The organism is Desulfotomaculum sp. (genome assembly GCF_982386235.1).
Map to the genome: position 1 here is coordinate 115,343 of NZ_CEVWQM010000002.1, position 57,671 is coordinate 173,013.

Annotated in this window: 57 protein-coding genes and 1 tRNA gene (1 of these 58 cut by a window edge); 11 read left to right on the forward strand and 47 right to left on the reverse strand. The window is 40.7% G+C overall.

From position 1 onward, the window contains the following. Positions 1-67: 67 nt before the first annotated feature. Together AC1U9Z_RS01640 and AC1U9Z_RS01645 are read right to left on the reverse strand one after the other, a co-directional pair. Complete coding sequence (locus tag AC1U9Z_RS01640; protein ID WP_479955456.1) at positions 68-2,182, reverse strand: transglycosylase domain-containing protein; 2,115 nt, start codon at positions 2,180-2,182, stop codon at positions 68-70. Positions 2,183-2,533: 351 nt separating this feature from the next. Further along, entirely contained in the window at positions 2,534-2,827 is a 294-nt protein-coding gene (locus AC1U9Z_RS01645) for a DVU0772 family protein (RefSeq protein ID WP_333530771.1), read from the reverse strand. Between the two features lie 138 nt (positions 2,828-2,965). Here AC1U9Z_RS01645 and AC1U9Z_RS01650 point away from each other — a divergent pair, with 138 nt between their 5' ends. After that, positions 2,966-3,595 (forward strand): hypothetical protein, encoded by a 630-nt coding sequence (locus AC1U9Z_RS01650; RefSeq protein ID WP_479955457.1) that lies wholly within the window; start codon positions 2,966-2,968, stop codon positions 3,593-3,595. Between the two features lie 27 nt (positions 3,596-3,622). On the opposite strand, the gene AC1U9Z_RS01655 is transcribed toward AC1U9Z_RS01650, so the two are convergent. The 7 genes from AC1U9Z_RS01655 to AC1U9Z_RS01685 all read right to left on the reverse strand — a co-directional run bounded on the left by AC1U9Z_RS01655 (position 3,623) and on the right by AC1U9Z_RS01685 (position 10,988). Further along, positions 3,623-4,783, reverse strand: a complete 1,161-nt coding sequence (locus tag AC1U9Z_RS01655) for a glycosyltransferase family 4 protein (protein ID WP_479955458.1) — start codon at positions 4,781-4,783, stop codon at positions 3,623-3,625. Between the two features lie 76 nt (positions 4,784-4,859). Next, entirely contained in the window at positions 4,860-5,132 is a 273-nt protein-coding gene (locus AC1U9Z_RS01660) for a late competence development ComFB family protein (RefSeq protein ID WP_479955459.1), read from the reverse strand. Between the two features lie 20 nt (positions 5,133-5,152). Beyond that, positions 5,153-6,229 carry a 6-phosphofructokinase gene (locus AC1U9Z_RS01665; RefSeq protein ID WP_479955460.1) on the reverse strand — a complete coding sequence of 359 codons (1,077 nt, stop codon included), beginning with the start codon at positions 6,227-6,229 and terminating at the stop codon, positions 5,153-5,155. A 202-nt stretch (positions 6,230-6,431) separates the two neighbouring features. Then, the gene (locus tag AC1U9Z_RS01670; RefSeq protein ID WP_479955461.1) at positions 6,432-9,236 is read right to left on the reverse strand and encodes a UPF0182 family membrane protein; all 2,805 of its coding nucleotides are present in this window, start codon (positions 9,234-9,236) and stop codon (positions 6,432-6,434) included. Between the two features lie 29 nt (positions 9,237-9,265). Continuing rightward, a complete protein-coding gene (locus tag AC1U9Z_RS01675; protein ID WP_333530777.1) occupies positions 9,266-9,460 on the reverse strand; it encodes a hypothetical protein in 195 nt (64 codons plus the stop codon). Positions 9,461-9,741: 281 nt separating this feature from the next. Then, a complete protein-coding gene (locus AC1U9Z_RS01680; protein ID WP_479955462.1) occupies positions 9,742-10,674 on the reverse strand; it encodes a D-alanine--D-alanine ligase in 933 nt (310 codons plus the stop codon). A gap of 238 nt (positions 10,675-10,912) precedes the next feature. Then, positions 10,913-10,988, reverse strand: a tRNA-Trp gene (locus AC1U9Z_RS01685). A gap of 179 nt (positions 10,989-11,167) precedes the next feature. Here AC1U9Z_RS01685 and tlp point away from each other — a divergent pair. Together tlp and AC1U9Z_RS01695 are read left to right on the forward strand one after the other, a co-directional pair. Further along, positions 11,168-11,383: a small acid-soluble spore protein Tlp gene (tlp, locus tag AC1U9Z_RS01690; protein ID WP_333530779.1), complete on the forward strand. Its 216-nt coding sequence runs from the start codon at positions 11,168-11,170 to the stop codon at positions 11,381-11,383. Between the two features lie 31 nt (positions 11,384-11,414). After that, on the forward strand, positions 11,415-11,573 hold the full coding sequence (locus AC1U9Z_RS01695; RefSeq protein WP_479955463.1) for a hypothetical protein: 159 nt from the start codon (positions 11,415-11,417) through the stop codon (positions 11,571-11,573). A gap of 83 nt (positions 11,574-11,656) precedes the next feature. On the opposite strand, the gene AC1U9Z_RS01700 is transcribed toward AC1U9Z_RS01695, so the two are convergent. The 21 genes from AC1U9Z_RS01700 to fusA form a co-directional block, all read right to left on the reverse strand. Beyond that, positions 11,657-12,427: a type III pantothenate kinase gene (locus AC1U9Z_RS01700; RefSeq protein ID WP_479955464.1), complete on the reverse strand. Its 771-nt coding sequence runs from the start codon at positions 12,425-12,427 to the stop codon at positions 11,657-11,659. A gap of 32 nt (positions 12,428-12,459) precedes the next feature. Continuing rightward, a complete protein-coding gene (gene panD, locus AC1U9Z_RS01705) occupies positions 12,460-12,843 on the reverse strand; it encodes an aspartate 1-decarboxylase (protein ID WP_333530782.1) in 384 nt (127 codons plus the stop codon). 5 nt (positions 12,844-12,848) lie between these two features. Further along, positions 12,849-13,694 (reverse strand): pantoate--beta-alanine ligase, encoded by an 846-nt coding sequence (gene panC / locus AC1U9Z_RS01710; protein ID WP_333530783.1) that lies wholly within the window; start codon positions 13,692-13,694, stop codon positions 12,849-12,851. Between the two features lie 22 nt (positions 13,695-13,716). Next, positions 13,717-14,550 carry a 3-methyl-2-oxobutanoate hydroxymethyltransferase gene (gene panB / locus AC1U9Z_RS01715; protein WP_479955465.1) on the reverse strand — a complete coding sequence of 278 codons (834 nt, stop codon included), beginning with the start codon at positions 14,548-14,550 and terminating at the stop codon, positions 13,717-13,719. Then, positions 14,456-15,433 carry a Rossmann-like and DUF2520 domain-containing protein gene (locus AC1U9Z_RS01720; protein WP_333530785.1) on the reverse strand — a complete coding sequence of 326 codons (978 nt, stop codon included), beginning with the start codon at positions 15,431-15,433 and terminating at the stop codon, positions 14,456-14,458. Before AC1U9Z_RS01720 ends, panB begins: the two co-directional genes overlap by 95 nt. Before the next feature lie 645 nt (positions 15,434-16,078). Beyond that, a complete protein-coding gene (locus AC1U9Z_RS01725) occupies positions 16,079-17,320 on the reverse strand; it encodes an L-lactate MFS transporter (protein WP_479955466.1) in 1,242 nt (413 codons plus the stop codon). 511 nt (positions 17,321-17,831) lie between these two features. Then, the gene (locus tag AC1U9Z_RS01730) at positions 17,832-19,013 is read right to left on the reverse strand and encodes an acetyl-CoA C-acetyltransferase (RefSeq protein WP_479955467.1); all 1,182 of its coding nucleotides are present in this window, start codon (positions 19,011-19,013) and stop codon (positions 17,832-17,834) included. Between the two features lie 349 nt (positions 19,014-19,362). After that, positions 19,363-20,523, reverse strand: a complete 1,161-nt coding sequence (locus AC1U9Z_RS01735) for a (Fe-S)-binding protein (protein ID WP_479955468.1) — start codon at positions 20,521-20,523, stop codon at positions 19,363-19,365. 397 nt (positions 20,524-20,920) lie between these two features. Next, entirely contained in the window at positions 20,921-22,060 is a 1,140-nt protein-coding gene (locus AC1U9Z_RS01740) for an acyl-CoA dehydrogenase (protein ID WP_479955469.1), read from the reverse strand. Positions 22,061-22,298: 238 nt separating this feature from the next. After that, on the reverse strand, positions 22,299-23,111 hold the full coding sequence (locus AC1U9Z_RS01745; RefSeq protein ID WP_479955518.1) for a CoA-transferase subunit beta: 813 nt from the start codon (positions 23,109-23,111) through the stop codon (positions 22,299-22,301). Further along, positions 23,108-24,088, reverse strand: a complete 981-nt coding sequence (locus tag AC1U9Z_RS01750) for a CoA transferase subunit A (protein ID WP_479955470.1) — start codon at positions 24,086-24,088, stop codon at positions 23,108-23,110. The genes AC1U9Z_RS01745 and AC1U9Z_RS01750 overlap by 4 nt, the downstream gene beginning before the upstream one ends. A 48-nt stretch (positions 24,089-24,136) precedes the next feature. Beyond that, a complete protein-coding gene (locus AC1U9Z_RS01755) occupies positions 24,137-25,279 on the reverse strand; it encodes an acyl-CoA dehydrogenase (protein ID WP_479955471.1) in 1,143 nt (380 codons plus the stop codon). A 128-nt stretch (positions 25,280-25,407) separates the two neighbouring features. After that, on the reverse strand, positions 25,408-26,190 hold the full coding sequence (locus tag AC1U9Z_RS01760; protein ID WP_333530791.1) for a short-chain-enoyl-CoA hydratase: 783 nt from the start codon (positions 26,188-26,190) through the stop codon (positions 25,408-25,410). A 17-nt stretch (positions 26,191-26,207) separates the two neighbouring features. Next, positions 26,208-27,062 (reverse strand): 3-hydroxybutyryl-CoA dehydrogenase, encoded by an 855-nt coding sequence (locus AC1U9Z_RS01765; protein WP_479955472.1) that lies wholly within the window; start codon positions 27,060-27,062, stop codon positions 26,208-26,210. Positions 27,063-27,107: 45 nt separating this feature from the next. Next, positions 27,108-28,286 carry an acetyl-CoA C-acetyltransferase gene (locus tag AC1U9Z_RS01770; RefSeq protein ID WP_479955473.1) on the reverse strand — a complete coding sequence of 393 codons (1,179 nt, stop codon included), beginning with the start codon at positions 28,284-28,286 and terminating at the stop codon, positions 27,108-27,110. A gap of 117 nt (positions 28,287-28,403) precedes the next feature. Beyond that, positions 28,404-28,574 carry a Com family DNA-binding transcriptional regulator gene (locus AC1U9Z_RS01775; protein WP_479955474.1) on the reverse strand — a complete coding sequence of 57 codons (171 nt, stop codon included), beginning with the start codon at positions 28,572-28,574 and terminating at the stop codon, positions 28,404-28,406. Positions 28,575-28,659: 85 nt separating this feature from the next. Next, positions 28,660-29,637 carry an electron transfer flavoprotein subunit alpha/FixB family protein gene (locus AC1U9Z_RS01780; protein ID WP_479955475.1) on the reverse strand — a complete coding sequence of 326 codons (978 nt, stop codon included), beginning with the start codon at positions 29,635-29,637 and terminating at the stop codon, positions 28,660-28,662. Positions 29,638-29,652: 15 nt separating this feature from the next. Next, a complete protein-coding gene (locus tag AC1U9Z_RS01785; protein WP_479955476.1) occupies positions 29,653-30,420 on the reverse strand; it encodes an electron transfer flavoprotein subunit beta/FixA family protein in 768 nt (255 codons plus the stop codon). Between the two features lie 526 nt (positions 30,421-30,946). After that, positions 30,947-32,980 carry a heterodisulfide reductase-related iron-sulfur binding cluster gene (locus AC1U9Z_RS01790; RefSeq protein WP_479955477.1) on the reverse strand — a complete coding sequence of 678 codons (2,034 nt, stop codon included), beginning with the start codon at positions 32,978-32,980 and terminating at the stop codon, positions 30,947-30,949. 444 nt (positions 32,981-33,424) lie between these two features. Beyond that, positions 33,425-35,509 (reverse strand): sigma 54-interacting transcriptional regulator, encoded by a 2,085-nt coding sequence (locus tag AC1U9Z_RS01795; protein ID WP_479955478.1) that lies wholly within the window; start codon positions 35,507-35,509, stop codon positions 33,425-33,427. A gap of 169 nt (positions 35,510-35,678) precedes the next feature. Further along, the gene (gene fusA, locus AC1U9Z_RS01800) at positions 35,679-37,682 is read right to left on the reverse strand and encodes an elongation factor G (RefSeq protein ID WP_479955479.1); all 2,004 of its coding nucleotides are present in this window, start codon (positions 37,680-37,682) and stop codon (positions 35,679-35,681) included. Between the two features lie 345 nt (positions 37,683-38,027). On the opposite strand from fusA, the gene spoVB reads away from it, so the two are divergent. Continuing rightward, a complete protein-coding gene (gene spoVB, locus AC1U9Z_RS01805; protein WP_479955519.1) occupies positions 38,028-39,575 on the forward strand; it encodes a stage V sporulation protein B in 1,548 nt (515 codons plus the stop codon). Positions 39,576-39,777: 202 nt separating this feature from the next. Then, positions 39,778-39,945 carry a small, acid-soluble spore protein, alpha/beta type gene (locus AC1U9Z_RS01810; protein WP_333530799.1) on the forward strand — a complete coding sequence of 56 codons (168 nt, stop codon included), beginning with the start codon at positions 39,778-39,780 and terminating at the stop codon, positions 39,943-39,945. 58 nt (positions 39,946-40,003) lie between these two features. On the opposite strand, the gene surE is transcribed toward AC1U9Z_RS01810, so the two are convergent. The 8 genes from surE to AC1U9Z_RS01850 form a co-directional block, all read right to left on the reverse strand. Next, positions 40,004-40,768 carry a 5'/3'-nucleotidase SurE gene (gene surE / locus AC1U9Z_RS01815; RefSeq protein ID WP_333530800.1) on the reverse strand — a complete coding sequence of 255 codons (765 nt, stop codon included), beginning with the start codon at positions 40,766-40,768 and terminating at the stop codon, positions 40,004-40,006. A gap of 10 nt (positions 40,769-40,778) precedes the next feature. Beyond that, on the reverse strand, positions 40,779-40,961 hold the full coding sequence (locus tag AC1U9Z_RS01820; protein WP_479955480.1) for a YpmA family protein: 183 nt from the start codon (positions 40,959-40,961) through the stop codon (positions 40,779-40,781). Between the two features lie 145 nt (positions 40,962-41,106). Then, positions 41,107-41,670: a GTP cyclohydrolase I FolE gene (gene folE / locus AC1U9Z_RS01825; protein ID WP_333530802.1), complete on the reverse strand. Its 564-nt coding sequence runs from the start codon at positions 41,668-41,670 to the stop codon at positions 41,107-41,109. Between the two features lie 12 nt (positions 41,671-41,682). Continuing rightward, entirely contained in the window at positions 41,683-42,414 is a 732-nt protein-coding gene (locus tag AC1U9Z_RS01830) for a 7-carboxy-7-deazaguanine synthase QueE (protein ID WP_479955481.1), read from the reverse strand. After that, a complete protein-coding gene (locus AC1U9Z_RS01835) occupies positions 42,415-42,978 on the reverse strand; it encodes a DUF366 family protein (protein ID WP_479955482.1) in 564 nt (187 codons plus the stop codon). It abuts the gene before it with no gap. A 1-nt stretch (position 42,979) separates the two neighbouring features. After that, entirely contained in the window at positions 42,980-43,678 is a 699-nt protein-coding gene (queC, locus tag AC1U9Z_RS01840) for a 7-cyano-7-deazaguanine synthase QueC (protein ID WP_479955483.1), read from the reverse strand. Further along, positions 43,678-44,064 (reverse strand): 6-carboxytetrahydropterin synthase QueD, encoded by a 387-nt coding sequence (gene queD, locus AC1U9Z_RS01845; protein ID WP_479955484.1) that lies wholly within the window; start codon positions 44,062-44,064, stop codon positions 43,678-43,680. Before queD ends, queC begins: the two co-directional genes overlap by 1 nt. Positions 44,065-44,175: 111 nt before the next feature. Beyond that, positions 44,176-45,255 (reverse strand): tetratricopeptide repeat protein, encoded by a 1,080-nt coding sequence (locus AC1U9Z_RS01850; RefSeq protein ID WP_479955485.1) that lies wholly within the window; start codon positions 45,253-45,255, stop codon positions 44,176-44,178. Positions 45,256-45,450: 195 nt separating this feature from the next. Between AC1U9Z_RS01850 and AC1U9Z_RS01855 the strand changes: the two genes are divergently transcribed. Next, a complete protein-coding gene (locus tag AC1U9Z_RS01855) occupies positions 45,451-45,903 on the forward strand; it encodes an N-acetyltransferase (protein WP_479955486.1) in 453 nt (150 codons plus the stop codon). An 81-nt stretch (positions 45,904-45,984) separates the two neighbouring features. Here AC1U9Z_RS01855 and AC1U9Z_RS01860 read toward each other — a convergent pair whose 3' ends face one another. After that, on the reverse strand, positions 45,985-46,884 hold the full coding sequence (locus tag AC1U9Z_RS01860) for an NAD(P)/FAD-dependent oxidoreductase (RefSeq protein ID WP_479955487.1): 900 nt from the start codon (positions 46,882-46,884) through the stop codon (positions 45,985-45,987). Positions 46,885-47,023: 139 nt separating this feature from the next. Between AC1U9Z_RS01860 and AC1U9Z_RS01865 the strand changes: the two genes are divergently transcribed. Next, complete coding sequence (locus tag AC1U9Z_RS01865; RefSeq protein ID WP_479955488.1) at positions 47,024-47,218, forward strand: LAS seventeen-binding protein 3; 195 nt, start codon at positions 47,024-47,026, stop codon at positions 47,216-47,218. Positions 47,219-47,274: 56 nt separating this feature from the next. On the opposite strand, the gene AC1U9Z_RS01870 is transcribed toward AC1U9Z_RS01865, so the two are convergent. Further along, a complete protein-coding gene (locus AC1U9Z_RS01870) occupies positions 47,275-47,871 on the reverse strand; it encodes a TatD family nuclease-associated radical SAM protein (protein WP_479955489.1) in 597 nt (198 codons plus the stop codon). Between the two features lie 79 nt (positions 47,872-47,950). On the opposite strand from AC1U9Z_RS01870, the gene AC1U9Z_RS01875 reads away from it, so the two are divergent. Beyond that, positions 47,951-48,349, forward strand: a complete 399-nt coding sequence (locus tag AC1U9Z_RS01875) for a TIGR04086 family membrane protein (protein WP_479955490.1) — start codon at positions 47,951-47,953, stop codon at positions 48,347-48,349. 35 nt (positions 48,350-48,384) lie between these two features. Here the strand turns inward: AC1U9Z_RS01875 and AC1U9Z_RS01880 are convergent, their stop codons facing one another. From AC1U9Z_RS01880 to AC1U9Z_RS01890, 3 genes are all read right to left on the reverse strand, one after another. Further along, complete coding sequence (locus AC1U9Z_RS01880; RefSeq protein ID WP_479955491.1) at positions 48,385-49,386, reverse strand: two-component system sensor histidine kinase NtrB; 1,002 nt, start codon at positions 49,384-49,386, stop codon at positions 48,385-48,387. Between the two features lie 547 nt (positions 49,387-49,933). After that, positions 49,934-50,437, reverse strand: coding sequence for a CDP-diacylglycerol--serine O-phosphatidyltransferase (gene pssA, locus AC1U9Z_RS01885; RefSeq protein ID WP_333530814.1), 504 nt, complete (start codon positions 50,435-50,437; stop codon positions 49,934-49,936). 89 nt (positions 50,438-50,526) lie between these two features. Next, entirely contained in the window at positions 50,527-53,313 is a 2,787-nt protein-coding gene (locus AC1U9Z_RS01890; RefSeq protein ID WP_479955492.1) for a helicase C-terminal domain-containing protein, read from the reverse strand. Positions 53,314-53,438: 125 nt separating this feature from the next. Here AC1U9Z_RS01890 and AC1U9Z_RS01895 point away from each other — a divergent pair, with 125 nt between their 5' ends. Together AC1U9Z_RS01895 and AC1U9Z_RS01900 are read left to right on the forward strand one after the other, a co-directional pair. Then, positions 53,439-53,771: a hypothetical protein gene (locus tag AC1U9Z_RS01895; protein WP_479955493.1), complete on the forward strand. Its 333-nt coding sequence runs from the start codon at positions 53,439-53,441 to the stop codon at positions 53,769-53,771. A 122-nt stretch (positions 53,772-53,893) separates the two neighbouring features. Beyond that, entirely contained in the window at positions 53,894-54,325 is a 432-nt protein-coding gene (locus tag AC1U9Z_RS01900) for a peptidylprolyl isomerase (RefSeq protein ID WP_333530817.1), read from the forward strand. Between the two features lie 167 nt (positions 54,326-54,492). Here AC1U9Z_RS01900 and AC1U9Z_RS01905 read toward each other — a convergent pair whose 3' ends face one another. From AC1U9Z_RS01905 to AC1U9Z_RS01915, 3 genes are all read right to left on the reverse strand, one after another. Then, positions 54,493-55,314, reverse strand: a complete 822-nt coding sequence (locus tag AC1U9Z_RS01905) for a hypothetical protein (RefSeq protein WP_479955494.1) — start codon at positions 55,312-55,314, stop codon at positions 54,493-54,495. A 75-nt stretch (positions 55,315-55,389) separates the two neighbouring features. Beyond that, positions 55,390-55,716: a DnaJ family domain-containing protein gene (locus AC1U9Z_RS01910; protein ID WP_479955495.1), complete on the reverse strand. Its 327-nt coding sequence runs from the start codon at positions 55,714-55,716 to the stop codon at positions 55,390-55,392. A gap of 128 nt (positions 55,717-55,844) precedes the next feature. Further along, on the reverse strand, positions 55,845-56,348 hold the full coding sequence (locus AC1U9Z_RS01915; RefSeq protein ID WP_479955496.1) for an N-acetyltransferase family protein: 504 nt from the start codon (positions 56,346-56,348) through the stop codon (positions 55,845-55,847). 69 nt (positions 56,349-56,417) lie between these two features. On the opposite strand from AC1U9Z_RS01915, the gene AC1U9Z_RS01920 reads away from it, so the two are divergent. After that, complete coding sequence (locus AC1U9Z_RS01920; protein ID WP_479955497.1) at positions 56,418-56,978, forward strand: flavodoxin family protein; 561 nt, start codon at positions 56,418-56,420, stop codon at positions 56,976-56,978. A gap of 137 nt (positions 56,979-57,115) precedes the next feature. Here the strand turns inward: AC1U9Z_RS01920 and AC1U9Z_RS01925 are convergent, their stop codons facing one another. Next, positions 57,116-57,671 carry the 3' portion of a phosphohexomutase domain-containing protein gene (locus AC1U9Z_RS01925; protein ID WP_479955498.1) on the reverse strand. 818 nt of this gene lie beyond the right edge of the window, so only the last 556 of its 1,374 coding nucleotides appear in the window; its start codon lies beyond the right edge, outside the window; the stop codon is at positions 57,116-57,118.

Here is a 57,671-nt window from a genome sequence, read left to right on the forward strand (position 1 = left end):
CAAGGTGATTTCTACATTAATTCAAATCCATTATACCATTAAAAGGCAAAACATACCAAGTACCCGGCTACTGATTGACTGTAGCGTCTGGGTTTCTTTGTTCATTGTTACTATCCGTAGTGGGAAGATAACTCGGCATAGAATTATTATCTTGTTCGGGTGTGGCTGTGGTATTGTTGGTGTCTTGGTTATTCGGTAACGGATGGTTATTATGTTCCGGATTGGTGTTTTCCCTGGGCACTTCTGCCTCGGGTTTTGGATCTTCTTCAACTGGTTTAGGTGTTATATATTCTTGCCTTAGTGGTATATAAGTAGAATAAATAGGTGCAGGCTTATTAATGATGTTATTTTCCATTAGCGTGGTTATGTATTCTCGCCAGATCGGTGCTGCTAAATCACCACCATGATAACCATACACTGGCCTGTTGTCACTGTTGCCAATCCAGATGGCTGTGGAAATATCTTTATTCAGTCCCACAAACCATAAACATCGGCTATCATCGGTGGTTCCTGTTTTGCCGGCTTCATTGCCAGATATATTGGCCCTTGTGCCGGTCCCCCCCCTTACAACTTCCACAAGTATTTGGGTAATGATCTGGGCTGTGCGGGGTTTAATAATTTGTCTATTTTCAGCTTTATGCTGGTATAATACATGACCATTCTTGTCTTCGACCGTTTTAATCAGATAGGGCTTGTTATAAATTCCTGAATTAGCAAATGCAGCATAGGCTGCGGCTAACTCAATGGGTTTGATCCCATAATACATCCCCCCAAGGGCGATGGCCAGATTGCTGTCCTTTTCACTGAGGGTTGTAATCCCAAAATTCTTTAGGTTTTCTAACACAGCCTTAATACCAAAGGAACTAACAACTTCAACGGCGGGAACATTCATCGAGTGTTTCAATGCCACACACACTGAAACATTGGCTTTCGTATTGGATGATACAAAATAGTTGCCAAAACTTCTGGGCCCTGCATGAAAAATTTTGTTTTCATTAATAATACCCTGATCCAAGGCACCAGCATAATGTAAAGGTTTGATAGCAGATCCCGGTTGTCTGGGGAGAACGGCCAAATTATTCTGGTCAGTTGTAAAGTCAACACCGCCAACTAAAGAAATTACAGCACCATCCCTGTTATTTACTGACACAAAGGACATGTTTTGGGCGGCTATGCCTGAGGTTTTGAATTGGGCTACCTTGTTTTTAGCGATTACTTCTGCAATTTCCGCAGCTTTGGTATCAAGCGTTGTCGTTACCCTTAATCCACCGTTATATACTCTGTCTTTTCCATACATGACAATTAGTTGTTGTATTACCTCGGATGTGAAATAAGGAAATTTATAATATTCCCTGTTAGGTTTTAGTTTCGTATTTTTAATGTCAATTTTTTCATTGACCAGTTGTTGTGCTTCATACTTGTTGATGTAGCCTAAGTCTAACAGCCTATTGATGATAATGATTTGTCGATCCCTGTTCTCTCGATGGTGATAGATCGGTTCCAATTGACTTGGGGCCTTGGGAATGCCGGCCAGCACGGTGGCTTCAGCGAAACTAATTTCACTTGCCTGCTTGTTGAAATATTTATTAGCAGCAGTTTCTATGCCATAACAACCGTTACCAAAGTAAATTTCATTTAAATACATTTCTAATATTTCTTCTTTACTGAACTTGCTTTCCAACTTAATCGCCAGGAGAAGTTCGGTAAATTTTCTGGATAAGGTTTTTTCCGGGGATAAGAACAAATTTCTAGCTAATTGTTGTGTGATAGTACTTCCACCCTGGCTGGCCTCACCGGAAAGAATATTTGTAAATAGAGCTCGGACTGTGCCAATTATGTCAACACCATGGTGACGATAGAAACGGTGATCTTCGATTGCCAGGATCGTACGCTGCATTGGCTTGGATATTTTGTCCAAAGTTACATGTTCCTTATTCTGGTCAAAAAGGTATGTCAGGACCACTCCATCCGCAGAGTATATAACTCCTCTTTTGCTAGTTTGATAGTCAAAGGTGTCCATGCTATATAGATTTGAAACACGATTATATTCATAGTATATCCAGAACGAAAATGACAATAAGAGAAAAGAAAGAACAACCGCTATTGTTAATATTATTTTTTTTCGGCCATGCCAATTTAGTGCCTTTGTATCTTGTATAAGATCGAGCTGTTCCTGGTCCAAATTATCTACCCCCAGTCTTGGAAATAAGTTCTTTCTTAAATATATATTCCGTTAGGAGGTTTTATTGCCGATTGAAATTGTTAGAAAAACTTGGCTGACGCCATACCCTAAAGGCACGAGAGTCTTACGTGCTCTTTAGGGTATGGCATCGGCCTTAGTTTGCCCTTATGCAAATAAAAAACCGGCCTTGGCCGGTTAACGAATTAAACGAATTGAATTATAAAAACAGTAACTACCACGGCAGAAAAGATCAGAAGTTCGATTACAGGACTGACGGAGAAAACAGAAAATAAGCCACAAAGTGCTCTAATCAATGCTTATCCACCTCCTTTTACCCTCTAATCCATTAACCTAATCAACGATAAGATTGTTTTCTTCAATCCATTCCCTAATTTCCTGATTAATCTTATACATTTTATCTGCGGATTTTTCTTGTTCCTTGATAGCGGTCTCTAACATTGCCAAAGGAGGCTGCTTTTCTAAGGAACTACAATTTATACCAAATCGAGTATATTTATATAAGGAGAGTATGGGTGCCCCCCCCCAGGCATCTATAACAAAGGTGCATTTTTTTTCACGATTGTTAAATTCATTCTTAAAATTATAATCCCAATCAACGAGTTCTCTAAAAATTGGTGATTTCATTTTAAATCCCCCTCTTTTGGCTATATTTCGTATACTTCTATGTATTTATTTTAAATCCTTTATATATTTGTGACAACTCTAATTTATCTTGGTTTACAGGGAATAATATTATTAGAAACATGCAGGAGGGATTTTTAAATGAATGAGCAATTAAATGTAATAAACATGGAACAGGAAACCGTTAATAAAAATACGGATTTATTTGTTAATATTACTGAAAGAATTGGGGAGTTAATGAATAAAGGTTTGGCCAACATATCTCTTAGCTATCAGGATTGCGCGATTACCTTTTCCCCTGCACAGGAAGTTCAGCAGGCCTTTGCCCAATATTCCGTGGAAAGAGTCCAGTCTGTGACCGATGAGGTAATCGATCTTACATTAAAGCTATTAGACAACCAGGAACAAAATTTGCTCAAGCAGGCCCAAAAGGATGGAAAAACTGTTTTTAGCATCACCCAGAAAAAAATAGCCTTGGTCAAAAAACACATTGTTAATGATAAACTCCAAAGGGCCTATCCCTTTTATCGAACCACCATTGGTAATGTACTTGATCAGTTTATGGCCCAAAGAGTTATTAAACCACCCACAGAGAATTACCCTTCCTTAGAAACGGTCATGTTAAAAATTGTAACGAAGGATAATATGGATCATGCAGAGAGAAAAATTATCAGTTTTGAATTGTATAATGATCAAATCGATGAGATTATTAATATTCTTACAGAATTAAAACAAGATACTAACTTAAAAAGCAATCAGGAACCCCAATAGGGTTCTTAATTGCTTTTTGGTGGATGACTATAGCATACTGACTCTTAAATCATTGGCTTGAATTAATTCACCATAGTATTGTTCTAGTTTTCTGGCACAATTTTGGGAAGAAAGTGTTTGAACAGAGGCCAGAGCCCTTTGTCCCATTTTTATCCTTAATTCCGTGTCACTCATTAAGTTAATAATCTTTTCACTAAACAACTGGATATCTGGTGGAACCAGAAAACCATCTGCCCCATTTTGAATCATATTCGAAACCCCAAAGGCATCGATTGCTATTGTTGGTAATCCTGCGGCCTTTGCTTCAGCAATGACTAAACCCTGGGTTTCCGTTTGGGAAGCGAAAACAAACAAGTCGGCACCACAGTAGGCTTTTATTAGATCCCCACGTCTAATTATTCCGGTGAAAATTACCTTCTTCTCCAGCGCCAGATCCTTGGTTAGCTTTTTTAGGTTGTCCATTTCAGGACCTTCCCCCACAATTATTAATGTTGTATTGGGGTAGTGGGAATTGACCTGAGAGAAACTATTCAGAAGAAAAGGAATATTCTTTTCCTTGCCTGTTCTTCCCACAAAAAGCAAAACAATTTCGTTGGGATTGATGCCATAGGATCTTTTTAACCAACCCTTATCTTGATCAATAAATTCAGCTAGGTTTATGCCCGTTGGCAGCCAATTAACCTTCGTTTTTACACCCATCTTTTTAATGTGGCTGGATATTATTTCTGTGGGGGTAATGACTAACTGACAACGATTACAAAACTCCACACATAATTTACGGATTAATTCTTTACTGACATTCTTGCCAATGGGAGCATAGTGGCTGTACTGGTCATATAGGGTATGGTAGGTAAATACCAAGGGAAGACCAAAACTCTTTGCAATTTTTGCCCCTAACCGCCCAAGGATAAAGGGTGAATGTACGTGAACGATATCAAGGGGCTTTTCCTTAATATAGGATTGCAAGCCACGGGTAAGGGGAATGGCTAGATAAAATTCTTGATTCGTCAAAGAAGGTATAGAGGGAAAACGATATACATTTTCTTCCTTTGCAATGCCTGGATAATTTGGGGCAAAAATAATAACCTCATGACCTAACTGTTTTAATTCAGAGGTAAAAAGCTCTATGGAACGTACCACGCCACTGACATAAGGTGTATAGCTATCTGTAAAAATACCGATTCTCACAAAAACACTCCTATACTTTACTTTAGTAGTAACAGTATTAACAAAAACAGTGTTTTTATATCATTGTCTTAAAATCCTAATGTCTGGGGCTTTCTTGTACCAATTTGATTGCGTTAAGTATCGCAGCGATCACCTGGGCCCTGCCTCCTATTTGCTCCATGGCCACCTTGGTAAAAATACTACCTTTATCGGTTACTACATAGCGAGTGGGTAAGCTATTAAGGGCAATGGCCATAATATCCAAACGACATCTGTCACAGGTACACGTGCCGGGTTTTTTTTCTGCATATTTAGATAGTAAATCATCAAGCATTTCTTCTACAGCCAGCTCAATATAATTTTTTATCACACGATCGCCCCATTCTTTAATTAGTCACCAAAGCAGATCCCTATTTTACGGGCACAGGTTACTAAATCCCCATGAATGTCTACATTTCTAATTCCCTTTGCAACTTCTGCCAAAGATACTGGTTTAATGTTTTCACCATCCATCGCCACCACATAGCCAAATTTCCCTTGGGCAATTAAATCCATTGCTGCTACACCGTATCTGGTGGCAAGAATTCGGTCATGGGGGGTAGGGCTCCCTCCCCGCTGCAAATGGCCTAATACGGTAACACGACATTCAATGCCAGTAATTCTTTCCAATTCCTTAGCCACCACTTCCCCAATGCCGCCTAAGCGAATAGGCTCAGGTCTGTTTGATTCATAACTATTGATGATCATTTCCCCATCCTGGGCTTTGGCACCTTCTGCAACGACTACAAGACTAAAACGTTTATTTTGGCTTAATCGATCGTTAATCTTTTTCGTTATTTCTTCATAGTTAAAAGGTATTTCAGGAATGAGAATGATATCGGCACCTCCGGCTATACCAGAATGGAGTGCAATATGTCCCGCATATCGTCCCATGACTTCCAGGACAATGATTCGATGGTGAGATTCTGCTGTGGAGTGTAGTCTGTCTAAGGCTTCTGTAGCAAAGGCATAGGCTGTGTCAAAACCAAAGGTTTTAGCCTGACCCACGGCCAGGTCGTTGTCAATGGTTTTGGGGCAACCAACAACCTTTAAACCCCTTTGGGCAAGTTCATAGCCAATGGACAGAGAACCGTCTCCTCCGATGATGATTAAGGCATCCGCATGTTTGTTAATAATTTCAATGCATTCATTCGAACGATCCTCATATTTACCTGCTGCCACTTGATAGGAAAAGGGATTGTCACGGTTGGTTGTACCTAGGATCGTGCCTCCCCGGGGCAATATACCGGATACTTCTGCCTCGGTAAGCTTTACCAGGTGTTTTTCCATTACTCCTTTAAAGCCGTCACGGAAACCAATAACTTCAATCCCATACTCTCGCACCGCCGTTTTCGCAATGGCTCTAATGACAGCATTTAAACCAGGAGCATCGCCCCCACCTGTCAAGACAGCAACTCTCTTAACCAAAATATCTCACCCCAAACTTTTTAACTTATTTTACCATAGTTTGATACGGATTGTACAAAGTAATTGTAAAAGTATAGCTGTATCAGGGGGAATAAAGATAACACCTGATAGTTGAAGGGTTTATCCTTCCTTTGCACAGGTAACGGAAAAAAAGGAGTGTCGCTTGCTACTCCTAAGTAGTTTGCGGCACTCCTTTACTGTGCTATTGGGTAGCTGATTGTTCCTGTAATTGAGATAGGATATTCTTAAGCTGATTTATAGATTGGCCATAACCAGCCCAATCGCCTGCCTTAAGCTTAGCTTGGGCATCTTCATAAACACGATTAGCTTCGGAAGCTAATTCTTTTACGGTTTTTCCGCCAGTGGGTTGTTGCTCAGTCGGCTGCTGTGCTTCTGGATCCATCCCTTGCAAGGATGGCTTTGCCCCTTTTATTGCATCATCTCCGTAAATCCTTTGAATAGCTATTTCCAAGGTCGGTTCCATGACAATCCTGTCTCCGGCGGCCACAATGACCCTTCTAAGTTCTGGCATTTTACTTTGTTCAGATTGTAAATACAAGGGTTCCACATAGACTAGAGAATCCTTGATAGGGATTACTACCAAATTGCCTCGGATAACGTTCGAACCACGTTGATCCCAAAGGGACAATTGTTGGGAAATGGTTGTATCTTGGTCAATTCTTGCCTCAATTTGCATGGGGCCGTATACCAGTTCCTGTTTGGGGAACTCATAGACCAACATTTTACCATAGTGCTCTCCATCGGAGCGGGCAGCCAACCATGAGATCATATTCTTTTTATTTTGTGGGGTAAAGGGCATTATCTGCACAAATTCAGGTTCCTTTTCCCCAGGTAATACAGTAATGACGTAATAGGGTTCCATGGGTTTCTCTTCATCTCCAACCTTCTCGGTTGGTAAAGTCCATTTATCTTCCCTATTATAAAAGACCTGTGGATCTGTCATGTGGTACAAAGTATACATCTGAGATTGAATATAGAACAGATCCTCCGGATAACGAATGTGCTCCTTTAAATCATCAGGCATTTCGGCAAGCTGTTTAAACATGCCAGGGAAAATACTAGCATAAGCCTTAATAATTGGGTCTTCTACATCCGCTATATAAAAGCTAACCGTACCGTCGTAAGCATTTATCGTAATTTTTACAGAGTTTCGAATATAGTTGTTGCCTTGTTCATCAAATGGTTCCGAATAGGGGTACATCTTGCTTACGGTATAAGCATCCCACATCCAATAAATCTCACCCTGGTTATTAATAACTGGATAAGGGTCACTGTCATAGCTTAAGAAAGGTGCAATCTTAGGTACCCTCTCTTTAATGTTCCGATATAACAAAACCTGACTATCATTGCTGATGTCACTTGTTAAGAGTAACTTATAATCCGCAAAGGTGATGGCTAACAGGAGTTTACGGAATATGGAATTAACCTTAACTCCTCCGCTGCCCTCGTATTTACTGTAGGCATTACCATCCCCTTTAGGATAGTCAAATTCATCGGTTTTTGTATTAACAATGACATAGCCATCATTGGATTCACCATAGTAAATTTCCGGTCTGGTAACTTTAATATTTGTCGATGACACAGGCGGAATATCTTTTAGAAAGAATTGTGGCAAGCCTTCCCCTGAGACTTCATTAACCGGACTCATGGCAATCCCATAACCATGGGTGTATACTAATCGTTGGTTAATCCAGGTTTGGGCCTGGGCAGATAACTGGCCCTGATTCATTTCCCGGGCTGCCAGCATAACTTGACGATATTCCCCATTAATTTGATAACGGTCTATATCAATATTCTTAAATTCATAATACAAACGCATTTCTTGTAGCTGACTATAGGTTTGCTGCAAGGGCGCCCAATCCCAAAGACGAACATTGTCAATGGTATTTTGGTTTTCTTGAATGTCTTTGGCCTGCAGTGTTCTACCCGCAGGAAAGTCCTTTTGCTCTATTTTATCAAGATTATAGGCTTGTTGGGAAAACTTAATATTATTTGCAATGTAGGGAGCCTCACGGTTAAATTCATTGGGTAAGACAATAAATTTCTGAATAGCCACTGGGTAGACAGCACCCAGGACGATCGATGTCACAATCAAACCAGCTATAGCATAAACCGTCATACGGAAACGATTGAAGAAGATGTTAGCTATAATGATTACGGCTGTGATTAGGCTAAGGAACATTAATACCTTATAGGCAAGTAAAGTAGCATGAATATCTGTGTAGCCTGCCCCATGGATCACCCCATTGGAAGAAAAAAGAAGGTCATATTGGTCTAGTCGATAGCCCCAGGACTTTAAGAGGAAAAATAAAGCGGCTAAGACAGATAAATGATACCTTGCTGAGGGGAACCGAAATATCTTGGCCAGCCCACCACGGGCTGAATCTGTTACCAGGTATACTCCTGCCACCAAAACAATGTTTAGGAAGATGGCAGAGGCCAATATTCGAAAAATAATATGCAAAAAAGGCAAACTAAAGAAATAAAATCCTAAATCTTTATTATAAATAGGATCTGTCGTTCCGAAGGCGTACTGATTAAAATATTTAAGGACGGTTGTCCAATCTCCGGCCACAGATGAACTATAAAGAAAACCTAGAACTGCACTGATAGCTGTAAAGGCTATGGTTAGCCGACCGGGTGTAATTTGCTCACGCCAATTCGCAAAGGGTAATTGATTAATGGTGATGACATTATCATCATCCTGTTGTTGAAATGGCCGGAAGGCATTTGCAGACTCAATTGCCTTTAGTACGGATTTACGGGTTAACATCAGGTTAATCAATAGCAGCAGGAACATAAATAGCCCTACTAAGGTTCTCAGACCTATATCCGTAACAAGTCTGGTGACAAAAACCGTTTGATAATTTTGGGTCTTAAACCAGATCCAATCAATGTACAGTCCAGCTCCCCAGCCCACTATGGAAATCAATATGGTTGCAGCTAAGATTAAAAGACCAAGGGATAACCGAGACTTTCCTTTCACGACAACACCTCCAGCGTCAATATTTAATATTACATAGGCTTAGTCCCTTTCATCTGATCATCAGACTCTTTTCTTAACTTTGCTTCACACATCTGGCAAAAGGACACGGATTTTTTCGGTTTTGGAATAAAATCATCCTCTTCATCCCAAGGGTCTAAGCTCTTTTCAATAACAATGATTTTCCCACACAGAATACAACGCAGCTCATTTTCCTTTTTCTCCATAGATAGCACCCCCCTATAAAGTATCCCAAAATGACAAATTAGTAAGATATTTCTTTAAGGGGTGGTAAAAATCCTGCCTTTTTTAGCCAAAGTAATAAATATCACAACCAAATATAACTTAATACTTTATAGGTTCTTTACTTTACCACAACTTGGGTATTATTGTCAAAAATAGTTGCACAGGGAACGATCTTAGCCGTTCCCTTGCTGTTTCTATCCTAATGGAAATAAACAGAGGACTGGTTTGCCAGCCCTCTGTCGTTTTGCGGCACGCATCTTTATTATTGTTCAATGGCTAGCTTTACCAGACGGTCAATCAATTCTGGGAAACCTATCCCTGCGTATTTAGCAGCATCTGGAAATAGGCTGGTTGCTGTCATGCCAGGCAGGGTGTTAATTTCAAGGGCGTAGGGTTGGTTGTTATGAACAATGAAATCCACACGGCCTATTCCTTTACAACCAAGGGCTAGGAAGCCTTTAACAGCAAACTTCTTAATCTGTTCCTGAATAGCCAAATCGATCCGTGGCGGAATAATGTGGTCACTCATACCGGGTGTATATTTTGATTCATAATCATATACCCCGGTTACCGAGGTTATTTCAATCAGGGGTAAAGCAACTGGATCATCATTACCTAGTACAGATGCCGTAATTTCAGTGCCTGAAATGAATTGTTCAATCAAAACATCGTGATCATAGGTCAATGCAGATGTTAATGCCTCCGCCATTTTTTCCCGCTCATGGACAAAGGTAATTCCAATGGTAGAACCCTGGGTATTCGCCTTAACCACTGCGGGAATACCTACCTCATTTATTACCCTTGCCGAAATTGTCTGCAAGCCCTGGGTCTCTACCTCTCTCTTGGTTATGACAGTAAAGACAGGGGTGGGTATACCTTCCATTTTAAAAATTTTCTTAGTGGCAATTTTACTTATGGCCAAGGCACTGGCAAGCACTCCACTACCGGTATAGGGAATATCTAACATCTCCAGTAAACCCTGAATGGTACCGTCTTCTCCGTATTTACCATGCAAGGCCAAAAAGGCTAATTCAACCCTTTGATCTTTAAGTTGTTCTACCAAATCATAACCAACATCTATTTTAACTACATCATCGTAGCCTGCAGTTTTTAGAGCTTGAAATACTGCTTCACCACTCCTTAGGGAAACCTCCCTTTCTGCTGAGCGTCCACCGCATAAAACCCCTATGCGCATGTTATTTTCACCTCCTGAATTTTACCACTAAATGCAATGCGTTTTATTATATTCTGAAGCAGATTATAAAATCCCTGTCTTATTATGCAACTTTTTTCGGTTCTATAAAATATATATGGTGGCAGAATTCAAATATACCCGTGATAGAAAAAAAGCTAAGGCTCACGCCATTATAGCGCGAGCCTTTCTGATGGTACTAAAAAAACCCAGTAAGCTTTGTGCTTACTGGGTTTTTTACTGGCGGGGGCACTAGGACTTGAACCCAGAACCAACGGTTTTGGAGACCGCTACTCTACCAATTGAGCTATACCCCCATGTTTTTTGCTTCCCTTAACGCAATTGTAAGTATACCAAAAGTGACACTAGCCGTCAATATATATAAACAAGAATTTTTATTACTAAAAAGGCCCTGTTATGATCATTTTGGTTCTTGGAATATTTATTTGTTATTTGCAAATAATAATCTTGAAATACTAATAAGGAGGTATAAACTTTGGCTAAACCTGATGATAGAAGTGATAATGTTGAGAAACTTCAAGAAATGGTTCAAGATACAATACAAAACCTAGAAGAAGCTCATGAAACTCTACAAAACGAATCCCTTAGTGAAGAACAGAGACAAGCAATTATTGACAAGAACCATCGACGCGAAGAAAGTATTCGGTCTTTCAGAGATGAAATAAAAGACGAATACCGTGATCAACACTAATTATTGGCCCTCGGACAGGCGGTGTAATGTCATGGGAAATTTTATTAACTATATACCACCAAGAAAAGATATGGAAATGGCGACAGAATTGCAAATTGAAGACAATAGTAATTTAATATCACCCCAAGAATGGACTTATTGTGAAAAGGAAAGAGAACTTGCTAAATTTGCTGAAAATAATGCTAAATAGCTTAAAAAGATAGTGTCGCAAAACTACTTTACGTAGTAAGCGACACTTCTTTTTTAGATGAATTGTAGGATACTACCCCTGTGTCACTGGGTCTGATTGCGATCATAAATAAATTTTAGACCCTGTAAAGTAAGGAACTGATTTACTTTATCTATGACGGAAGTTTCTTGGGCCATAATATCAGCTAAACCACCAGTGGCAATTACTTTAGCGTCGGCACCTATTTCCTGTTTCATGCGTCTTACCAAAAATTCCACTTGACCGGCAAAGCCATAAATAATACCGGATTGCATGGCGGTAATGGTGTTTTTGCCAATAATTCCTGATGGTTTGACTAATTCTACCCTAGGTAGTTTGGCCGCTTTAGTATATAAGGCCTCGGCAGATATAGTAATTCCTGGGGCTATGGCCCCTCCTAAGTACTCGCCCTTTGCTGTTACACAGCAGAAGGTTGTGGCAGTTCCAAAATCAACAATGATTAAGGGTCCACCGTAGAGGGTGTAAGCCGCAACTGCATTAACAATTCGGTCTGCACCAACCTCCCGGGGGTTGTCCATCTTAATATGGAGGCCATTTTTGATGCCTGGTCCCACCTGAATTGGCGATATATTGAAATATTTTTTTGATACATATTCTAATATGGGATTTAGAGGCGGAACCACTGAAGAAATAATGATACCTTCTACATCTTTCATTTTAATGTGTGATAAACTAAATAGTTCCTTTAATAATACAACATACTCATCGGCTGTTCGGTTTCGGTCTGTAGCAAGTCGCCAATTAGCAATTAAGGTCTTATCATTAAAAACCCCGAAAACGATATTGGTATTGCCTATGTCCACTGCAAGAATCAAGGCTTTCCCCGCCTTTCCGAAATAGGCATCATTTAATTGGATTCACCGTGGGTTTCATGATGGATAACCTCATTGATACGATTATTTTCGTCCACCATGACAATCTTAGGTTTAAAGGTTTTGGCTTCCTGTGCATCAATAGCCGTATAAGTGATAATGATGACAACATCGCCAGGTTGGACATAACGTGCTGCGGCACCATTAAGGCAGATGACGCCGGAACCCGGTTCCCCTTCAATAACATAGGTTTCAAGCCGAGCACCATTATTATTATTAACTACTTGAACCTTCTCATTGGGTAAAATTCCTGCAGCTTCCATTAAATCTTTATCAATGGTAATGCTGCCAACATAATTTAGATTAGCCTCAGTTACAGTTGCACGGTGAATCTTTGATTTAAACATAAATAATAACAATTCTCTCACGCCTCCAAAACAGCGTTATCGATTAGTCTCGTTTTTCCAAAACGGACTGCCAAAGCCAACAGGACTTTTCCTGTTAAATGTTCGATTGTTGTAAGATTAGGAAGGGATAATATTTCTACATAATCTACATTTGCCAAAGGTTCTTCTAGGATATTGTTTAAGACAGCCTGTTTTAATTGACGAATATCCTTCTCACCATTGGCTACTAATTCTTGGGCCAGCTTCAAACTGCGAAACAATACTAAACCTGCTTGTCTTTCCTCCGGAGAAAGGTAAACATTACGGGAACTCATAGCTAAACCATCAGCTTCTCTCACGATTGGCACAGCTATGATTTCTGAGTTAATGTTGAGGTCTTCAACCATACGTTTAATTACTAATACCTGTTGAAAGTCCTTTTGTCCAAAAAAAACTGCGTTAGGCTGAATAATATTTATTAATTTAGTTACCACTGTGGCTACACCCTGGAAGTGACCTGGCCGTGCCCCCCCACATAAAGGTTCACTGACCCCAGTTACATTTACGTAACTGCTGAAAAATTGTGGATACATTTCCTTTACCGCGGGAGCAAAGATTACACTAACTCCTGCCTCTTCTGCCAATGCTGCATCCCTTTGTAAGTCCCTAGGGTAGGCTTCATAATCTTCATTGGGTCCAAATTGAGTAGGATTAACAAAGATACTCATTACTACCACATCAAAACGAAGTTTAGCCTGGTTTACAAGGGACAGGTGTCCTTGGTGCAAATAACCCATAGTTGGAACCAATGCAATACTTTTTCCTTGAGATCTAACAGTATTTAATACGAAACGAACTTCCTCAATGTTTTGGCAAAGTCTCATGGGACACCACCTTAAAAAAGACTTAGTAAAGTTTTTTCATTTCCTCCTCTTTCATGTTAAAAACATGCTCAGGACCAGGGAAAGATCGATCTTTAACCTCTTCAACATAGCTGGAACATGCCTGTACAATTTGTTCTTTTAGATTTGCATATTGTTTGACAAACTTAGGGGTAAAGTCTGAGAACATACCTAGTAAATCGTTGATTACCAACACCTGTCCATCACAGCCTGCACCTGCCCCAATGCCAATGGTAGGTATTGAAATGGCTTCGGAAATGGCTCCGGCCAATTGATGTGGTATGCACTCCAGTACAATGGCAAAAGCACCAGCCTGTTCAAGTCTTTTGGCATCTTCTAATAACTTTCTGGCTGCTTCACCATCTTTCCCCTGTACCTTAAAGCCGCCCAATTGATGTACGGATTGTGGTGTCAAGCCCAAATGCCCCATAACAGGAATACCGGCATCCGTTATGGCCTTAACATTATCTGCCACCTCACTGCCACCCTCCAACTTTACAGCCTGGGCAAAACCCTCCTGCATGAGGCGTCCGGCATTTTTTATACTTTCTTCCCTGGAAATGTGGTAAGACAAAAAGGGCATATCGCCAACGACCATGGCTCTCTTAACCCCTTTGCTGACCGCTCTGGTATGATGCACCATCACATCCATGGTCACAGGTACTGTAGAGTCATAACCCAAAACCACGTTGCCAAGGGAATCTCCCACCAAAATGGCATCTATGCCGGCTGCATCAACCAAACTAGCCATTGAATAGTCGTAGGCGGTTAACATGGCTAGTGGTTTGCCCTCCTGCTTCATACGCCGGAAGTCGGCAGTGGTTACCCTTTTGCTCATTATTCTCTACCTCCATAAAGATATTGTTAAGGGCTGTACCCTCCTTGGGCGAAATCCGACCGCTTTCCATAGCCATTCCCACCGTATATAATCCCAGATGACGGTATGCCTCTTGGGCTCGCCAATCCATATTTTTGAGTGCTTTCATGTGTTTTATTACGGTCGCTCCATCCCCCCTGGCTACCGGCCCGGTAAGAGCTGCCGCAGAACCAGATCTTAAAATATTGTTTAGGGTACCTTGTACTAAAGGCAGCAGAGCAGCTAAAGACTGTTCTTCGTTTAATCCAAGATTTTGATACATTGAAGTACTTAGATTAATTATGGAAACTAGGTAATTAGAAGCCACCACTGCTGCTGCATGGTAAAGGGGTTTATCTTCAGGTTTAATAATGAAATATTGGCCTTGTAGATCGTCTACCAATTGTTTACAGGTATCTAGGGCCTCACCGTCTCCTTCTAGGGCAAAGCAAGATCCAGGTAGATTCTTTTTTGCGCTGTCTACGTCTGCAAAGGACTGTAATGGATGCACAGACACTGCCAAAGCACCATGATCACGTAAGGGCTGCATAACGTCACTACCTAAGGCACCACTGGTGTGTATAAAAATCTGTCCGGGTCCACAGCCTCCCTTTAAAGCAAGCATGCTGGCGGTAGCAGCAATCTCCCTGTCTGTAGTAGTGATAAAGACAAGATCCGCAATTTTTGCAGCTTCAGATGCTTGGCTATATCTTTTGGTCTGAATTTTTTCAGCCAGAGTTTCGGCAGAGGAAGCAGTTTTACTAAAAACCCCCAGAGGAACATAACCCCGTTCCTTTAAAAGAATACCCAGTGCGCTGCCTACCTTACCTGCGCCAATAATTACGAAGGAAGGTTTGTCTTTCATAATAAATCCCCCCAACTTGAGATCCATTCCTGGGGCAACCAAGTCTAATAAACGACAAAAAACCCCCCGATGACTCAAGAGGTTCCCATAACCACACCCCCCGTCTCGGTCCATCGGCTCCAAGCGGAAAAACACCTGTTATGTTTTTAGTTCATGGTTTGGTGCAGTTCCCATTAGGATACTACCCGTCTGTACCATAATATTTTACCTACCTTTACTTGGTCTTTTAAGCACAACCACTTAGGGAAGTAAAATGAAAATAGAAAGTGCAATATTTATACCAAAGTTGTCACTATCTGTCAACCCTAGTAATAATGGGTTGATCAGTAATTCGTTATTGTAACCACGCTAACAATAGTTGCAATATAGCAACATTTCTAACTCTAGGAAAGGTATATGTAGTCTCTTACTATTTCTGTAGCTTTGTAATAACCATGCCTTTGTTGGTCAATTTAGAATGTTCAAACCCATTGTGCAAATAAATCTATTTAAAAATATATTACAGGAAATCTACGTTGCAGTAAACCAAGATATGTTGCATTATTGCCTTTGGAGACCGTTGACCATCACTAATCAACGGTCTCCTTTAATTAATTAAAAATATTCAACTAAAAATTTAAAACCAAATACGCCTAGTAACCTTCATTACATCGACACGCCACTGTTACGGTACTCTAATTGAGCCTTAGGAGGCTTAGCAAGGTAGCACATAACTGCTGCTGCAGCGGAGAGGACACCGCCGATCATAAAGGCTGTAGCATAGGAACCAGTGGCATCAAAAATCATACTGGATATCATAGAACCAAAAACACCACCTACGCCCCAACCGGTAAAGACAAAACCGTAGTTTAAGCCAAGGTTCTTGGTACCAAAGAACTCAGCCGTGGACGCAGGGAAAATAGCGGCAATGGAGCCATAGCAAAAGGCCACAATAATCAAAGCAAAGGCAAGTACATAGGGTGAATTAATAAAGTTCAGGGTAAACATGGTTACGGCCGAAAGACCGAAGTAAAAAGCACAGGTTCCAGGACGACCCAGTTTGTCAAATAGGAAACCAGAAGATGGTCTACCGCAAGCATTGGCTATGGCTAAAATGGCTACCAAAATGAAGCCCCATTGAGCACCTTGAAGAGCCATAATTTTAGCTGCGTGTCCGATAACAATTAAACCTGCAACAGCAGTGAAGGCAAAGCTCAACCAAAGAATATAAAATTGCGCGGTTTTAAAAATATCCTTTGTTTCATATTGTAATACCTTTACAGGTGCCACATTCGACTTAGCACCGCCGCCACCCATTTTAGCTAGTTGGTCACTCCATTCCTTTGGAGGGATTGCAAAAAATTGAGCACATAAAACGATAACGATCGAATAAGCAACACCTAAAATTAAAAATGATTGCTGAAGTCCATAGATGCCTAGCAAATAGTTTACCAGCGGAGATGCATAAAGAGAAGCACCACCAAAACCTGCCACAACAAGACCTGTGATTAAGCCTTTTTTGTATAGTGGGAACCATTTTATTACAGTAGGAGTTGCCGCACCATAGCCAAGGGCTAAACCCATGCCGGTTAGTACACCAAAACCTAACATTGCACCATTAGGTGTTAGTGATAAACTAGTAACAATCAAACCACCGCCACATAATAAACCGCCAATGGAAGCTGTTATACGGCCACCTAGCTTATCCTGCATCCGGCCAGCAGGAACCATTAGGAGGGCAAATAGGGCGATTGCCACAGTGTAGGGCATTGTTGCCTCAGTAACAGACCAACCTAAACTTGCTACTATTTCTTTAGAAAATACACTCCAGGTATAGAGAATACCAAAGCATAAGTTCATTCCTATACCAGCTATAAGGACAGTCCAAGCACGACTTTGATAATTCATCCAAGCCCCTCCTTAATTCTTAAACTCTCTCAACCTTTTCAAGCCTTCCTTCAATATAAAGTTATTATACTTACTATCAGAAAACTACATCACCCCCTCAATAATTAGTTACTGTAAAACATCCTTTACAAAAACGTAAAGAATTTTTTGAAATTTCATCAAATTTAATAAATTATGATTATTTTATTCTGGTTCAATTATATTCACTTCAATAGTATATTGGACTGAATTTTAAAAATTTTATATATAAATATTATTCCAGAATTTGTGGGTAGAAATGACTAAAGATGGAATCTTTAGTCATTTCCAAACCATTTACCTCTTATCGATTTTACGCCAAATATTCATTTTTTGAGCTTCTTTATGATATTTACTATATTTAGAATATTAAATCAATTCAGTATTTATTTTTACTTATTATACAAATAATATAAGTAATAAGTTGTTGTTGAAACGACTAGAGCCGAATGGCTTTAGTCGTTTCAACCCTAATGGTCATTACTCTCATTAATTACCTAGCAATAATAAGGGCTTGACCCATACCGCCGCCTATGCACAGGGTAGCAAGGCCATAGCGAGAATCTCTGCGCTGCATTTCATGGATTAAGGTAACGAGGATACGAGCACCACTGGCACCTACAGGGTGACCTATTGCAATGGCTCCACCATTAACGTTAACTTTTTCAGTTGGCATTTCCAGATCTTTTACAACTGCCAGGGATTGGGCTGCAAAGGCTTCGTTGGCTTCAATAAGATCAATATCAGCTATTGTCATGCCAGCCTTTGCTAAGGCCTTACGGGTAGCAGGAATAGGACCTAGACCCATAACGGAAGGATCTACCCCACCGGTTCCTGCAGATATAATTGTGGCTAAAGGCTTAAGACCTAACTGGTCGGCTTTCTCTCTGGACATAACAACCAGCGCTGCAGCTCCATCGTTAATACCAGAAGCATTACCGGCGGTTACAGTACCATCTTTCTTAAAGGCAGGTCTTAATTTAGCCAGTCCTTCCAGAGTTGTGCCACGTCTTGGGAATTCATCCGTATCAAATACTTTGGGGTCACCTTTCTTTTGAGGAATCAAAACAGGGACGATTTCATCTTTGAATTTACCTGCATCAATGGCTGCAATAGCTTTTTCTTGGCTGGCTACGGCAAATTTATCTTGAGCTTCACGGGTTAAGCCATATTGTTCGGCAATATTCTCGGCTGTAATACCCATGTGATAATGGTTAGTAGCACAAGTCAAGCCATCTTTAACCATGGTATCAGTAATTTTTCCATCGCCCATGCGATAACCATAACGGGCTTTTTCCAATGTATATGGTACAATACTCATATTTTCAAAACCACCTGCTACTACGATATCTGCTTCACCACAGATAATGTCGTTGGCAGCCATGGCTACTGTCTTCAGACCTGAGCCACAAACGATATTTACACTATAGGCTGGAATTTCAACGGGAATGCCTGCTTTTAAAGATGCTTGACGGGCAGGGTTTTGTCCCTGGCCTGCTTGGATAACGTTGCCTAGGATTACTTGATCAACTTGTTTTGCTTCCAAACCAGCGCGGACCAAAGCTTCCTTAACTGCGATAGCACCTAAATCAGAAGCAGGAATATTGCTGAGGGTACCTCCAAAACTACCCAATGCGGTACGAACCGCGCTGACAATGACAACTTCTTTACTCATAATAATCAGTCCTCCGTTTTTTATTTATTATGCATAATTAATTAAGCTATTGCAAATTTGAGTAAAATAAAGATTTAAAGAATGTAAGATGTGGGTCAACTTATGACCCGTGAATTAAGTTAGAAATACAAACTTTTTGCATAAGCAATATGGGTTTTTGGGAGGTATAGTATCACATAAATATTCCATTAACCCAAATAAAATGTCAAATTTTAATATTTATTCTCAAGCAAGAAGATTTAGAAAAGTATGATAAATAGACTATTCTATAAATTCTCTTAAAAACCTGCAAAGTTGCAGGTTTTAAGAGAATTTATTTTTATAGTTTTTTATTTATTTCATGTAAGTACTATTTTAAATTTTCCTTAAGGATTTCACTGATGTCCTTAACTTTTATTTCGTCGTCTTTATTTAAGTTTTTAACACTATCTTCCATCATAACTACACAATAAGGGCAGGCAGTAACAAGGATATTCGCTTCTTTTTCAGCAGCCTCAGCTACTTTGAAATCGGAGAAACGTTGTCCAGGTTCGGTTTCCATCCATATACGTGCTCCGCCGCCGCCACAGCATAGGCTATCGTTTTTAGATTTTCCATATTCGATTGTTTCAATTCCGGGGACTTGAGACAATAGATCCCGGGGGGCTTCGAAAATTTGACCATGACGTCCTAAGTAACAGGGCTCATGATAGATAACTTTTTGACCATCAATATTATTGAAGGCAAGCTTACCTTCTTTGACTAAGTTTTCAAGTATTTCTGTGTAATGATAAACCTCAAATTCACCGCCAAATTCAGGATAGTCATTTTTGAAAGCTGATAGACAGTGGGGTGATGTGGTAATAATCTTTTTAACACCATTCTCTTTAAAGAGCTTGATGTTTGCTTCAGCTAACATAGAAAATTCAGTTTCAGCACCAATCTTACGAATGGATTCGCCGCAACATTGTTCTTCGTTACCAATAATTCCAAAGCTTATTTCAGCTTTTTTAAGAAGCTCAGCAATAGATTGGGCTATTTTTTGGCTTCTGCCATCAAAGGCTGAAGTACAGCATACATATAAAAGGTACTCTGTGTCAGGTGTAAATTTGTTAATGTCCAGGCCCTTAGCCCAGGCATCCCGCTTTTCTCTTGGCTGTGACCAGGGATTACCTTGACTGTTGATACTTCCGACAGCTGCCTTTAGGTTTTTGGGGATACCACCCGTTTCACCGATTACACTACGCATAGCACGTACTACATCCGTGATTTTTACCCCGCGTGGGCAACGGGTAACACAGTGTCCGCAGGTTGTGCAGGCGTATAGTATATCATCGGTTTCATAACCATCAATACCCATCCTACCCTGATAAATCATTTTACGAATATTAAAGTGGCTTTTTTCCTCTAATCTACCCCAGGGACAGGTTCCGGCACAGGTCCCGCACTGCATGCAAATGTTTATGTTTTCGCCACCCATCTCTACAATAGCGTCTCTGACTTCTAAAAAATAAGGTGCTGCTTCTTTCATAATCTCTCCTCCTAAATGTCAAATTGTGTTAGGAAACTCAGTGGTTCCCAGGTGCCAATAATACCTTGATGCCTCCAAAATAGGTACCATCGGCAAAATAACCCTCCCTATATATACATTTTTTATAGGGTACGTACTCCAGATGACATCCCATTATTTCTAAAATTGGTACAATTAAGACCAGAGTGCTCGTGAGATTCCGTGACTAAATTAGATAAATTGCAAAAAATATAAAAAGGCCGAAATATATATTAGTCCTCTGAATCTTCACTATGTGAATAAAATAACAGAGGAATGCATTCTTAATCTATTCTATTTGTTAATAAGTTAATTAAATAATTTTAAGAATTCGGGTAGAGTAACGAAATATTTCGTTACTCTACCCGAAAGTGTCTAATTATCTGAGAATGCCAGCAGCAATAACGATACGTTGAACTTCGCTGGTACCTTCATAGATCTCGGTAATCTTAGCATCACGCATCATGCGCTCAACGGGATACTCTCTGGTGTAACCGTAGCCACCGAAGATTTGTACAGCTTTGGTGGTAACTGCCATAGCAGTTTCAGCAGCATGCAGTTTAGCCATAGCAGATTGCTGACCATAAGGCAGTTTGGCATCTTTTAGATAAGCAGCTTGATATATTAACAATCTAGCAGCTTCGATTTGGGTAGCCATATCGGCTAACATCCAAGCAATACCTTGGTTAGCGGAAATGGGCTTGCCAAATTGCTCACGGATTTTACTGTATTCTACTGCAGCTTCAAAGGCACCTTGGGCAATACCTAAAGCTTGGGAAGCAATACCGATACGTCCGCCGTCAAGGGTCATCATAACTTGCTTAAAGCCAGCACCTAGCTCGCCCAGTAAGTTTTCTTTAGGAATTCTGCAATTTTCAAATACTAATTCATAGGTTGCGGAAGCACGAATGCCCATTTTGTGTTCTTTTTTACCAAAGGTAAAGCCAGGGGTATCCTTTTCAACGATGAACATGGAGATACCTTTAGCTTTTTTCTCTTTATCAGTAACAGCTATAACAATATAGGTTTCTGCATAAAAACCGTTGGTAATAAATATTTTAGTACCATTAAGTACCCACTCATCGCCATCTAAAACAGCGGTGGTCTTTTGACCAACAGCGTCAGAACCAGCAGCGGGTTCGGTAAGACCTAAAGCACCAATTTTAGAACCATTGGCTAGAGGAACCAGATATTTTTTCTTCTGCTCTTCGGTACCAAAGGCATAAATAGGCCATGCGCATAGGGAGGTATGGGCAGAAACCAGAACGCCGCTGGAAGCACATACACGGCTCAGTTCTTCTACTACGATAGCATAGCTAAGGTTGTCCATGCCGGAGCCTTCATATTCTTCGGGGAAAGGAACGCCAGCTAGACCCATTTCAGCCATTTTGGTCCATAGGCTGTAATCATACTGCTCATTCTCATCCATTTCTGCAGCTTTAGGCTTAATTTCACCTTCTGCAAAGTCACGTACCGCTTTACGAAGCATTTCCTGCTCTTCAGTTAGTTTAAAAATCATTCACTTTTCCTCCTCGTATTTGATTTTGACAGGGCTGCCGATATATTTTTTCAGTGCCGGTTGAGCATTCTTAATGTTAAAAAAGCTAGGTCAATCTTATAAGTTCCTAATATATAGGTTATAAGGTGCCAGTGCCACACTGTGGCGGCACTGGCTTAATACGACCTGATAAAATCTTAGCTCAATCAATAGAAGGACTAAGGGGTAACAGGTAACCAACACTGGCCGACAGGCATATTTAGGGTAGGAATATACCCTCTGGATCAATCACCTTATACAGTAGTTCAAGCTCATGGTAGGTAGGTGGTTTGGTTTCTCCACTGACTCTGGAGATATCTAGGTCAAACTCACAATTATCCTTAACATCTTGGGCTGTGAAACCAGGATGATAGGTATCTAGGTACATTTCACCGGTTTCTTGATCAAAGCGGAAAACAGCCATATTGGTTATAACAGCCGAGGGTCCACCCCGATGGAATTTGCCATATAACTCCTGCTTAGGAACAAATTTACGTCCGGGGAATGTAGGCACTCTCCATCCCGGAGAGGTAACATAGCTAACATTATCCACAAAGCGGCGTTTTTCTTGAACCATCATAAATACAGTTCTTTGAGCTAAGGAGTTAATATCGGGGTTACCGCCACTGCCTGTTAATCTGGCTGAGGGATTTAAATAGTCTCCCATGGCGGTGGTATTCACATTACCATATTTATCAATTTCTGCCCCACCTAAAAAGGCTAGATCAACACCGCCTTTATGGAGTTGGTTAAATACGTCAAATAGACCTGAAGCAATGGCACCGCCATAGGCACAACGGGCATCACCTACTGAGGTGGGTAAATGAATGGGTCTACCATCTATTGATCCAGCCTCGTAGATGCAGTAAGCACCTGGAGAGGTTGTTTTTTGGGCAAGCATGATAGCAAGCATTGGTAAACCTGTGCCGGCAAATACCACTTCGCCATCATTAACTTCCCTAGCCGCAGAAACAGCTAGCAAATCGATGATTTTGTATTCACCCGGTTTAGCAAACTCATGGCTACTCATTATCTCGCCCCCCTCTTCACTTTACTTGAATAATTCAAGGCAGAGTTAGCACGTAAATTCTCTAAGCGTCTAACGCCTAATTTTTCGAGGTACTCATAATGATCTTTAACCCCGAAGACCCATTCTTGGGCCCAAGCATCAAAACCTTCTTGGGTTCTGGTCTTACTATAAAAGTCACGAATAAAATCGCCATCTACTTCATACTTGCCGTAGCAACCAGTTGGGTGACCAGCCATGGGTAATTCAACAATGGCATCAACCATATAAGGGGGTATAAGGTTGCGATCCGGCTCACGGCGGATGTATTCTTCAGGCACAACTTCTTCAGCAATGACAATTATTTTATCCGCTGCTTTAGCAGCTTCTTCGTCGGTATATTTTTGCCCGTTGATTCTTACAGTACCTTCTTCACCCACCTGTTGTGCAAGCATGATGCATACATCTGGCTTAGCAGCAGGAATATGGACGAGTTCGCCCATGTCATAAAAATTGTCTTTAACAACTTCAAACTTAGCCGCAGGTATTTTGGGATTTTTCCCATTCCGTAAGCCATGAACTGCGAAAGAGTCTAATTCAGGATTAAGAATATCGGTACCCATAGCAGATGCTGTAGGCAGGTAAGGTACCCCCATCGCTCCGGCCATTAAACGTAAAACCATATGCACGTGACTATAGTCATTCGCAATGATTTCACCTTCTTTTACCTTACGCGAAAAGTTACCACCTAACTTACCAAATAACTCGTGACCGATCCAACAAGACTCCCAAATCTTTACACAACCTGCACCGATCAAAACCTCACTATGGGTGCCAGAGTTTACTTCCATTAGATGTAAATTCTTTTTTCCTTGCCGTACAATTTCATAAATTGCGGCCATGGGACGCCGCCAAATCGTGAACCCGCTGAAAGTAAGCATGTCGCCATCTTTGATCAAACTGATGGCTTCTGTTAGAGACATCCTTTTACTAGGCTTTGTCACTAACTGATACCTCCTTTTATATATTTGGGTTTATTCCTTACTAAAAACCTATTTGAGAAGATTTTTAGCAATAACGATTCTTTGTACTTGGTTGGCACCTTCATAGATTTGAGTGATTTTAGCATCTCTCATGTAACGCTCGATTTGGTACTCTTTGCAATAACCGTAACCACCAAACAATTGTACGCAATCCGTGGTTACTCTCATGGCTGTATCCGTGGCAAACTTTTTAGCCATAGAAGCTTCCATTGCGTGCTCTAGGCCGTTGCTCTTTAACCAGGCTGCACGGTATACCAGCAGGCGGGATGCATCAATTTCTGTCTGCATATCAGCCAGCATAAATTGAATACCCTGTTGTGCAGACAGAGGTTTGCCAAACTGCTCACGGGTCTTGACATAGGGAATGGTTAAATCCATAGCACCTTGGGCAATACCTAAGCCTTGGGCACCAATGGTAATCCGACCACCGTTTAAGAGACCCATGGCCACGTTAAAGCCTTTACCTTCTTCAAGTAAGCGGTTTTCAACCGGTACTTCGGCATCTTCGAAGGTCAAGGTTACGGTAGCAGAACCATTTAAGCCCATTTTTTCTTCTGGCTTGCCAATGATCAGGCCAGGAGTATCTTTATCAATGATCAGGCAGGTAACGCCATTGTAATTTTTGGTAGTTGGATCGGTGCGAACAAAGGTCACATACATATCGGCATAGCCACCGTTGGTAATAAAAATCTTGCTGCCGTTAACGATGTATTTGTCACCTTTCCGAACTGCTGTACATTTTAAAGCAGCAGCGTCAGAACCAGCCTGGGGTTCAGTAAGAGCAAAGGCTCCCAGCATGGTACCTTCACATAACGGCTTCAGGTATCTTTCTTTTTGCTCATCGTTACCGAACATATAGGTAGACATACAACCTAACCCGGTGTGAACAGAAAGAACAACGGCTGTTGAAGCACATACCTTAGCAATTTCTTCTACTAGGATAGCAAAAGTTACGTAGTCAGAACCAGCACCGCCGTATTCTTCGGGGATGGGAAGACCCATTAGTCCCATATCGGCTAATTTCTTAATTGTATCAAGAGGGAACTGGTGGGTATGGTCAGTTTGAGCAGCAATTGGAGCTATTTCCTTTTGAGCAAATTTACGTATTGTGTCTCTAAACATTTGTTGTTCTTCGTTTAACCTAAAATCCATACATTGACACGTCCTCTCTAGTACTGTTTATTGCTAGGAGTTGCTTAAAACAGTTATTTAAAGAACTATAATGGTGGGGAGGAATTTCACTGATAAATACCAGTGAAATTCCGGTTTAAATCAAAGGCTTACTTACCAGTGAAACTAGCCTTTCTCTTTTCAACAAAGGCAGTCATACCTTCTTTTTGATCCGCAGTGGCGAAGCATAGACCAAATACCTCTGCCTCGTATGCCATACCTTTATCAGCATCCATTTCTAGACCTTGATCGATAGCAGCTTTGCAAAGACGAACAGCTACCTGACCCTTGGAGGCAATCCGACCAGCCATGGCTTTGCAGAAATCTAATAATTGATCTTCAGCAACTACATGGTTAACCAGACCCATACGATGGGCATCTGCAGCACCAATAATATCACATGTATAGATCAGTTCCTTAGCCCGACCTTTACCAACTAAACGAGGTAATCTTTGGGTTCCAGCGAAGCCAGGGGTTACACCAAGACCAGCTTCTGGTTGACCAAATTTACTCTTTTCAGTAGCAACCCGAATGTCACAAGCCATGGCTAATTCACAACCGCCGCCCAATGTAAAACCATTGATGGCTGCGATAACGGGCTTGTTCATATACTCCAGCTTTTTGAATACATCTTGACCCAGAATAGCAAAGGCACGGGCTTCAAGGGCATTCATATTCTGCATAGCAGTAATATCTGCACCGGCCACAAAGGCTTTCTCGCCTGCACCCTTAAGGATTACAACAAAAATCTCGTCATCAGCAGTAATAACGTCTACGGCTTGACCAATTTCTTTAAGAACTTCTGGGTTTAAGGCATTGAGGGCCTTGGGGCGATTGATGGTCAACAAGGCAATATTGCCTTCCTTTTCCAGTAGAAGGGTATTAAATTCCATCAGGTTGACCTCCTAATTTATTTATTATACTCGTAGAAACCTTTACCAGACTTACGGCCTAACCAACCAGCTTTAACATATTGACGGAGCAGTGGGCAAGGACGATACTTGGAATCAGCATAGCCTTCATGCAGTACGTTCATAATAGCAAGAACGGTGTCCAAGCCAATTAGGTCTGCCAAAGCAAGAGGTCCCATGGGGTGGTTGCAACCAAGCTTCATTACATTGTCAACACCTTCTGGGGTAGCAATACCTTCATAAACACAGAAAATAGCTTCGTTAATCATTAATTGAAGTACACGGTTGGATACAAAACCAGGAACGTCTTTAACTTCAACCGGAACTTTACCCAGTTTAACGCTCATTTCTTCAATGGCCTTGTAGCATTCATCCGATGTAGCAATACCACGAATAACTTCAACCAATTTCATAACAGGAACAGGGTTCATGAAGTGCATACCAATTACTTGGGCAGGACGCTTGGTGCATGCAGCAATTTCAGTAATAGGTAGGGAGGAAGTATTAGTAGCTAAGATTGCGTGGGGGGGGCAAATGCCATCTAAATCACTAAATATTTTAGCTTTAAGTGACATATTTTCAACAGCAGCTTCAACTACTAGATCGCAATCCTTCGCATCTTCTAAACTGGTAGAAGGAGTAATGAGAGCAAGAGCAGCATCCTTAGCTTCGGCTGTCATTTTACCTTTGTCTACACTGCGGCTTAAATTTTTAGTAATGCCGGCAATGCCTCTTTCAACAAATTCTGGTTTTATGTCATTTAAAACGACAGCAACGCCTGTTTGAGCAAAAACCTGGGCAATACCACTACCCATTTGGCCAGCACCAATGACCATCATCTTTTTAATTTCCATGATTGTCCTCCTCATCTAATAACTAGTATTATCGATGGTGGCTAGTTATTCCACCTTAATCATCATTGCATCACCTTGGGCTGCACCACTGCAGATGCAGGCGATACCATATCCGCCGCCACGTGCTCTTAGAGCAAAGGCTAAGTGCATCAGGATACGTGCACCACTGGCACCAATTGGGTGACCATAGGCGATGGCTCCGCCATCTACGTTAACACGATTGGAGTCCCAGCCAGCTATCTTACCACTGGTCAGAGCAACGGCAGCAAAGGCCTCATTGGCCTCGATCAGATCGATCTGGTCGATCGTCATACCTTTTTGTTTTAAGAGTTTTAATGTTGACAATCCAGGAACAGTTGCAATATATCTTGCTTCCTGAGAAACTTCTGCGTGGCCTACAATGGTTGCTAAAGGCTTAAGGCCAAGTTCATTCGCTTTTTCACGAGACATAAGCACGAGGGCACCAGCACCATCATTAACCCCAGGAGCATTACCGGCAGTAACAGTACCGTCTTTAGCAAATACAGGAGGCAACTTAGCTAATGCTTCGATGGTAGTATCTGGACGAGGACCTTCATCGGTATCAATAATTGTTGAACCCTTCTTGCCAGCTATTTCAACTGGCACGATCTCTTCTTTTAAGCGACCTGCTTTTATTGCTTCAGAAGCATATAATTGACTCCGCAAAGCCCACTCGTCTTGAGATTCCCGGGTAAGGCCAAATTCATTCGCTACTTCTGAGCCATGAATTGCCATATGACGATCGTAGAAGGAGCACCAGAGGCCGTCGTTAACCATCAGGTCTTTCGCCTTTTGATCCATCATACGAGCACCCCAGCGCATACCAGGAAGGAAATAGGGAGCATTGCTCATGCTTTCCATACCGCCTGCGACGGCTATATCAATCTCACCTAGACGAATGGCCTTATCAGCCATGGATACAGTAATTAAACCAGAGGAACAAACTTTATTGACAGTGATTGAGGGGACTTCCCAAGGTAAACCCGCTCTGCGAGTTGCCTGACGGGAAGGAACTTGACCGCAACCGCCTTGTAGAACTTGACCCATATAGACATAATCAATTTGCTCTGGAGAAATGCCCGCACGTTTGACTGCCTCCTGAATGGCAATGCCGCCCAGATCGACTGCTTTAAATGATTTTAAACCGCCAGCAAAGCGGCCGAATGGGGTTCTAGCAGCACTAACTATAACGGTTTCCTTCATCAAACCCGCACCTCTTCTTCCTACATCATATTCGGAAAAAAAGCCCCGCAGACAAATTGTCTGGCGGGGCTCTAGGCTCTCAACGCAGAAAATCTATAACACTTTTGTTTTTAGTTGTTATTTTACAGCTAGTGACTTGTTGTAGGTAATTTCTTTAACCTCATCAGTAAGATAGACACTATTAAGCTTATTTATTTGTCCACACCGCGGGCATTTAACCTCAAGCATCTGGCAATTACGATACCTCGCTAAAAGCTTCTGACATTTTGCGCAACGGAAATCCTGCAACCTCCGCTCACTCCTTTTTAGGTCAATTTATTTTAGAGGTAATCCTATTTACAGCAGTTAATCCATGCTCCGCGGGAACATCTAATTAAGCTAAAATCTTCTGAAGCTCTTCTTTTAATAGAGGAACTACTTCAAAAAGGTCTCCTACAATACCATAGTCAGCCATTTTAAAGATGTTGGCTTCGGGATCCTTGTTGATAGCAACGATGCATTTAGAGGAGCTCATACCAGCTAAGTGCTGAATCGCACCGGAAATACCGCAAGCAATATAGAGGTTGGGAGAAACGGTTTTACCGGTTTGACCAACCTGTTGAGCCTGTGGGTACCAACCAGCATCTACCACTGCCCGGGAGCAACCGACAGCAGCACCAAGGGCATCGGCAAAATCTTCAAGTAATTTCATGTTTTCGGGGCCTTTTACGCCACGACCGGCAGAAATAACAATGCTAGCTTCAGTAAGCTCTGGGCGGGAAGAAATTGCCATAGCAACTTCTTTAACGATCTGGCGGATATCTCCGGTTGCTTCTACATTGATAACCTCTGCCTGTTTGCCAGCTTGAGGTTCATTAATTGCCAATACGTTAGGACGCATTGCAGCAATTGCCGGGCGAGCTTCAGGGCATGAAGCTGTTACAAAGGCTTTACCAGCATAGAGGGGGCGATCAAATACTAACTGTCCGCCATCAGCCTTAACCGTTACACAGTCAGAAACCATACCGGTTGCCAAGCGTTGAGCTAAGGAAGCACCCAGGTCACGGCCTACTGCGGTATAACCAAAGAAGATTGCACTGGGTTCATTGGCTTTTGCCAGGTCAGCCAGTGTGCTTACATAACCATCATTTGTATATTCAGCTAATTTATCATTGTCAGCTACATAAACCTTGTCCGCACCATATTCACCAAGGGCTGCAGCTATACCAGCAACATCTTTACCAAATAATACAGCACATAGTTCTTCACCCAGGCTGTCAGCTAAACCGCGGCCTGCGCTTAATAATTCGTAAGTAACTTTTTTGATTTTGCCATCACGTTGTTCTGCAAATACCCAAATACCTTTTGCCATTGGCCATTCCCTCCTTTATATTACTTTTGCTTCTTCGCGCAGAAGTTTTGCTACTTGGCTAGCAGCTACAGCAGGTTCATCGGTAATAACTTTTCCGGCTGCCCGAGCTTCTGGCAAATAGATATTTAAGGTCTTTACTTTTGCTGCAACAGCGGCAGCATCCAGTCCTATGGCATCCAATCCAACTTTTTCAATTTTCTTTTTCTTAGCTTGCATAATACCCTTCATAGAAGGATAACGAGGCTCATTTAAGCCCTTTTGGCAAGTTACCACTGCTGGAAGAGGAACTTCAATAATGGCAGTACCACCATCTATTTCAGTGGTAGCAGTGGCTTTGCCACCAGCTACTTCTAATTTAATTGCTAAGTTAACTAACGGAATATTTAAAGCTTGGGCAACACGGGATGCCACTTGGGCAGAACCATCATCAATTGCCCGCCACCCAGCTAAAACTAGATCATATTGCATACCACTAATGGCTTTACCTAAAGCAGTGGCTACACTATACTCATCAGCATCAGCCAGGGCAGCATCTTCAACTACATAACCGCTGTTGGCACCCATAGCAAGGGCTTGACGTACTGTTTGGTCTACATTTGAACCTACAGATACGATTGTCACTTCACCCTTGTTGGCTTCTGCGATTTTTAGGGCCTCTTCAATAGCAAACTCGTCATAGGGGTTGATAATTTGGGTGATACCGTCACTGTTAATTTTACCATTGGCGATTTTGATAGCTGCTTCGGTATCAAAGACTTGTTTAACTAACACTAAGATTTTCATACGCACCCTCCTTTTTACTTATATAAAATTATGAGCAGTATTTTTTGTTTGGCTCATAATTTTAGGACTTGCTTAGAAATTCCAATGCTTGTTTTCTTGCATTTTATAGTGCAAATATCATACCAAGTTTGTCCACTTTCTCAATAACACCGTAAAATCACGGTTTTTTCGCAAATAAATAAGCAATGCAATTGTTACATTAGTTGCAATCGTTTTATATTTGCAACAACCAACAAGCCTTGGTTTTTATTTTTTTATTGCAATAGAGAAAATATTTTGTCATTACCATTTTATACCAATATTGCTAAAAGCCACACACTATCGAATTTCATAAATTCAAAATAGTCAAAAAATATGATTTTTGATAATATTCGGCATATTTTTAAAGATGCTTCTTTTAGAATTTGGCCCCCTTTCTTTTGTTTCCCCAATGCAACAAAAAATGTAATTTTGCAACAATATATTCCTTGATATAAGGGTGATAACCTCACCCTTATATCAAATACGTTTGCTTTAAAGGGTTGCTTTACTGAAGATTTCTTTCAACTAATTCAGCAACATCAAAGGCTTTAATCTTTTCAGTTGCTTCTTTATCCTTAATACCATCTTCCATCATTGTGAGACAGAAAGGACAGTTAGTTGCAACGACCTCTGCATTTGTATCCAATGCCTGTTCAGTACGCATAACATTTATACGTGTGCCATGTTCTTCTAGCCACATCCGGCCACCACCGGCGCCACAACAAAAACCTTTGGTTTTGTTTCTGGACATTTCAACCAAATTGATGCCCGGCAGTGTACCAATGATTTGTCTGGGAGCTTCATACTCATCATGATAACGACCTAAGAAGCAGGAATCATGATAAGTGATCTTTTTAAGAGCATCGGCTTGTTTAAACTTAAGTTTTCCTGCCTTGATTAGCTGATCAATTAATTGGGTATGGTGTATTACTTCATAATTTCCACCAAATTGTGGATACTCATCTTTTAATACGGTCATACAGTGTGGACAGGTAGTAACAATTTTCTTAACGCCATAACCGTTTAAGGTCTCTACGTTATTATTAATCAATTCTTGTGCTAAGTACTCATTACCTAAACGTCTAGCTGAATCACCGCAGCATTTTTCTTCGGGGCCAAGAATAGCGAAATTAACTCCTGCGGCTTGCATAATTTTGACTAAAGATGTTGCTACCTTCTGACTGCGGTCATCAAAGGCACCGGCACAGCCAGTGAAGTAAACAATGTCGACATTGCTGTCATCACTTAATAATTTAACATCTAAATCCTTAGCCCAATCCCCTCTGGAGTTCCAACCAATACCCCAAGGGTTGAAGTTACGTTCCATATTGGTAAAGGCCAATTGAGCTTCTGCTGGAAAATCACTTTCCATTAGAACAAGGTTTTGCCTCATTTGAATAATTTTAGGTACATGTTCGTTCATTACTGGGCATTGCTCCATACAGCTTGCACAGTTGGTGCAATCCCAAATTTCCTCTGCACTAAATACATCCGGTACCAAATTCTTTTCAAAAACTTCACTGGTGGCTGCTGTTTCATCAGCAACTATATCAGATATAGTGGTGGTTCCTAACTTAGGTCCCATGGCCTTGGCTGTTTCATCAACATGCACCCTTAACTTATGAATTAAATGTTTCGGGGACAGATGTTTACCACTGAGATAAGCTGGACAGTTCGCCTGACAACGACCGCACTCAGCACAGGCATAGCCTTCCATTAAATCCTTCCAAGTAAATTGCTCTAATTTAGCCACACCATATTGTTCAATGCTCTCATCCTCAAAATTGATGGGCTCAATCATACCGCCCCGGGGCTTTAGTGTACGGAAAAAAATATTTAAAGGTGCAAAAACTGGGTGTACGTGTGGTGAGTAACGGAAAAACACCATGAAGCCGGAAGCAAATATTGTGTTGACCCAAAAAGAAACTTGGAATCCAGTTTCCAAACTTGATTCCGACATGCCGCTAAATAAACTGCCAAATAAAGCAGTAGCAGGGGCTAAGGCATAAACACCAGTTGTATCCATTGCGGCTTTAAAGCCAGTTCCTACGAATACAGAGGCAATCAAAATAGTAAGACCAGAAACCATTATTAATATTAAATTTTCTGCGGGTGTCCCAAAGGGCTCTGGATCCAATCTTTCTATCTTGGAGACCCAGCGACGCCAACCTGAATATAAAATTCCTACAATTGCTATAATTCCGAAAATATCAGTCACTAAATAAAACAGAGAATTATTACTAACAAAAGGAATTACAAAACCAGGAAATAATGCGGATAACATAAATTCAACAATTCTTAAACCAGCAATACTAGCACCGAAAAAAATCATGACGTGCATAATGCCGCCCTCGGCCTCATTAAGCACCTTCTTTTGTCCCAGTGCGTTTACTAAGACACCTTTTAACCTCTCCCCAAAATTGTCTGATCGGTCATCTTTCTTGCCCAAAAAAGCTGCATTTAATCGCTCTTGCACGCCTTTAACCATATTAAAAAGGCCAAAAGCAATTATAGCAGCGAATACAAAGATTTTGATCATGTTAAACTCTCCCTTCAATTAATATTTTTATATAAGAACTAGATGCGTTCTTAACACTGTTTTTATTATGCAATGTTCATACCAAGATTGTCCTAGTCATGATTTGATTCGTAAAACCCTTGGTCTTTCGCTAATTAATTAAATATTAGACTTGAAACATTCTTAACAAGTGTGGCATTTTATCAACAGGAATACGGGCCTTGAAATTTAACTTGGTTTTAGCTTTGTCTGTTGCTGCCAGTCATTTACGAATCCTTTCATGACAAAATCCCCAAAATCATGAGCAAATAGGCGCCGTTATTAAAATATTTACAAAAATCATAAAATTTCGTCTTATGCAAAAACAAAACTTACGGTTATTACATTCCTACTGAAATATTTAACCTTGTATTTTTAGTTTCCAAAACGCAACAAGATATTGCGTTTTGGAAACATTCAAAACATTTATATTTCTTTGCTAATTCCATATTTGGCTGCTTTTCGAACAATGGTCGAAGCGTCCACCTTTAATAATTTCGCCATTTGCCTGGTTGTTCTGCACTCAGCATAGGCCTTTTCTAATACTTGTCTCTCAACACTTTCCACTGCATCTTTTAGAGGCATTAAGCCTGAGACTTGTACATTTAAAACCTCCAGATTATCTCCCCTTAAATTTGATGGTAAATCGTCCTTTGTTAGTGTATCTCTGGAGGAAACGACGACTAATCTTTCGATTAGATTCTCTAGTTCCCGAACATTGCCTGGCCAATCATACCGCAGTAAAATATCAATCATGTCCTGGGAGATTCTTTTGTTAAGCTTATATTTTAGGTTAAACATGAGAACAAAATGAGTAATCAGGACCGGAATATCCTCTTTTCTTTCTCTAAGTGGCGGGACATTAACGGGAACTACATTTAATCGATAGTATAAATCCTCTCTGAACTCTTTATTTTGTACCATCTCGAGTAAATTACGGTTTGTACCAGCCAAAATACGTGCATCAATTTTAAGGGGCTTTTCCCCTCCTACCCGGACAATTTCTCGACTCTGCAAAACCCTTAGGAGTTTAACCTGAAGATTCAGCGGCAGATCCCCGATTTCATCCAAGAATAATGTTCCACCCATGGCCAATTCAAAGTATCCCGCTTTACCTTGTTTCTTAGCACCGGTAAAGGCACCATAATCATAACCAAATAATTCTGACTCTAGCAGGTTTTCCGGTATGGCACCGCAATTTACCTTAATAAAAGGTCCATCGTATCGGGTACTATTTTTGTGCAATGTTTCGGCAATTAACTCTTTACCCGTTCCAGATTCACCAGTAATTAAAATGGTTGAATCTACCTTAGCCAACCGCATGATAAGACCCATAAGATCCTTCATTTTTGCTGAATGAACTACCATTTTATCTGAACCAGCATAACGTAAGGTACGCAATTGTTTCTCATAGTGTAAACTTAAACCACGGGCTTGTTCCAATTCTTGTTTTAATAAATTAAGCTCCGTGATATCACGAACATTACTAACCACTCTAAAGATATTGCCGTTTCTATCAAAAACAGGGTTACCAGTGGCTAATGTAGTTTTACCGCTCTTATTTTGTTGAATGATCGTAACGGGTTCCTTGCGTTCTAATACCAATGACGTAACGGATTCAGAGACAATCCCTTCCCTGATGATATCCTTAATATGTCGACCCAAAAAGACGGAGCTATCCACACCGGTTATACGCTCATAAGCTTTATTAACGCGAAGCGTGTAGCCTTCTCCGTTGGTTATATATAATCCATCAAAGGAAGATTCTATAATGGCATCTAGTTCCTGATTTAATTCCTTAACATATTTTAGTTCCCTGGATATTCTCTCCAGTTCGGAAAAATGTTGAAAAACTGCCACGGCACCAAAAATCTTATCCTTTATTTTAACAGGGGATATATTGGAAATAAAGCATTGGTTATTTAGCATGATTTTTTGCATGTGCTCTTCTTTTCCGGTTTGAATCACATTCGTCATGCCACTGTTGGGGAAAAATTCTTCTATGTTTTTACCCTTTACATCCTGGGCTGTCAGTCCTAGAAATCTTTCTGCAGATTGGTTAAATACCTTGATATTCCCTTCTTCATCGACTGATACGATGATATCGTAGATGGAGTTAATGATTGTGTCTAGTTCGCAGGAGATATCCCGATAAAAATCCATGAATACTCGCAGTAAGTCCGTGCGGGTGATTATCCCTATTACTTTATTGCCTTCTACAATTGGCAACCAGTTTAATTCTTGAATTAAGAGACTATCCACATGATCATCGGGATAACCTGTCTTAATCTCTTGTTCCATTAACTCACCAATGGGGGTCAGGATATTAAGTCCTTCACTGACCAATTTATAAATCTGGTTTTTTGTAAAGAGGCCAATAATTTGTCCGTTGTTGTCGATAACCGGTGCTCCATCCAATCCTTGGTTAAGAAAGATTTTAGCAACTTCCTGAGCAGTTTGTTCGGGTGTTAGGGAAATTGGATTGGTAGTCATAATTTCACGAAGCTTCATTGCACCACCCCCACTAACCTTAACACAATTTTACGGGAAATGAAATGCAATCTTTTTCTGAAAAATGTGACAATATTCGACATTTTTCGTTTGATCGCAAAGCCTAATTAAAAAGGGAGTGTCGCTTGCTATATGCAGTAGTGGCGACACCCTCTTTACCTTGTTGCATTTATTTCGCTTCTTTTTCTTCCTTGGCTTTCTTAATGACCATTTCTGCTTCACGACCAGAGAACTCTTCGTAACTAGCAAATTCCATTGTGAAGGAGCCACGGCCTTGGGTCATAGATTTTAAGTCGATGGCATACCGATACATTTCTGATAAAGGAACTTGAGCTTTGACGATCACATTCTTACCCAGGGCTTCGGTACCCAGCACACGACCTCTTTTGGTATTAAAATCACTGATGATGTCACCCATGAAGTTCTCCGGAACAGTAGCTTCAACGTTTTGAATAGGCTCTAATAAAACCGGACTGGCTTGGTCACATCCCTTTTTAAAGGCTAGATGTGCTGCAATCTTAAAGGCCATTTCTGATGAATCCACCGGGTGATAAGAACCATCATATAACGTGGCTTTTAGACCGGTTACAGGGAAACCTGCCAAAACTCCTTCTTCAAGGGCCTCTCTAAGTCCTTTTTCTACGGCTGGGAAAAAGTTTCTGGGTACTGCTCCACCAAATACTTCTTCTCCGAAAACAAAGTGTTCATCGGTTGGTTCAAAACGAATCCAGGCATGACCATATTGACCACGTCCACCGGATTGTTTTTTATGCTTACCTTCCACTTCAACCTTTTTACGTATAGTCTCACGGTAAGGTACTCTTGCTTCCTCCAGTATTACATCAACGCCATATTTTTTCTTTAGCCGATCAACCATAATTTGGGTCTGGGCCTCACCCATGGTAATTAGCAATGTTTGTTTGGTTTCCGTATTTTTCTGGACCTTAACGGTAGGATCTTCTTCCATTAATTTAAATAAGGCATCGCCTAGTTTGTCTTCGTCATTTTTACTCTTAGGCATAACAGCGATGGTTAGGGTTGGCTGAGGGAAATTAATACCTTCTAATAATTCAGGCTTATCTTTGTGAGCCAGGGTATCTCCTGTGGAAGTATCCTGAAGTTTAACGAGTACGGCTAAATCTCCGCAGGGTACAACGTCGGTTGATACAGTTGTTTTACCACGCACATAAAGAATTTGACTAAGTTTTTCAGGTTTTTCTTTGGAAGCATTGACAATAGGGGAATCATTTTTTAATTGTCCTCTAAACACTTTTATGAAATTCATTTTTCCAACATAGGGGTCGGCAATGGTCTTAAATACCAGGGATGAAACCGGACCATCTTCCACCTGTGGTACAGGGAAGTATTCCGCCAAGAAATCAAGTATTTGAGACACACCAATATTTTTTGTAGCACTGCAAGCTAGAATTGGCACCACTTTACCCATAGCCAAAGACTTACGGAAACCATCATTTATTTCATCGACGGTTAGTGCTTCACCTTCAAGGTATTTCATGGTAAGATCATCGTCACCCTCAGCGGCAGCTTCTATAAGGGTTTCATAATAGAGTTCTAGTTGATCCGCTAAGTCATCCGGTACAGTAATTTCCTTACCCTTTCCTTCTCCTTCGAAGGCTTTTTGTCCCATTACATTTATGACACCTTTAAAATCATTAAAGGAACCAATGGGTAATTGAATGGGTACGAAATTGGCTTGAAATTTATCCTTTAATTCATCGACTACCTTGTCAAAGTTCGCATTTTCACGATCCATTTTGTTAATAACCACTATCTTTGGTAAGTTTGGTGCCATTTCCCAAATAGTTTCGTGCTGTACTTGAACACCATCTACCGCAGATACCACAAAGAGAGCGCCGTCCGCAACACGTAAAGAGCCTTTAACTTCACCAATGAAATCAGAAAATCCTGGGGTATCCAGTAAATTTATTTTCGTGTTATTCCATTCAACCGGGACCAGACTTGTGTGGATGGTCATTTTGCGTGCGGTTTCTTCAGGGTGGTAATCAGAAACAGTTGTTCCGTCATCTACTCTGCCAAGTCTGGAAAGAGTACCGGTATTAAACAACATAGCTTCTACCAAAGATGTCTTGCCAGAACCGCCGTGGGCCACCACTGCAACATTTCGGAGTTGGTTGGATTGGTAATTTTTCAAAGTTCAGGCCTCCTTTTGTAAATAATGGTATCCCTAATTGGTAATTTATATACCCTTACCCATTATTTGTTGAAATATGAGTATGTAGGTAATTGAAAATAAAATTATGTTAACATTTCTACAAGTCTAATCCAAATCCTCTTAATTTAACGAAAATTGCATTAAAATTTTTAGAAAAGCTTGGCACGCGCCAAATTTATAGCGCGAGCCAAGCTTTTCTGTCTTATGCTTTCTGATCGTGTTATAAAGTGATTTTCACTCCGTCTTCTTTTTCATACAGAAGGGTTGTCAATCATACATATAATTAAAGATTATCTGGCTTGCCAGTACGAAAGGAAAATGGACATGTCTCGACAATCCTTTGTGACCGGTGCTTTAATCCTGCTATCTGCTAGTTTTATCAACCGAGTAATTGGTTTTATTTATCAAATGGTTATTATACGATTAATTAAACCAGAAGGCGTAGGCTTGTTCAACATGGTTTTTCCCATCTATATACTGGTGATGGTACTGGCCAGCATGGGAATACCAGTGGCAATTGCAAAACTGGTGGCAGAGGAGGTTGCACGAAACAATATCCGAGGGGCTAATCGAATATTTAAAATTTGTTTATCGATATTAATTGTTTCTAGTATCTTTTTTACAACGTTGTTAATCCTTTGCGCCCCGCTTTTAACAAAATACTTGTTTCCAAATCCAAAGGTTTATTATATCTTTCTTTGTCTTGTACCTGGCATAATTGTAGTAGCAATTTGTTCAGCCTTTCGTGGTTATTTTCAAGGTTTGCAGCAAATGACGCCAACAGCTATAACACAAACTCTGGAGCAGATCGTGCGGGTGGTTACTGGCCTATTTATAGCCTATCTTTTATTACCAAGGGGGGTGGAATTCGCCGCCATGGGGGCAGCCCTAGGTGTTGTTATAGGAGAACTAACCGGTTGCCTAACGATGATATATCTTTACTTTAATCGTCAGAGACCCTATTCTGTAGGACCAAATATTTATCCAGAGCCAGTCAAAACTACCTTCACTCGTATATTCAGCCTAGGTATACCTGTTACTTTGACAAGATTCTTTAGCACATTAATATTGTCTGTGGAAGCGGTATTAATCCCTCAGAGATTGCAGGCAGCAGGCATGTCCGTAAGTGATGCAACCTCGGCATATGGCCAATTTGTTGGTATCGCTGAGGCTTTATTATTTACTCCTTCCATGATCACCATTTCCTTAGCCACAGCACTAATACCTGCTATTTCAGATGCCCTAGCCCTAAACAACTACCGATTAGTCCAAAACCGAACCTCCAAGGCATTACGCATTACTTTTTGTGTCGGGTTTCCCTGTATAGCGGTCTTCCTTTTGCTTCCCAAGGAAATGTGTGGTGTGCTTTTCGGCTATGCAGATGCAGGAGTTATATTAGGTGCTTTTGCCATAGGAGCTCCCTTTTTATACTTTCAACAAACAACAACGGGTATTTTACAAGGAATGGGTCAAGCTATGATACCTTTTAAAAACATGATAGTTGCCTCGATTATTAAAATTCTTGGACTATATTACTTAATTACTTTGCCTCAATTTGGTGTCTTAGGTGCTGCCTATTCCATGAATATTGGTTATATCACCATGGCATTTTTAAATTACCTCAATTTGCGTAAATTAATTGGTTATCAAATTAATTGGTCCCATGATATCGTAAAACCTTTTTTAGCAGCATTCGGTATGGGATTGGTTATTTGGCAGGTAAAATCATTTTTATCATTTTCACCTTTATTTACTTTGTTAGTTGCCTTGCCGGCAGGATGCATTTCTTATCTTTTCTTTCTGTTTTTATTAGGGGGAATTCACCGGGATAATATTAGGTTTATAAAAAATATAATTGACAAACGCACCTAAGAAATATGGTTTTTTCGCCAAAATCTTAGCAAAATATTATTTGCAGAAATATCACAAACTATCATTAGAAATTTCCCTGAACCAAGCTTCAGTGATAGCCTTTTCTTTTACCGCCGAAATGCTGTCCCAGGCTACGATTCACACAAACTGAATTCCTGTGCGAAAGAATATTCGGCGAAAAAATTTACGAGGAGGAATCGTCATGGGTCGGGATAAAGTTATGAATTGGAAAATGAAGCATTATGCTGCTAACCAGCAAGGCGTTGAGGGTTTAATTTTAGGGGAACATAGTGACTATGGAAACTTAACTTCCCGTCAATGTGGCAACTTTGTAAAAATCGCCTTAGAAAGAGCCAATGAATTAGTATAATTGTATAAAAAAGAAGTGTCGCAGCGACTTATTAGTATGCGGCACTTCTTTTTATTATCTATATCTTGGTCGGCAGCCAGCCGATCATTTTGTTTTTAAAGGAGTAATCCGTTAGATCTAAAAGTAAGGGTGTTATGGATACATACCCATTGTTTATAGCAGCTGCATCGGTTTCTACATCATCATCATCAAGATTGTATGGTTCCCCAGCCATCCAAAAATAAGTCTTACCTCTGGGATCCACTCTTTGATCGAAACATCTAATATACCGGCGGCGAGCCAATCGAGTAGCTTTCATGCCCTTTCCGTCATAGTTATTCGGTATATTTATATTTAACAAGGTTCCTTCTTTAAGGGGATTTTTTGCAATTAATGGGATAAATTCCTTCATAAATTCCGCTGCTGGTTTGTAGTTGAGCTTATCCCAAGCTGCCAAAGAGACTGCAATGGCTGGAACATGGTTAATGATGGCTTCATAGGCCGCAGAAACTGTGCCAGAATAGAGTACATCCGTTCCTAAATTAGGACCTAAGTTAATGCCAGAAACAACTAAATCCGGTGGTTCAGGTAGTAGGGATTCCAAGCCCAACTTAACACAATCCGCAGGGGTTCCGTCAACCAACCACCCCTTGGCATGACCGGACTTAAACTGGTAGTCCTTTGCCCTGAGGGGACGAGTTACCGTAATACCATGTCCGCAGGCACTCCTCTCACGATCCGGTGCCACTACGTAAACCTCGCTGGTTATCTGCTCCAGAGCCTTTCTCAGTTCCCCGATACCATCAGCATAAATGCCATCATCGTTGGAAATTAGAATGCGCATTTACAACCTCCTAAGTTTCATAGATAGAAATTGTCATATTACCGTTTTTATCCTTTGTTAGGCCAAAAATTATTTGTTTTTCCTTTAGTGTACGATTTAGAAAATCTACAATTTTATACATTTCTGCATAATTGGAAAAACTCCTTTGGGCAATTAATTCGAGCTTGTCAGAACCTTTGCTTTCAGAACTCATAATATTCCTCCAATTTTACTTATAACCGTTGGTTGTTGGGGTCAAACCCAGCCGTCAGCCCTCATCTTTTTGCCTGTCCTTCTCTGGAATCTTTTCAAAGGAGCTCTGGCCCTTAGGGTGATGGCTGACGGCTAGACCCCAAAGACTATCTCTTAAGAATGAGGCTCAGTGCTTCGGCACGTGATGCCTCGTTCTTTTTGAAAATACCCCTCACCGCAGAGGTAACAGTATGAGCACCTGGGGATCTGACGCCTCGCATGGACATACAGAGGTGTTCCGCCTCCACTACTACTAGAACACCGTAGGGATTTAGACGGGACATGATAGCATCAGCAATTTGTGTGGTTAGCCGTTCCTGAAGTTGGGGCCGGCGGGCATAACCGTTGGCTAGTCTGGCCAATTTAGATAATCCCGTTACCTTGCCATTCCTTGGTATATAACAAACATGAGCTTTGCCCGTGAAGGGAATTAAGTGATGCTCACACATACTAAACAGTTGGATGTCCTTTACCAACACCATTTCCTCATGTTGTTCTGAAAAGGTTTTGTCCAGATGTTCTTGGGGATCTTCTGCTAGTCCAGAAAAAATTTCCTGGTACATTTTTGCTACCCTGGCAGGGGTTTCTACAAGCCCTTCTCTATTAGGGTCCTCTCCGATGGCCTCAAGTATCATTTTCACAGCCTTTTCGATTTTTGGTAAATCGAACATTGTCTCAGCTCCTTAAAGTTGCCCCATCATCAAATGAGTTTGTGGGATAACCCTCACATTTTTTAGTGTCTTAAGTGCTTGCTCTTGTAATAAGAGAAGTGCATGGTTGTCCAAGGGAGCAATGCCTCCCTTGGGTGTTACAGGTTGTAATACTAATTCCATATTCCGGTTTATGTTTTTTATTAGTTCAACAACTTGTTCCAACTCGGCAAAGCTAGTAGCAGAAGAAACCACTACCTTAACGTAAACATCTTTTTGGGAAGCAACTTGCAAAAACTCCTTGTGCAGCTCCCAGGGGGTTTTTTCTCTGGTTGAACTGAATAATTTAATATCCATACTGATTATGTCAATTCGGTTAATTATTGAAGCTAATTTTTCCGGCAAAGTACCATTGGTTTCCAAAAAAATTCCCCGTTTGGTTCCCTGAACATGAGGAACCAATTGAGCAATATAATCGGTGTGTAATAGTGGTTCACCACCTGTAAGACTCACCGAGTGATGACTTTCTAAATTATAATAATGCTTAATTAGTTCAGCCATCCTTACTGGTTCCACAGGATTTTTGATTTGTATGAAGTCCCTTAGACCTGGCGTCTTTTCTAAGACAAAGTGCTCGGGTTTAGTATTTGTCGGTGTATCACAAAAAGCACAATTCAAATTGCAGCCTGTAAACCGTACAAATACTTGTCTTGTACCAACGTAAGGACCTTCTCCCTGTACCGAAGAAAAAACCTCTTGAAACAACTAACTTACCCCCCTAACCTTACACCTTGCCAAACGGATGCTTTCTATTTCCTTTTTATATTTCTGGGCTATTAGGTCACCAAAGGGGAGTATTTCATCTGTTGACAAGCCTAGATCAGCCAGGCCAATGGTTGGTACAGGTGTATTTTGGGAAGAAACATTTAACCCAGTATGAATCATGGTAGATACCGGACTAGCTGTAGCAATGGATACAGATAATTTTAAGTTGTCTTTATATAGATCATCGCCACTGCGAGAAAATTTGATACCCATTCTATCTTCAATGATTTCCTTAATGATTGCAATAAAAAGTCTTTGACGAATAACCGTACTCTCTAAATGATGGTCAAAGTGTTCAATAATAAAATGCAGCATGTCTTCGCTAAAAATAGGGGAATTTGCACGAACATCCGCTAAATCCACCATTTCAGTTAAGGCCACCTGACAGTCCCCCCGGAAACAAAGAATACTATCTCCCTGGAGGCCATAATTGCGAAAGGCAAAAAGAGAAGACAACTGAGTACCATCATATTTTAATGGTGCTTTGAGAACCTGGACTAGCAAGCTATTTCCCTCCCGAATTAGTTTCGAATAAGCTTAGGGGCAAATCTATATTTTGCTTGCGAAAGGCCCGCATCAAACGAAGACAACTTTCACATTTGCCGCACATTTGGGTAGACCCATGATAACAACTCCAAATCAATTCCCAGGGTAATCCTAACCGAACTCCCAAGGCTACGATTTCCTTTTTATCCAAACGTCCTGTATAACTTAAGACTTTAACTTTATTCGCAGTGGAATAAAACATGGCGGCAGTTGCTGCCGCGGAGAATTCCGGCGTGTTATCGGCAAAAGTCACAGCTTCTTCACGGTTAAACCCTGTAATGACGAGCTCACAATTAAGCGTTTCGGCAAAACAGGCAGCAATGTTGACAAATAATCCGTTGCGATTTGGCACCCAAACCGCAGCAGCGTTTTTTGTGGCTAAATCACCCAGGTCCAAATCCTGAGCTGCTGGCTCTGGCAACTGACAATCTTGATTAACCAATGCTGTTTTGGTGACTTCCGCCAACCAAGGCAGTTCAATAACTTGAAAGGGTATATTGTAGTATTCGGCTAATTTACCTGCAGCCTCTATTTCACGTCGGGCAGCACGCTGACCATAGTTTATGGTCAGTGCCAATCTTACATCTCCCTCTGTTTGGGCATAGGCTAGATTTACCGCTGAATCCAACCCCCCGGAAAGTAAAACGATACTATTCATCAAAAATCCTCCCGATAGGTAGCATACGCATCGGGAGATTCCCAAACAGAAACCTCTTTAAGCCTTACACCTTCCCTAATATTTCTTACCCTTTGAGCTAATGCCTGGAAAATATAGTAGGATATGTTCTCCGCTGTAGGGTTTACCCCAGCTTCTCCAAAGCCAGGTAAATCATTTAAATAACGATGATCAAATTGATCCACAATGGCAGCAAGTTGTTTTTTAATATCCTTAAAATCAACTAACATACCCAGTTCGTTGAGACGATGACCAAAGACCTTAACTTCAACGGTCCAAGTATGTCCGTGGAGATTTGCACAATCACCTGGATACCCATATAGAACATGGGCGGCGGAGAATTTACTCTTTACTGTTAATTCGAACATTTGTCTTCCTCCCTTAAAAATAGTATTTCTCCCGGCCCTAAACTTTACTATATTCTCCCCAACTTCCATTCTCCCTGCTAAAAGGCAAAAAAAATAGCCATCATTTGGCTACTAAACTGCCAAACCAAAGGCTTTCTCATAACATGCAGCGGCTTCTCTCATTTTACCCTGATTAATTAATAGATCTGCCCTAAGCCCCCAGGCCCGGTAATTCTGGGGTTCAAGATCCAAAATTTTCATTACAGTATGAAGGGCTTCTTGTATACGTCCTAAACTTTCTAAGCAAACACAATAATTTAAGAGGAAGGTACAATTTTCGGGGGAAAATTTTAAGGCCATTTCATAGTTTTCCAATGCCTCTTTCGGGTTGTCGATATCTCCATAGCAAATTGCTAGATTGTTGTAGAGAGTAGCATCATTGGGATAGGCTTTGATAGCACTTTTATAACAATCAATTGCATTCGAAGTCCTCTTCATAAACCTGTAACAGGATGCCAGGTTGCTTAACAAAGTAATATCTTGCGGTAAATACTGACGAGCAACTTCATAACAAGCAAGTGCTTCTTCGTATCGCTCCAGATGGAATAAACTATAACCTTTATTATTTAGCAGTTCTGGACTGTTAATTCCCTTAAATTGAGCCTCAATGTAATAGGCTAAGGCTTCCTGGTGCTGATTAAGCTTGCTTAAACAAATACCAGTATTAAACAAAATAGCTGAATCACTATCTAAAACCATGGCTTGCTTAAAACAAGCAAGGGCTTCACGATATCTTCCATTCTCCAAGAGATAAAGCCCACTGTTGTTAAATTCAGAAGTATGATCCTCAGTTGGGGCAGCATAACATGCAGGTAATTCCTCCCGCAGCTCTAAAATTTCACTTTGTTCCCAATGATTCGGTTTAAGACCCCTATTTTTAGACCGCTCCAACCAATAAATAAAACTTCCCGGCCCAAGACCAGAGGCAGCCTTTTTACAATGTAAGGCGGCTTGATCAATTTGACCTAGTTTTAGATAAATGCGACTGGCCTGTAAGTGTAAATCCAGATTATCTTGATCGATTGCTATGGCTTTCTCAAGGGAACGCAATGCTAACTTACCGGCCCCGGTTGCTTCATACAGACAGGCTAGATTTTGAAAAAAATTTATCCTTATTAATGTTTTTAATAGTATCTCCTTAAAGCTCAACATTCAGCACCGCTCCTTTATTAATATTTAAACTAAACTTCTCGGGCGGAGCTTCGTATTCCTTCCACTTATTACCATTTTCGTGCGTCAAATCAATCTCAAATGTGACAATATTCTTTTAAATTAAATCGTTAATTTAGATTCCAATAGCGAAGTCTAAGGTGTATATTATAGGTAGAAACCATGAGGGGTGATATTATGCAAGGAATGAAAGCCCCAGACAGAGAAATTGAGCATTTTCAAACTGTATTGGAAGACTTAATTAAACACTCCCTTTGTCTGGTAAAGCATGTGTTGTTCCCCAATTGTGTATATCTAACTTCCACACAGCACAATAACGAAGTAGAAGAAGAAAACTTTTATTTAATTTTCCAATTTAAAAAGGACCGGGGGGGCTTACCCCAGGCCAAAATTCATTATATCCAAATACCACTGTCATTAAGACAACAAAATCTTGGTACACAGGTTTATCAGTTATTAGAAAATTATCTTAGAACGAGTGGTTGCCTTTCCATTGAGTTGGAGGCCAAGGTCAATACCTTGGACCCCAGAGACAATTCGGTTGGCTTTTGGGGTAGACAGGGTTTTTTACCCAGTGTACATTACGCCTTTGACGATGAAAACTTTCCCATGACCAAGAGATTGGTGTAAAAACACAAGGGGACGGTTCTTCTGTGTTGTTCCCATGGGAACAACACAGAAGAACCGTCCCCTTGTGTTTTTGGCCATTTTTTATCCCTTAGCTTTCTTCTCGTCAATATATTTCACAGCACTTAAAGCTGCTACCTGACCCTCCCCGGTTGCTTTACTTAATTGATAAGGTGCACCTGTACAATCCCCCGCAGCAAAAACTCCTGGTATGTTTGTGGCACCTGTACGATCCACATTAATTCCTTTAGTGGAAAAATCAAGACCTGGTACCAATTGATCAGGTAAGACGGAATCACGAATGATGAAGATACCGTCTGCATGAATTTCACCACTGTCTAAAGCAACACCCGTGGCCCATATTTCTCCGATAATTCTTAAAGGTTTACCAATAACCACTTTAATACTTTTATCAATCTGAATTCCCTGCGCATCCTGTTCTTTAACCTGGGAAACCAAAGTAACCTCTGAAGCCAATTCTGCTAAGAAGTTTGCTTCTTCTAACCCCTCTTTATTATAGGCCAAAATGATAACCTTTTTTCCTTTATACAGAGGTCCGTCACAGGTGGCACAGTAACTAACCCCTCTCCCCAGGTATTCAATCTCTTGCTCAATTGGTTTGATGGTGCTGACCCCACTGGCAAGAATAACCGTTTTCGCCGCATAGAATTTATCCCGGGATTGTAGAGTAAAGCCATTTTGATCTGGATAAACTCCGGTAATCTTACTTTGGCTGATTTTCAAACCCATTGCTGTTACATGTTGCAAAAACCTTTGACGAAGCTCTTCGCCCTTTATATTGTGAAACCCAAGATAATTATCGATATGTGGTGCATGGTGCAGTTTAGGGCTGCACAAATCTGTACCAAAGATAGCAACTTTCTTCTTCCGAATCGCCCCATTTATTGCAGCAGATAGGCCCGCCGGCCCACAACCAATAATGGCAATATCAAAAGTATCAACTACATTCATATCTTTACTCATAAATTTCACCTTCCTGATTTTTTTATTATTCTTTCCCGGCAGGTTTTTTCTAACACTATCAGAAAATATAAGATTTTAGTGTATAACTAAAATTTATCTGGTGAAATTAATACAAATGGCTAGGGAGGTGTTTATTTTAATGACAAAGGATAATAGAAATAATTATCAATTAGAAGAAGAAAAGCATGATGATCGGGGCAAAAAATTTGTTCATGAACCAACTGGCTCTGCCACCCATATTCATGTCGATGGTAAGTGGGAGCATGACTTTTATGATCATAACAGCAATAAAGATCGCTCAGGCGGCACCGGAGATAATCCATTGGCTGAATAAAACAGCACCCCGAAATTCGGGTTGCTGTTTTATTCAATTTTGGCACATGGTTTATATTAAACGGTTGGTTTTCTGACTCGAAACTCCGCACCTAAATCTTCCGCAATGGCACGACAGGCCCCTACATCTACCCCCGGCCATTCAACCACAGATAAAATAACCCGGGGAATCACCCCTACACATTTTCGTGCAAATTCCAACATAGCAAAATAAGCATTCTCACCATCTACAGGCTTGCATATTTCCGTATAAACGGCAGCATTTTGAGCATTTAAAGAAATTGACATAATATCAACTAATCCAACTAACTCAGGGGCAACATTATGCCCATAATAACGATTAGCCTGACCATTTGTATTGATGCGAATGCATTTAGCACCCATTTCTTTGAGTTTTTTAGCAACCGCTTTAACAACATCCAGCCTTATCAAGGGTTCGCCGTAACCACAAAAAACGATCTCTTGATACTGCCCGGGATCTTTTACTGTTGCTAAGACCTCCTCGATCGTGGGTTCTTTATTTAACCATAAATTAAAACCAATTCCCGAGGGTGTTTCGCGAATACAAAAAGCACATTTGTTTAAACAGCGGTTTGTAACATTTAGATATAATGTTTCACCAATTTGATAACTTAAGATAAATTCCCTATCCATATTGTCTTCCTTTCTTTTATGGCATAAACATAAGTTTGCCACATAAAAATATGTTAAATAGTGTTAGGAGGTAAAAAATATGGCTTTTAAGCAAGATGTCCCAAGGACTCCCATGTTAAATTTTCCTTCAATTTTTCGTGGAACCTTAGTTGCTTTAGGCTTTTCATTGGTTTTTAGTGTACTGGCCGGGTTAATCTATTATTTTACGAATGCTCCCGAAAAATCGATGTCTTGGGTTTCCATCCTTATCCTTTTTTTGAGTGTTTTACTAGGTGCTGGTTATGCTGCAAAAAGGACTCGCAGCAAAGGGCTTTTTAATGGCCTTGGCGTAGGAATAATGACCTTTATCATAATTTGGCTATTAGTTGGTTTGTTTTTGCCCGGAAGTGTGTTATTTCCCAGTGCCCTTGGAAAATTAGTATTGGCTCTTGCAGCCGGTGGACTAGGTGGCATACTAGGTATCGGTTTAACCTCTTAGCCTACTAAGGGGTTTTCTCTTTATAAATCGGATTATTAAGCCTTTGCTAAAGGTAAGGTCACAATAAAGGAACTACCCTTGCCAGGCTCCGAATAAACCGATATTTTTCCACCATGGTTATCAACAATTTGATAGCTTACCGGAAGTCCTAAACCTGTACCCTCGGGACGGGTTGTGAAAAATGGCTGAAACAGCCTTGGTATATTCTCTTTATTAATGCCAATACCTGTATCAATAAAAGATACGGATATAGCCTTATTATTTTCAATGTACTGAGCGAAAACTCTAAATTCTCCCCCGGTTGGCATGGCGTAAATAGCATTCGTTGCCAAATGCAAAAACACCTGTTTTATCTGATCCTCATCTAATATCATTAGCGGCAACTGGTCATTGTAATCCTTAATAATTTTAATTCCTTTAATATTTGCTTCTCCCTCAACCAATAAAAGCACTTGATCTAACATTGCAGGTAAAGAGGCAAAGCTGAGATTGGGGGTTGTCCTCCGGGCTAATAACAATAATTCTTTGATGATACTATTAATCTGTTCGATTTCCTTTAAAATAATATTAATATGTTGCCTTGCAGGATCATCCTGGGAAAATCGCTGTTCGATTAATTGTACCAAACCTTTTATAGAAGTTAGGGGATTACGAATTTCATGGGCTGTTCCAGCTGCCAACTCTCCTATCATAGCAAGCTTTCCCCTCTGACTTAAATGTCTGCTTAAAAAGGCTTGTTCAGAGACCTGACAGGCAATTAAAAGCGCTCCCTCCTGTTGTCCCAATTCATTCAGTATTTTTGTAGTACTTAGATACATATAGACAACTTCCTGAGCATCTTGATAATTGTAATATTGTTCATGAAACTCTTCATCCCTTTGCAGGGTTTGGGCAAGAAAAAATAAAGGGGTATCCGCGGGATATGTATTTTGCAATATGTTTATTTGACTCTCACCAGGAGAGACGCCGGATATTTTCCTGGCAAAATGGTTAAGCAGAATAATTTTGCCAGTTTGGTCCACGGCAATGATTGCCATGGATAGGTCCTCAAACAATTTAAGTCCTTTGTGGCTACTTAAATCATGGTCAACCCTTTTAAACTTCCATAACATAAAAAACACGATGCCAGTCACAAAAATTAAATTTAAAAAAAAGTAAACATAACGATTAAGATTATAATTTTCATAAGTCCATTGTGATACACCTAGAAATAATATTATGCAAATAAAAAGCTGAGCCAGCGAAGACACCCTCTTCCAAGCAATAACCAATATTATTTAACTGGTAAATTTGTTATATAATGTAAAATGCGACTATAATATCCGTAAGTCCTGCATAAAAGTAAATGTTTTTACATTTTTTTAAAAAGAATAAGGCAAGCCACCCGGCCTGCCCTATTCTCAACTCCAAATTTTTAATAAAAAAGAACGTATAAAATTGGGAAGCCGTACAAAGTACACACGCATTCCTTTCACCCCTCTTTAATCTGAATTCCTTATTATTGTATTAGTTTGGGGTCAATATTGTGCATCTGTGTAACAATATGACGTCTTAGCGTAAAAAATACCATGCAGAAAAAATTTGCTAGAATTTCGGTATTTTTACTTTACTAATCATTAACCAAGATAATAACAACATAACCATGGGAAGTACTAAAATAGGTAATTTTCCAGAGGAAATGATTAATAGTGCCACCGTACCGCCAGCTGCGGTGATGGGGACACCCATAAAACTTCCAGAAAATGTACTAACATTAAATCTTGCTAGTCGCAACGCACCACAGGTAACAAAGGCCAAAGAAATAGCTAACCCCCAGTAGCCCCAATTCGATAATTGTAAGGCGTATGCTAAAATAGCCGGTGCCACGCCAAAGGATACAAGGTCTGATAGGGAATCTAATTCCTTACCAAACTCAGAAGAAACATTAAGTTTTCTTGCAACTTTGCCATCCAAATAGTCCATAACACCAGCTAAGAGCACCATCATACCACCTTGAATGTACTCTTGATCCAATGCCAGAACTAAGGCAAAGACACCAAATAATAAATTGCCCAGTGTAAATAAACTGGGTATGTGTTGACCTTTCATCGGGAACCTCCCCGTAATATTTTAAGATACTGCCTTATGCATTACTTTATTTTAGCACTGTCTACCATTTAGTGAAAGGGGTGGGGAGATTATTTTCCAACATTCAACCATTTATTTACTTTGTTGGAAATTTCTATCCAATTGTCCCGAATATGATGTGCTACTGGCAGAGAATTAAAAAATTTATGTCCGTATTTTCTTTCGGCCAAGCGACTATCCAATACCACCACGACTCCCCTATCTTTTGGTCCCCGAATCAGACGACCAAAGCCTTGTTTAAATTTGATAACTGCCTGGGGGATTTGGTATTCCATAAATCCATTTTTCCCTAAGCGAGATAATTTTTGCAGCCTTGCTTCGGTAACCGGATGGTTTGGGGGGACAAAGGGCAGTTTTACAATAATTACGCAGGACAATGCATCACCGGGTATATCGACGCCTTCCCAAAAGCTTGCGGCACCAAATAAAACAGTTCTTTTTCCTTCCATAAATTGCTCCACCAAGCGGCTTCGACTGCCATCCAGTTCATGACCAAGTAAACAAATATCCTCAGCTTCATATTGCTGTTTTAGCCGCTGATAGGTCTCCCTTAGGGAACGATGGGAAGTGAATAGCACAAGGGTACGACCTGCCGCTGCTAAGGAAATTTGAAAAATAGCCTTGGCTAAAACATCATGATAATCCTTACCAACCGTTTGTCCCGGCTGTGGTATATTCCTGGTAACGCATAAAAGAGACTGTTCACCGTAATTAAAGGGTGAGCCCAGTTGTTTTTCCAAAACATTATTTGGCGACAGACAATCAAGCCCAATGCTTTTTTGATAATGTTTAAAATTGCCGTCCACGGAAAGGGTTGCCGATGTTAAAATAACTGGCCTTGGCTCAGAAAACAATTTTTCGTACAACAGCGGCCCAACGTCAATGGGAGCAGATCTCAATATCACCTCGGGTGAACTGCCGCCCCCTTCAACCCAGTAAACTTGGTCATCTTCGTAATTCCTACAGATTAATTCAAGATTATTACTGAGGTCTTGACCGATGGAGGCCCAGGAGGATAAATCCCGAATGATACCGGGTGTATCTCCAGTAACCGATCTCTCTTCAAGTTGGTCTGACATTTTTATTAATACCTGACAAAGGGTTCGCAGATTTACTAATAAATTATCCAATGCGGAATCCACTGCGGGGGGTAAACTGGGACTACCTTCTAGTTTTCCCTCCTGGACAAATCGCATACTTGAGCGGCCTTCCGCGTTATTCGCAGTAAAATTGAGCCAATTTGTGAGTAGTTCAAAAAAGCTTTGGGCAGCCTCACGGGTTTTCTGTTTTGCATCATTGCCTTTGACGATTAGCCTTTGCCATAATTCATTTTCATCAAGGAATAAAACTTGATCTACCCTTTTCTGAAGTTTTGTAACGGCAGCTAACCATCGCACAACTTCTAATCGGGTGGCTGATCTACCCAAGTGATCTGTGGCACAGCTTTCCAGGTGATGGGCCTCATCAATAATTAAAGAGCCGTAGGAGGGCAAAATCATATTATCCGCATTCGCGTCACTAAGCAGCAAGGAATGGTTAACGATCACGATATCTGCCCGTTCTGCCCTACGCCTGGCAGCCATAAAGAAACATTTTTCTTTAAAGTAACTACAACGGTTACCCAGGCAGCCATGGCTTTCACAGCAAATACGATACCAATATTCTAGATCCTGGTAACTTAAGATCAGATCCGCTTTATCACCTATATTGGTTTTGTATAGCCAAATGAGAATTTTGGCTAAAAAGGCTGCTTCTTCCTGGGTATGGTTGGTTTCCTTCATTAAAGATTGCCAGCGTCGAAGGCATAAATAGTTGCTGCGACCTTTCATAATGGCAGCCTTAAATTCATAATTGGGTAACTTTTCTAGTATAGGAATATCCTTATTCCATAATTGTTCCTGCAAATTAATGGTATGGGTAGAAATAATTACACGCTGATCCTTTTGTTTGGCCCAGGCTATGGCAGGCACTAAATATGCCAGGGATTTCCCAGTACCAGTACCAGCCTCCACTAAGACTATTTTATCCTCATTAAGGCCCTTGATGACATACTCCATCATCTCACATTGCTGGGATCGAAAATGAAAGCCAGGCAAGGTTTTTTCCAGCAACCCCGCCTCACCCAGGACAGCTAAACAATGTTCCTGATTTAAATTACCTTCTTGTTCCGGCCGATGTTCCTTAGGCTTATCATCCTCTTTAGCCCCTGGTGAGGGGGCTGTGATTTTTCTGTTCGGGAATAATTTGATCATTTGACTGCTCAAGGTTTGCAACACAGGATGCCACGTAGAACTGGCTTGACTCAAAAGTTGGCTTAATTGCCAAATGATGTCTGGTTCAAATTCTCGGCATTGATCGAGTAATTTTAGCAGCAGGCCAGCACAACCCCTGGCATCGTCAAGGGCTCGATGCTGGTTTGGTATCAATATATTCAGGTCATTACATAGCCTACCCAGACGATGACTGGAAGCATTGGGCATGATATATTTGGCCAGTTCAAGGGTATCGTAAAGTGTATTTAAGAGTGGTTGCTTTGCTGCTGCGGTTAAAAAATCGTAATCAAATTTGACATTGTGGCCCAGCAACGGGTAATCTTCAATAAAACTTAGTATCTGGGGCATGATTTCCTGAATATCAGGGGCATTGACAAAGTCCTGATCATTTATGCCAGTAAGGCGTTTTATCTTAACCGGCAAGATACCCCTGGGCCGAACCAGGGAGGTAAAATATTCGCTTTCCTGGCCGTCAATTATTTTGACCAGGCCCACTTCAATTATTTCGTCCTGCAAGCAGTTTAGCCCCGATGTTTCCAGATCCAATGCCACAAAGGTTAGCATACCTGATACCCCCAGTACTTAACTAAGAACATAATTGGTCAAAATAATTATACATAAGTGAGCAACTTACGTATAGCTCTTTTGCTATAATATATGTATATAGATAAAGGTAGGGAGGTTAACAAATGGATATTCACGAAGCACTGCGTCTTTTGGAAGATACACTGGGACATGCCTTTATTAAAAAAGAAGTACATAAAATTGATGGTTGGAATCCAGAATCCAGTATAAATTTGCATCCCTTGGTTTTACTTTGGTATAAAATCAGGGAGGAGTCGGGCTTTACAGAATTGACCGATGCTCAACCAAATTCTCAGAGATCAAGGGAGTTACTGACCTTGGCAGATCTGATCCAAAATGTAAAAGATGATCCTGGATTTCCAAGGTTGCAGGGTTTGCTAAGGGATTTAGAACATTGGGAAGATGCAATCGCTCAAATGAGAGAATTAAAAGCCTAAATCAATAAAGCTATGGCATCCGCTTGGAAGGACCATGGGCCGTGGTTTTTTATGACATTATTTGCCTGTATGACTTCTTTGTAGTAGAATAATGAGAGTTATTGACAAAGGAGGCGCTTTTTTTGAAAAAAGGTAGTATCGAATTAGAAAATGGCGGTAAGATTTTAATTGAGTTTTTCGACGAAGCAGCACCTGGAACAGTTGCTAACTTTGAAAAATTAGCCAATGACGGTTTCTACAATGGTCTTAACTTTCACCGTGTAATCCCCGGCTTTGTTGCCCAGGGCGGTTGCCCCCATGGCACTGGTACCGGTGGCCCTGGCTACACCATTAAGTGTGAAACAGCAGGCAACCCCCACAAGCATGAACGTGGTTCCTTATCAATGGCCCATGCCGGCAAAGACACCGGTGGCAGCCAGTTCTTTATCGTCTATGAACCACAACCTCACCTAAATGGTGTACATACTGTATTTGGCAAAGTTACTGAAGGTATGGAGTTTGTTGACCAGATTAAACCCGGCACGAAAATGAAAGAAGTTAAGGTTTGGGAATAGTAAGGATAAAACCAGCTCTGTTAAAAGGGCTGGTTTTTGTATGTTCTATTTGTCAAGGATATACTTCCTGACGCATCATTAGCAATAACAGCAGCTTCCTGAGAATGATTATCCGTAATTGTGCTAAAACGAATCCAAGTCCCATTATTATAGATTATGCTATAACCTCACCTTTTAACTTGATTTGGAATGGCCCAGGCCTGAAGCACTTCCCGGAGGTCATTGTAGTCTAAGCTAACATGATAACTATACTCTTGACTCGGTAGGGTTCCCTGAGGAAAAGCTACTTCCATATTTTGGGGAAACAGAATAATATATTCCGGTTTCAACGCAGCTTCCATTTCGGCCCGTAAAGCAGGAGCGGCAACGACAAACTTATCCAAGAGCCACTGTCGGGCTTTCTCCTCCGGCAGAGTAAACATATCCCAGTTACTCAGCACCTCACCAGTCTTCCGGTCAAACGCCGCACCCAGACGAATCTCCTGTGCCATCTGCCCATTCACGGGTAGGGTCACAACTGTAAGAAAGCACATGATATTATCATTAGAAGCTGTGGGAGCAATATTCTGACCGATAAAACGTTCCTGGTATACCTTTCCACTTTCCTTACAGGTCAGATACTCTTCATAGGCATTTTGCAGTTCAGCTAGGGTGTCGTAGAGGAGGCCCTGCTCTTCATAAAATTCACTGACGGCCTTTTGGGCAGACTCACTCAAATCATCGAAGCTCTCTACCCCACCGACATAAACATTGTCCGGGCCAATAGAGACTCGGATGGTCAGTAGAGTAGTTCCATCCGAAAGCTTGTAGAGAACATCGCCAATATGATCTCTCCGCCACCGGTTTGCGCCTTCACCATCAGAGAAGGTTATTACATTTTCCCGCTCCAACACCCATGTTTCTTCCCCTTGCTTGGGATTGTCAGAGCAGCCCGCCAGCAAAACCAGACACCACAGTAGAATCACTGACAATAGCCGTTTTATTTTCATGAAAAATCCCATCAACTCCTCTATAAATTTCGAATGGACTTTTTACTTATCCCAGCAGCATAATGGCTTACTGAATTAGTTACGAAAGAAATTACTGCGTGCATCCCTTTGTATCTCATATTTCAATCGTAACTCTTTTAATTTTTGCTTTAAATTTTCTTTTTCATCAGCTATTTTACATTTTGCAAGCTCTTGCTCTATGCCTTCTATCTCTTTTAGTAAAATGATTTCTATTGGTAATTCCCCTGCGCTTTTTAGGACCATAGCGATCATTTTATCTTCTTTCGTTATAAACGGGTTCTGGTTTTCCAGTTGTAATGGTTTTCCTGCACCCGGTAAATTTTGAAGTTCTCCCTTTAATAATGCTTCTTTCATTCTCATTTCAGCTATTTTGCCAAACATGTCAAACCACCACCTAAAAACACGAATTCAACCATTTATAAAATACTTAAATTTTATTGTACCATTTATACTTTAAAAAAGGTATTTCGGCTTCAAATCAAAGGCAACCCCCAGCGTGGGTCAATTAACTAAAAAATACATTCGTCAACTCGCAGGCCAAGGATTACTAAATCCCTTTCTATTCCATCCAGAACAGCTATTCTAGGCAAATAACCCCAACGTTCAAAATTAAATCTCAAAAACAACTGTAGACTTGGTTCGTTGTGACCAAAGATAAATCCCAGAAGAGTATGAATCCCTAATCCTGGGGCTTCTTGAATTGCCTTGGACAGTAAATTTTTACCGATACCCTTTCCTCGATGCTGTTCGGCAATATAAATGCTAACCTCCGAGGTAGCATGATAGGCTGGCCTGTTATAAAAAGAGGAGAAACTTAACCAACCTAAAATATTGTAAGTGTCCTCTATAACCCAGATTGGACGATTATTTGGATTATGTTCACGAAACCAAGTTAACCTACTTTCAACTGTTACTGGGCTAGTGTCAGCCGTGACCATTCTAGAAGAAACAGTCGAATTGTAAATATCTACTATCGTTGACAGGTCCTTTTCAGCAGCATATCTTATATTCAAAGTTATCTCCTCCTCTAATCCCTTGACTCGATTATATGCTACAATTAAAACAAAAACGAGGTAGTTATTATGAAGATAGTTGGTTTTTTGGGTAGCCCACGTAAACATGGAAACACTGCCATATTACTCAATAGGGTAATGGAAGGAGCTAAAAAAGAAGGGTCTGATTGTATCGTTTATCACACCAATGACTTAAACATAAAAGGTTGTCAAGGATGCAATGCCTGTAAAAGAAAAGGCCGGTGTGTAGTTGAAGACGATATGCAAAATATCTATCAATCAATTCATGCAGCAGATATTCTTGTCTTTTCATCTCCCATCTATATGTGGCAAATGTCCGCTCAATTGAAATTAATTGTAGACCGCCTTTATGCTTACCTAAATGCTGACTATTCAAGTAGACTACAAAAAAACATTAAATTTGCTTTGTTATTTACACAGCATCGTACAGCAGAGGATGCATTTATGGACTATTTTCAATCGGTAGCTGGAATTTTAAAGGTTATAGGATTTGAGTTTATTCCAGAAATCCTAGTAGGTTCCGGATTGCACGATGCGGGTGAAGTAAAAAGTAATGCGGCTTTAATGGAAAAGGCTTATGAATTTGGCAGAAACTTAGGCCTGAAATAGACTCTTTTACAAAGTAGTATTGCAGGTCCAATATTAGGAGCTTTGGCTGCTGGGTGTTTCGTTTACCTGTGCTACTGGTATTCACAGAAATGATCTCAAACCCATTAAAAAAATCATTATCAAGAAATTTAAAAAAATTACAATCCCAATCCATCTATAAAAGCCAGCAATTTCTCAGTCTTTAGTTGCATGAGTTCACGGTTGCCCCTTGCTTCAACATTTAATCGTAATACTGGTTCGGTATTAGAACTACGCAGGTTAAATCGCCAGTCAGCAAACTCTACGCTTAAACCATCCGTGTGATCAATCGCGATCGCACCATTTGAAAAAGTTTTTTCTACCTGCTCCATTACTTTTCTTGCATCTGTTACTCGCCGATTAATCTCACCGCTAACAGGATATACAGCGACTCGCTCACCAACCAGTTCCGATAGACTTTTGCCCTTTTGACTCATCAACTCCAGTACTAATAGCCAAGGTATCATGCCGCTGTCACAGTAGCTGAAATCCTTAAAATAATGGTGGGCTGACATTTCCCCACCGTAGACTGCATCTTCCAAACGTAAGCGCTCTTTTATAAAGGCGTGGCCGGTTTTACTCTGAACTGGCACCCCACCTGCTTGCTGTACTAACTCAATGGTATTCCAGGTTAATCGGGGATCGTGAATAATTTTAGCCCCGGGCTGTCGAGAT

Coding starts and splice junctions, on each gene's coding strand:
- AC1U9Z_RS01870 (WP_479955489.1), bottom strand. CDS start 47,871: ATGGATAGGGAATTTATCTTAAGTTATCAAATTGGTGAAACATTATAT.
- AC1U9Z_RS01760 (WP_333530791.1), bottom strand. CDS start 26,190: ATGGAATTTAATACCCTTCTACTGGAAAAGGAAGGCAATATTGCCTTG.
- surE (WP_333530800.1), bottom strand. CDS start 40,768: ATGCGCATTCTAATTTCCAACGATGATGGCATTTATGCTGATGGTATC.
- spoVB (WP_479955519.1), top strand. CDS start 38,028: ATGTCTCGACAATCCTTTGTGACCGGTGCTTTAATCCTGCTATCTGCT.
- queD (WP_479955484.1), bottom strand. CDS start 44,064: ATGTTCGAATTAACAGTAAAGAGTAAATTCTCCGCCGCCCATGTTCTA.
- AC1U9Z_RS01780 (WP_479955475.1), bottom strand. CDS start 29,637: ATGGCAAAAGGTATTTGGGTATTTGCAGAACAACGTGATGGCAAAATC.
- AC1U9Z_RS01895 (WP_479955493.1), top strand. CDS start 53,439: ATGGATATTCACGAAGCACTGCGTCTTTTGGAAGATACACTGGGACAT.
- AC1U9Z_RS01905 (WP_479955494.1), bottom strand. CDS start 55,314: ATGAAAATAAAACGGCTATTGTCAGTGATTCTACTGTGGTGTCTGGTT.
- AC1U9Z_RS01725 (WP_479955466.1), bottom strand. CDS start 17,320: ATGAATTATCAAAGTCGTGCTTGGACTGTCCTTATAGCTGGTATAGGA.
- AC1U9Z_RS01650 (WP_479955457.1), top strand. CDS start 2,966: ATGAATGAGCAATTAAATGTAATAAACATGGAACAGGAAACCGTTAAT.
- panB (WP_479955465.1), bottom strand. CDS start 14,550: ATGAGCAAAAGGGTAACCACTGCCGACTTCCGGCGTATGAAGCAGGAG.
- folE (WP_333530802.1), bottom strand. CDS start 41,670: ATGTTCGATTTACCAAAAATCGAAAAGGCTGTGAAAATGATACTTGAG.
- AC1U9Z_RS01765 (WP_479955472.1), bottom strand. CDS start 27,062: ATGGAAATTAAAAAGATGATGGTCATTGGTGCTGGCCAAATGGGTAGT.
- queC (WP_479955483.1), bottom strand. CDS start 43,678: ATGAATAGTATCGTTTTACTTTCCGGGGGGTTGGATTCAGCGGTAAAT.
- AC1U9Z_RS01695 (WP_479955463.1), top strand. CDS start 11,415: ATGGGAAATTTTATTAACTATATACCACCAAGAAAAGATATGGAAATG.
- AC1U9Z_RS01875 (WP_479955490.1), top strand. CDS start 47,951: ATGGCTTTTAAGCAAGATGTCCCAAGGACTCCCATGTTAAATTTTCCT.
- AC1U9Z_RS01820 (WP_479955480.1), bottom strand. CDS start 40,961: ATGAGTTCTGAAAGCAAAGGTTCTGACAAGCTCGAATTAATTGCCCAA.
- AC1U9Z_RS01790 (WP_479955477.1), bottom strand. CDS start 32,980: ATGATCAAAATCTTTGTATTCGCTGCTATAATTGCTTTTGGCCTTTTT.
- AC1U9Z_RS01770 (WP_479955473.1), bottom strand. CDS start 28,286: ATGAAGGAAACCGTTATAGTTAGTGCTGCTAGAACCCCATTCGGCCGC.
- panC (WP_333530783.1), bottom strand. CDS start 13,694: ATGAGACTTTGCCAAAACATTGAGGAAGTTCGTTTCGTATTAAATACT.
- AC1U9Z_RS01675 (WP_333530777.1), bottom strand. CDS start 9,460: ATGGAGAAAAAGGAAAATGAGCTGCGTTGTATTCTGTGTGGGAAAATC.
- AC1U9Z_RS01920 (WP_479955497.1), top strand. CDS start 56,418: ATGAAGATAGTTGGTTTTTTGGGTAGCCCACGTAAACATGGAAACACT.
- AC1U9Z_RS01680 (WP_479955462.1), bottom strand. CDS start 10,674: ATGCGCATAGGGGTTTTATGCGGTGGACGCTCAGCAGAAAGGGAGGTT.
- AC1U9Z_RS01720 (WP_333530785.1), bottom strand. CDS start 15,433: ATGAAAGACAAACCTTCCTTCGTAATTATTGGCGCAGGTAAGGTAGGC.
- AC1U9Z_RS01810 (WP_333530799.1), top strand. CDS start 39,778: ATGGGTCGGGATAAAGTTATGAATTGGAAAATGAAGCATTATGCTGCT.
- AC1U9Z_RS01850 (WP_479955485.1), bottom strand. CDS start 45,255: ATGTTGAGCTTTAAGGAGATACTATTAAAAACATTAATAAGGATAAAT.
- AC1U9Z_RS01910 (WP_479955495.1), bottom strand. CDS start 55,716: ATGTTTGGCAAAATAGCTGAAATGAGAATGAAAGAAGCATTATTAAAG.
- pssA (WP_333530814.1), bottom strand. CDS start 50,437: ATGAAAGGTCAACACATACCCAGTTTATTTACACTGGGCAATTTATTA.
- AC1U9Z_RS01880 (WP_479955491.1), bottom strand. CDS start 49,386: ATGGCAATCATTGCCGTGGACCAAACTGGCAAAATTATTCTGCTTAAC.
- AC1U9Z_RS01735 (WP_479955468.1), bottom strand. CDS start 20,523: ATGAAAGAAGCAGCACCTTATTTTTTAGAAGTCAGAGACGCTATTGTA.
- AC1U9Z_RS01890 (WP_479955492.1), bottom strand. CDS start 53,313: ATGCTAACCTTTGTGGCATTGGATCTGGAAACATCGGGGCTAAACTGC.
- AC1U9Z_RS01860 (WP_479955487.1), bottom strand. CDS start 46,884: ATGAGTAAAGATATGAATGTAGTTGATACTTTTGATATTGCCATTATT.
- AC1U9Z_RS01785 (WP_479955476.1), bottom strand. CDS start 30,420: ATGAAAATCTTAGTGTTAGTTAAACAAGTCTTTGATACCGAAGCAGCT.
- AC1U9Z_RS01855 (WP_479955486.1), top strand. CDS start 45,451: ATGCAAGGAATGAAAGCCCCAGACAGAGAAATTGAGCATTTTCAAACT.
- AC1U9Z_RS01865 (WP_479955488.1), top strand. CDS start 47,024: ATGACAAAGGATAATAGAAATAATTATCAATTAGAAGAAGAAAAGCAT.
- AC1U9Z_RS01730 (WP_479955467.1), bottom strand. CDS start 19,013: ATGAGTAAAGAAGTTGTCATTGTCAGCGCGGTTCGTACCGCATTGGGT.
- AC1U9Z_RS01755 (WP_479955471.1), bottom strand. CDS start 25,279: ATGGATTTTAGGTTAAACGAAGAACAACAAATGTTTAGAGACACAATA.
- AC1U9Z_RS01740 (WP_479955469.1), bottom strand. CDS start 22,060: ATGATTTTTAAACTAACTGAAGAGCAGGAAATGCTTCGTAAAGCGGTA.
- AC1U9Z_RS01645 (WP_333530771.1), bottom strand. CDS start 2,827: ATGAAATCACCAATTTTTAGAGAACTCGTTGATTGGGATTATAATTTT.
- AC1U9Z_RS01795 (WP_479955478.1), bottom strand. CDS start 35,509: ATGAAGCTTCGTGAAATTATGACTACCAATCCAATTTCCCTAACACCC.